The following is a 56197-nucleotide window of genomic DNA, read 5'->3' as shown; positions in this document are numbered from 1 at the left end:
GGTGCACAAGTCGACGGCCCTGCGGCTGCTGCGCACCCTCAACGAACACGGCCTCGTCTACCGCCAGTCCGACCAGCGCTACCGCCTCGGCGCCCGCCTCTTCGCCCTCGCCCAGGAGGCGATGGAGAACCTCGACGTCCGCGAGATCGCCCACCCCCACCTCACCCGGCTCAACGAGACCTGCGGACACACCGTCCACCTCGCCGTGTACGAGGAGGGCGAGGTCCTCTACATCGACAAGGTGGAGAGCCGCTACCCGGTGCGCATGTACTCGCGGATCGGCAAGCCGGTCGCCATCACGGTCGCCGCCGTCGCCAAGCTGCTCCTCGCCGACCTGCCCGAGCCCGAGCGGCGGGCGGCCGCCGAGAGCCTCGACTACCCCCTCTACACGGCCCGTTCGACCCCCGACGCCCCCGCCTTCCTGCGGGAGCTGGCAACGGTGCGCGAACAGGGCTGGGCCACCGACCTCGGTGGCCACGAGGAGTCCATCAACTGTGTAGCCGCTCCCGTCCGGGGCGCCGACGGCAGGGTGGTCGCCGCGATGTCGGTCTCCGCGCCGAACGTCGTCGTCACGGCCGACGAACTGCTCACCCTGCTCCCGCTGGTGCGCCGCACGGCGGACGCCGTCAGCGGCGAGTACTCCGGCAGGACCCCGATCGCACAAGCCGCAAAGGGACATCCCCGAGGAACGGCCGCAAAGGAATGAACGCCGCATGACCGAGAAGATTGCGCTCACCCCCAGCACCCACACCACCCCGCCCGCTAAGTTCTCGCACGGGGTGAGGAAGGGCAACATCCTCCAGGTGGCGGGTCAGGTCGGCTTCCTGCCCGCCGAGCCGGGCCGGCCCCCGGTCCCCGCCGGACCCACCCTGCGCGAGCAGACCCTGCAGACCCTCGCCAACGTCGGGGCGATCCTCGCCGAGGGCGGTGCGAGCTGGGACGACGTGATGATGGTCCGCGTCCATCTGACCGACACCGGTCATTTCGCCGAGTTCAACGAGCTGTACGACGCGTACTTCGAGGAGCAGTCCCTCACCGCCGCGCCGGCCGCCCGCACGACGGTCTACGTGGGCCTGCCGGCGGGCCTCCTGGTCGAGATCGACGCGCTCGCCGTCCTCGGCTGACACCCGGCCGCACCCGGCTGCCGGGGGTCCGGCCACGGCGGTCGCCCGCCACGGCGGCCGGGTTCGCCACGGCGGCCGTATTGAGCGTCTTCGTCAGGGTCTCTGTCGGATCGCCGTGCGGAACTCCCGTAACGAAGTAGGGGCTGGCTGTGTCCGGCACAGGATCTTCGACCATACTGCCCGCTGTGGAGCAGCGCATAGGTTCGAGCAGCCAGCCCCTGGAGGGCGCCGGATTCGACCCGGCATTCATCCCCGGGCTCACGTCGCCCGCGACCGCGAAGCCGGAGGACGGGACGCCGGCCGAGGACGAGGTCGTCGAGACCGAGGAGGTGAAGGCCGAGCAGGCGAAGGACGCGACGGCGAAGGACACGACGGCGCAGGACTCGGAGCCCGTCGCCGGGAAGTCCGCCGCTGAGAAGTCCGTCCCCGAGGAGACGGGGTCCCCCGCCGAGGGCGAGCCCTCCGACGGACCCGTCTTCGAGGCCTCCGACCGCCGTGCCAGGTTCACCGCCGACGCGCAGGGCGTCCGCCTCCGCCTCGACGAGGAGGCGTGCGAGTTCCGCTGGGACGAGATCGGCGCGATCGAGACGGAGTCGCCGCGCTTCGGCAAGCGGTTCACCATCACGGTCCACACCCCGGACCGCCGCTGGTACCCGATCGAGATCGAGGCGACGGCCCGGGCGCGCTTCAAGGAGTGGGAGGACCAGCTGGACGCGGTCCTCGACGCCTACTTCGAGGAAGGCGACGCCGAGGACACGGCCGTCGAGGCCGAGGACGCCGAAGCCGTTGACGCGGACGTCGAGGACGCGGACGTCAAGGACTCGGGGGCCAAGGACGCGGACGCCAAGGACGCCGGCTAGCTAGCTGCAGTACTGGGTCTGCTTCCCGATGGACCGGTACATGCAGTCCGCGTTCTCCAGAAGCTGCAGCACGGCGTCCCGGTTGCGGGAGGTCTCCCGCTCGATGACCTCGTCGGGCGGGTAGAACCCGCCTCCCGCGCTGGACGACGGGTACATCTCGAAGGTGTACGAGAAGATCTTCTGCGTGCCCCAGAGATAGTCGTCGATCGTGCCGTCCGTGATGTACAGGTCGCTGGACTGCTCGGCCGTGTACCCGTTGCTCGCGGCCATCTTCTGCCCGACGGCCTTGAACGCGGCGTTGTCGTCCGCGGTCATCCCGGTCGCCGTGTCGGAGTACGTGTACCCGAACGGCCACAGCACCAGCTGGCTGTAGGTGTGGAAGTCGATCCCTGCGGTGATCTGCTGCTTCCCGCCCACGACCCGGCTGCGCACGAAGTCGGCGACGACCTTCACCTCGGGAGCGGACTCGGCGGACGCGCCCCGGTAGGTCTCGGAGGACGTGGACCCCGAAGAGCCGCCGCAGCAGCCCCACTTGTAGTTCCAGTTCCGGTTGAGGTCCGTGCCGACGGACGAGGAGCCGGAGTTGGGCTGCCGGTTCTTGCGCCAGGAGCGGTAGGAGCCGGTGGCGATGTCGTACTCGCCGCCGTCCGGGTTGAGGTCGGGGACGATCCAGATCTCGCGGCCGTTGACCATGCCGGTGACACGTGAGTCGGTGCCGTAGCCGGCGCCCAGCTCGCGGATCAGGTACAGCGCCATCTCCACGGTGAGGTGCTCACGGGCGTGCTGGTGGTGGGTGAACAGCACCTCCGGCTCCGCCTCGTCGGTGGCCACGTTGTCGCTGATCTTGACGGCCACGATGTCCCGGCCCTGGTACGACTTGCCGATGACGCGCTTGCTCATGATGCCCGGGTAGGCGGCGATGCGCTGGTCGATCTCCGCCGTCATCTCGGCGTAGTTGTGGTACTTCCCGTCCGCGGACGGGAAGTCGAAGAGCCGCACGTCGTTCCCGGAGGACCGGTCCGGCGCCGAGCCCAGCGGGGAGACCTCGTACCCCTGCGAGCGCAGCTTCCCGATCTGAGCCGCGTGGCCGGAGACGACCACGCTCTCCTCGTCGGCCTCGTCGACGCTCACTCCGGACGCGGCGATCGCGGTGCGCAGTTGAGCGGTGCTGTGGTGGACGTGGATCTCGTACTGGCGGATGTCGTCGGCGGAGGGTGCCGCCTTCGGGGCGCTGCCCGCCGCCGCGTCGGTGACCGTGGCCGAGACCGGCGCCGCCAGGGCGAGGGCCAGCAGGGCGGCGAAGGCGGCGGTCCGACGGCCGCCGCGGGCGTTCGTGGCGCCGGCGCCTGAGCCGCGAATGCGAAGTCGCATGAACTCTCCTTGTGGGGAGTCGGGTCGTGGGGGGCTGTGCGCTTGCTCTGTGCGGCGGTGCGGGTGCCGCTCATCGTCGGGGCATGGCATGAGCAGGTCAATAGACGACAAACGGCTCATGGCCGGAAACACGCCAAAAACGGCGCGTGCCGGCCGCGGAGTGTATCCGCGGCCGCGCCCTTCGAAGCGATCCCCGGCGAAGTGCACTCGCGCGGGTGAGGCGAAGGTGCATATATGTACATCTCCGGGAAGGCTGGGGGACCGCGCACACGATCACGGACCACTGACCGAGGACCGCACCCCGGAGGACTGGCTGTTCATGGGCGGATCAGCGCCGCGCCGGGACTGTCGTCCGCCGGTGGAGACGACCAGCTTCGTCGACCGGCGGAGCGAACTCGCCGAAGGACGCGAGCTGTTGGCCAGGGCCCGGCTGGTCACCCTGACCGGCCCCGGAGGGGTCGGCAAGACCCGGCTGGCCGGCCGGATCGCCGCACGCGTGGAGCGGGCCTTCCCCGACGGCGTCCGCTTCGTGCACCTCTCCGGGCTGCACGACCCGACCCTGGTCCCCCTCGCCGTCGGCGATGCCCTGGACCTGCGCGACCATTCGGGACGCCCGGCGCTGGACGCGCTGGTGGAGCGTCTGCGAGAGCGCCGGGTCCTGCTCGTCCTCGACAACTGCGAGCACCTGCTCACGTCCTGCGCCACGCTGGCGGGCGCCGTCCTGCGGGGCACGACCGGCGTCCGGGTCCTCGCCACCAGCCGGCACCGCCTCGGCCTGACCGAGGAACACCTGATGGACGTGCGCCCGCTGCCCGTCCCCGACCCGGACGGCGACCTCGGCGCCGCCGACGGCTATCCGGCCCTCGCCCTGTTCGCCGACCGCGCGGCCGCCGTGGTCCCCGGCTTCCGCCTCACGGCGGCGAACCGGGCGTCGGTGGCCCGCCTCTGCCGCCGCCTGGACGGCCTCCCCCTCGCCATCGAACTGGCCGCCGTCCGCATGCGGGTCCTGGACGTCCCCCAGCTTCTGTCCCGCCTCGACGACCGATACCGCATCCTCACCACCGGCAGCCCCGCGGTCCCCCCGCGCCACCAGACCCTGCGGGCGGCCATCGACTGGAGCTACGAACTCTGCGACGAACAGGAGCAGCTGACCTGGTCCCGCCTCTCGATCCTGCCGGGCGCCTTCGACCTGCAGACGGCGGAGGCGGTGTGCGGGGGACCGGGGGACGACGTCGGATGCGCCCCGGCCGGTGCGGTGGGCCGCCGTCCGGCCGGCCGGGTCGCGGAGCCGGTCGACCCCGCGCCGCAGCAGGGCTGGAGGGCCGGCAGCGGTTCGCGGGACTGGGGGGCCGGCGGCGGTTCGCCGGGCCGGGAGGCGGAGCAGCCTGGCGGGGGCGAGGGGGCGGACCCCCTGGCTGCGGGACGGGCGGGAGCGGCCGGGGCGGACGACGGCGACGTCCTCGAAGCCGTCGCCGGTCTCGTCGACAAGTCCGTCCTGTGCCGGGAGACCGGCCCGGACGGCGGCGTGCGGTACCGCCTTCTGGACACACTGCGGCACTACGGCCTGGAGCGCCTCCGAGAGCGCCCGGGCGACGAGCACACGGCCAGAGTGCGGCACCGCGACTGGACGCAACGGCAGGCCGCTCGGGCCGAACAGCACTGGTTCGGCCCCGACCAGCCGGCCGTCGTCGCCCGCCTCCGCGCCGACCAGGACCACCTCCGCGCCGCCCTCGACTTCAGTCTCACCACTCCCGGCGAGACCCTCGCGGGCCTCCGCCTCGCCGGCACCCTCTGGTTCCACTGGCACGCCTGCGGAGCCCCCCGTGAGGGCCGCTACTGGCTGGACCGGGCCCTGGCGGCCAACCCCGAACCCACCCCCGAACGGGCCCGCGCCCTGTGGGTCGCCGCCCTTCTCGCCGGCTGCCCGGAAGACCTCACCCGAGGCCGTCGTCGCGCGGAACAGGCCCGCGACCTGGCCCGCAGGCTGGGCAACGCGGCGGAAGCTGCCCACGCCGACTACGTCGTGGGCGTCATCCTCCTCTTCAGCGACGACCTCACCGGGGCCCTCGAGCACTTCCGCGCGGGCGTCGCCCGCGGCCCGGTCCCCGGCGGGCACCTGAGCCTGGTCGGCCTCGACCGCGTCGAACTGGCCTGCGCGCTCGCCTTCCTGGGCCGGGCCGACGAAGCCATCGAGGTCTGCGAGCAGACCCGCCGGCTGTGCGCCGAGCACGGCGAGCGCTGGGTGCTGTCGTACGTGGAGCGGATCCTCGCCCTGGCCCACGGCGAACGCGGCGACTGGGCGCGGGCGGAGCGCCACGGCAGGGAGGCGCTCCGCCTCAAGCACGCCGTCCACGACGTCGTGGGCATGGGCCTCACCCTCGACCTGCTGGCCCGGATCGCGGCGGCCCGCGGCGCGCACGAACGGGCGGCCGTCCTCCTCGGCGGCGCCGACCGCGCCTGGGCGGACGTCGACCGAGACCGCTGGGGCTCGGCCTGCCTCAACTCCACCCGCCGCGACAGCGAGGAGCGCGTCCGGGCGGCGATCGGACGCGCCGCGTTCCGCCAGGCGTACGACCGCGGAGCCGCCCTGCCCCTCACGGACGTCATCGCCTTCGAGCTGAACGCGAACAGGGGCGTGCGCGGCGAGCGCAGGCCGAGGATCCGGACGGGGGCCGGCGCGGAGACCGGGGTGGAGACCGGGGCCGAGACCTGGACCGGGGCCGGGGCGGAGACCTGGACCGGCGGCGGGGCCGAGACCGGCGGCGGGGCCTGGGCAGGGTCCAGGGCCAGGGGGCGGACGAGGCCCGGTACCGAGCGGTCCCCTCTCCCACCCCGTCGGCGGACCGCCCACCCCGGCCCGGTCCCCGCGCGGCTCCCGGCCGCCCGTACCGCTCCAGCCGCGTCCACCCCCGCCGACGTCCCGCGCCCCGGCCCCGGCATCCGCCTCACCCGCCGCGAGGCGCAGGTCGCCGAACTCGTCGCCGAAGGCCTCGCCAACCAGCAGATCGCCGATCGCCTGGTGATCGCCCGGCGCACGGCCGAAGGACACGTCGAACGCATTCTCAGCAAGCTCGGCTTCAGCAACCGCAGCCAGATCGCCGCCTGGGTCACCGCCCAGCGCTGACACCCGCTCCCGCGCCGACACCGCCCGCGCAAGCGCCCGACCGACCGACCCGACCGACAGATGGGGGACCCATGACCGCCCGACCCGCCACCGCCCCAGGGACGTTCGACCACCGCATGTCCATCTCGGCCACCGACGAGTCCTTCCTCGCCGAGGCCCTGCCCTTCCTCGCCGAAGGCCTCGCCGCCCGCGAGGAGCCGCCGCCCCTCGCCATCGTCGCCCCCGACAAGCTGGACCTCCTGCGCGACGCCCTCGGCGCGGACGCCAAGGACGTCGGCCTTCTCGCGCACACCGACTGGTACACGGGCTCCGCCGCCAACGCCATCGCCCGGGCCGCCGGCCACCTCGCCGCGCACGCCGGTCCCGGCGGCCGCCTGCACCTCCTCATGGAACCGGTGTGGAACGGCAGGGCCGGCCGTTCGCCCCGCGAGAGCGCCGAGTGGATCCGCTACGAGGCCCTCGCCAACCTCCTCTTCGCCCCTACGGCGACCACGGCGATGTGCGTCTACGACACCCGTACCGCGGGCTCGGTCCTCATCGAGGCGGCCCGCCGCGCCCACCCCGACACGGGCGTGTACGAGGACCCCCTGCGCCTCGCGGCCGAGCTGGACGCCCTACCGCTGCCCCCGACCCCCGCCGACGCCGAGCACCTCGCCGACCCCGCCCCGGACGCCGTCCGCGCCTGGGCGTCCGACCGCGGACTGGGCGCCGCCGACGCGCGGTCGTTCGCCACGGCCGTCGCGGAGGCGGCGTCCCTCGGCCCGGTCATCGGCACCCTGCTGTGGGGCGAGGCCCCCGGCTGCGTCTGCGAACTGCTCCTGGCCCGCCGCCTCGACGACCCCCTCGTCGGCTTCGTCCCGCCGCCGGGCGCCGAACCGGCGCCCGGCCAGGGCCTGTGGTTCGCCCGCCAGGTGTGCGCCTACGTCGACGTACGCGAGGCGGGCGCCGGGACGACCGTACGCCTGCAGTACGTGTGAGCGCGGGTCCGCGGACCCCCTACAGGTACGGAATCGGGTAGTCCTCCCCGTACGCGGCCGGCCCCGGAGAGGACATGCTGATCCCATGCTGCGACTTTCCGGGGGACGCGCCCCCCTCCCGGACCCCCACCCCCAGTACGACGCCTACCCCCAACCGCCGATAGGAGCAGGCCACTCGAGCGTCGAGTACGAGCCCCGGCCCACCGCCGTCCGCGAGGCCCGCGCGCAGGTGCGCAGGCAACTGGAGGGCTGGGGGCTGGCGGACCGCGCGGAGCTGGCGGACACGGCCGAGCTGCTCGTCAGCGAACTCGCCACCCACGCCCTGCTGCGCCCGCACGGCCCGGCGGGCCCGGACGGGCCGCCCGCCGCGAGCCGCTTCCGCCTCACCCTGACCGCGGCGCACGGCATCCTGCGCTGCGAGGTGACCGACACGGGCCGGGGCGCGGCGAGCGGCGGCGGGATGTTCCTGGTGAAGGCCCTCGCCCGACGCTGGGGTTGCCACCGGGACGGTCGGCGCAGGACCGTGTGGTTCGAACTCACCACCTGCGACAACGACGGCTGCGGCAGACGGCGGTGACCGGTCGGTTCACCGCACGTCCGTGTCCGGCCGCAGGGTGAGCACATCGGGTGGAGATCGCGCACGCCCCCTTGCCGGACCGGCGTCTTTGGGCTTTCTTGACCTTCATGGCGGACACCACGGAACCCCCCACGGGAGACATCCCGCAGACCGAGGCTCCATCCGGCAGCGACGACGACCTCTCCCCCCGCACCTCCAGTTGGAGACACATCGGCCCCGGCATCGTGGTCGCGGCGACCGGCGTCGGCGCCGGCGACCTGGTGGCCACGCTCATCGCCGGGAGCAACTTCGGCTACACCCTGCTCTGGGCGGCGATCGTCGGCTGCCTGGTCAAGATCTCCCTCGCCGAGGCGGCCGGACGCTGGCACCTGTCCACCGGCCGCACCCTCTTCGACGGCTGGGCGAGTCTGGGCCGTTGGACGACGTGGTTCTTCGTCGTCTACGTGGTCGTCTGGGGCTTCGTCTACGGCGCGGCGGCGATGTCGTCGAGCGCGCTGCCGCTCCAGGCGCTGTTCCCGGACGTGATGGAGCTCGAGTGGTGGGCCATCGCCTGCGGCCTGGTGGGCCTGGTGTTCGTCTGGTTCAACAAGTACGCCGTCTTCGAGAAGGTCATGACCGTCCTGGTGGGCGTCATGTTCGTGGTCACGGTGTATCTGGCGATCCGCGTCACCCCGAACCTCGGCGACGCCTTCGCGGGCCTGCTGCCGGTCCTGCCGGACGAGAAGGACTCCGTTCTCAACACCCTCGGCCTGATCGGCGGCGTCGGCGGCACCATCACCCTGGCCGCGTACGGCTACTGGGTCAACGCCAAGGGCTGGACGAACACCGGGTGGATGAAGGTGATGCGGCTGGACAACCGGGTCGCCTACCTCACCACCGGCGTCTTCGTCGTCGCCATGCTGTTCGTCGGCGCGGAGCTGCTGCACTCCGCGAACGTGGCCATCGCGAGCGGCGACAAGGGGCTCGTCCAGCTGAGCGACATCCTGGAGGCGGAGTACGGCACGGCGACGGCCAAGTTCTTCCTGATCGGCTTCTTCGCCACCTCCTTCACCTCCCTCATCGGCGTCTGGCACGGCGTGAGCCTGATGTTCGCCGACTTCGTGGCCCGCTACCGCGGCCGGGGCGAGTCGGCGGGCGACGCCACCGGCACGGAGATCGCCTCCGGCGAGCGGGAACGCTCATGGCCCTTCCGGGCGTACCTGCTGTGGCTGACCTTCCCGCCGATCGTGCTGCTCTTCCAGGGCCAGCCGTTCCGCCTGGTCATCCTGTACGGCGTGCTCGGCGCGGCGTTCCTGCCGTTCCTGGCGGGCACGCTGCTGTGGCTGCTCAACACCTCCCGCACGCCCAGCAAGTGGCGCAACGGGCTGCTGAGCAACGCCATGCTGGTGCTGGCGGGGCTGCTGTTCCTGGTGCTGTGCGTGAAGCAGGTCTGGGACCAGCCGTGGTCGGAGTTCTTCTGATCCGCTGATCCGCTGATCCACTGCTCTGCCTGGTTCGCGCTCATCGGCCGAGGTCCCCGCCCTGCCCGTCGGCGTCCGAGACCGAGCCCGAGGGCCAGTCCATCCGAGTTCCCCGGCCGTCAGTCCTCGTGGCTCTGCCAGCGCGGGCTGAGCGCGATCGCCCGCAGTTGCTCGATCGTCAGGGCGGGCTTCGCGCGGGTCGCGGCCTTGTCCTGCGCCGAGGAGTTGAAGGCACTGACGACGACGCGCATGCCGTCCTTGCGCATCGTGTCGACGGTCCACATCACGACGCCCGCACCGCCCTTCTCACCCGGGCCCTGCGTCGTCGCGACGCGCGTTCCGTCGGAGAGGGTCTCCGCGTCGGGGCCGTACAGCTCGTCGGCGACGTCGGACATGCCCGGCTGCACGTTGACCTGGACCAGACTGCCGCCCCTTCCGTCGTCGACGACGAAGTAGCCGTACCCGGTCTCCTGGCGGCCGTTCGCGACGCGGTCCAGGCCCTTGGGCAGCAGGAGGCCGAGCTTGCGCAGAATGAGCCAGCCGGCCATCTCCGAGGGGCGGGCGGACGAACCGGGCGAGGCGGACGGGGAGACCGGCCTCCTCCGCTCGCCGGGCATGGCGTCGATGATCCGCCGCCACTCCGGGGCCGCGGCCAGCGCCTTCAACCGGGCCGTCGTCAGCGGGGGTTCGGGCCGGGTGACGGGCTTCCCCTTCTCCGCCGCGGCGTTCCACTCGACGACGCTCACATGGTGCCCGGCCGGGGTGATCAGATCCGCGCCCCACGACTTCAGGTTGTCGCGGTGGTCGGGATACTCGTACCCCTGGTAGACGGTGACGGCCGACCCGTCGGACAGGACCTCGGTCCTGCACGTGCCGATGCCCGACTGCAGTCCGTCCTGCGGGCAGGGCGTCACGGCGGCGGCCGGATCGATCTCGCCCGCGTCCGCCGGAATCCGGTCCAGGCCCACGCCGACGGACCCCTCGCCCTTGCCGTCGTCGAACACACCGACCGCCAGCGGCGGCAGTCTGTCGCCCGTGCCCCGCGCCGACGTCCTGGTGAAGTCGCCCTTCGGGAGCAGCCGTTGCAGCGTCCGGACGACGTCGTCGGCGGAGAAGGAGGTCTTGGCACTGCTGCCGGACGTGGCGAGGGAGGAGGGCTCCGGCGCGGACGCGCCGCCCCACGGTCCGAGCAGCGCCCCGCTCACCCCCACGAGCGCGAGGCCCGCCGTGCCCCCCGCGACCGCGGCCCGTCGTCGCAGCCGCATCCGGCGGCCCCGGGCCTGCCCGGCGGCGGTGAGCGAGGCGCCCGGACTGTCGAAGGCGCCGCCGGTCGCGTGCAGAGCGGCGGAGAGCTGCTCCTCGAAGGGATCGCTGTGCTGGTCGACGGGCATGGTGAACCACCGTTCTCCACGAGGGATGGATTGGGTAACAGACAGGGGCGCCACCGGCGGCCGGGGCGTTCAGGCCGTTCGGAGCAGTCAGGGCGTTCGGATCGGTTGGACCGGTTGGATCAGTCGGGGTGTTCGGGGCGTTCGGGTCGGTCGAGGCAGGCCCGGGCGGGCGCGGACACGCAGGCGAGCCGCAGACAGCCGGGGAAGCCCGGGCGGCTCAGGGTCTGGCGTACTCGCTCATGTCCTCGCCGAGCAGCTCCCGCAACCGCCCCAGCGCCCGGGAGCACCGCGTGCGCACCGCCGCCGAACTCGCGTTCATCGCACTGGCGGTCTCCTCGATCGAGCGGTCCTCCCAGTACCGCAGGACCACGACGGCCCGGTCCTTGGCGGGCAGCCGGCCCAGCGCCTGGAGCAGCGTCAGCCGCAACGGCATGTCGGCGCCGGTGCCGTCGGCCATGTCCGGGAGCGCCTCCACCGCCCGCTCGCGACTGCTGCGCCGCCGCTGGTGGGCGAGGAAGGTGCGGGTGAGGACGGTCTGCGCGTACCCGGCCGGGTTGTCGACCCGGGACACGCGGCTCCAGCGGAGGTACAGCCTGCCGAGGGTCTCCTGCACCAGATCCTCGGCGAGGTACGTGTCCCCGGCCGTGAGCAGACAAGCCGACCGGTACAGATGCCCGGTGCGCGCCGCCGCGAACTCGGCGTACTCGTCCGCGCGGGCGGCCTGCCTCATGAGTGTTCCCCCTGTGTCGGTCGGCGTGCTGTCCTCACCCCACTAATGCGGTGGGGGACGGGAAATGTTTCACGGGGGACCGAAAGTGGGCGCACAGGCGTCGCCGGGTAGGTTTCGCCTGTGACAAGCCAGCCGCCGCCACCGCCCTCCGTGCCGCCGGGCTTCGGCCCGCCCCCGCCGCAGTACGCCCCGCAGGCGGTCCCGCCACAGCCCGCGGCGCCGCTGGCCGGCCCGGAGTTCCTGGCGGTCGACAAGCACAACTCGGTGGTCGTCGACGTGTCGGGCGTCGCCTTCGAGATGTACGACATCACCGTCGACTTCCCCTGGCCCGAGATCCGCAGCATCCACTACAAGGCGAGCCCCAACGGCAAGGCCCTCATGGTCGCCGTGGTCCATCTGGACGGCAGGGTCTACGAGTGCGTGGTCACGGCGAAGCCGAAGGACCGGCTCCAGGCCTGGTTCGCCCAATTGGCCTGGGTCCTGGGGTACTACCGGCCGGCGGGTCACTAGGGCCCGTCTTCAAACGGGTCTTGCCCAGAGCGGAAACGACGCGAGATTGACCGCTGCTTCGTGGGAGGTAGCGGTCTGACCGATGGCTCAGCAAACACCTGAACGGACATCGGCGTGTCCGAGGTCGTCGAATGCCGCGTCGCTTAGTTTGATGCCTATGGGGAAAAGTCAGAATTCAGTGAGCGTTCGGCAGCAGGTCAAGCGCGCTGCCAAGCGCCAAGCGGTCGTTGCGAACATGGCCCTCTCCCGACTGGGAATCCTTGTCGCACCACGCCATTACTATTCCTCTGCTCCGGACCTGCGCGGTCTGGCGCAAACCCGTGAGCTGTGGCGTGCCCCTTCCAGTCTGCCCGGCCTGCACATCGATCTCGATGAACAGATGGCCTGGCTCGAGAAGGCATGCAAGCCGTTCGTCGATGAATACCGCGGAAACAGGGTGTTCGAGGAGTCGGGTGATCTCGGCCCGGGATATGGCTATATCGAGGCGCAGGCCCTGCACGGCATCCTGCGATCGCTGTGCCCCCGCCAGTACCTCGAAGTGGGCAGCGGAGTCTCCACGCACATCGCGCTCCGGGCACTCACCCGGAACGCCAAGGACGGTCGTCCGGGGACGGTGACCTGCATCGAGCCGTACCCGCGCGACTGGCTGTCCCGGGACGCCCGCGTTCACCTGCACCGCGTACCGGTCCAGAGCGTCGACCTGACGACGTTCACCTCCCTGACCGCGGGTGATGTGCTGTTCGTGGACTCGTCCCACGTGGTGAAACCTGGTTCGGACGTGAACTTCCTCGTTCTGGAGGTCTTCCCGCGTCTCGCACCGGGCGTCATTGTCCACGTTCACGACATCTACCTGCCGTACGACTATCAATGTGACCTGTTGGACAGCGTGTTGCACTGGGCGGAAACCTCGCTCGTGCGGGCCTTCCTGGCGAACAACAGCCGTGCCCGGATCCTCGCGTGCATGTCCCACCTGCACTATGAAAGGCCCGACGAGATGCGGGAGGTCTTCCCGGACTACCGGCCGGCGCCCCATCGTGACGGTCTCTTGGCCGGGGAGGGGCACTTCCCCGCTTCGCTGTGGTTCGAAGTCTGTTGATGCCCGATTTCTGCTCGATGCGTGCGCCGATGTAAACCCCGGCTCGCCGGGCGTTCGCAGTACACCCGGGTTCGCGGGAACGCCTCGAAGCCCGGAGGGCTTTCACGGCCCCCCGGGCCCCCGGGTCTACGGCAGGCCGTGGACGTGTGGGCCCACCGCCGATGACCAGGCGTTGCCCGCCGTCGCGTCCCAGTTCGTCGACCAGGTCATCGCGCCGCGCAGGTCGGGATAGGTCCTCGAGGGTTTGAAGGAGCCGCAGTTCGTGCCCTTCGTCAGGCAGTCCAGGGCGTTGGCGACCACGGTCGGGGAGACGTAGCCGCTGCCGGCGCCGCGAGTGGAGGCCGGCACGCCCAGGCCCACCTGGGAGGGGGCCAGGCCGCCCTCCAACTGGATGCAGGCGAGTGCCGTCAGGAAGTCCACCGAGCCCTGGCTGTAGACCTTGCCGTCGCAGCCCAGCATCGAACCGCTGTTGTAGTACTGCATGTTGACGACCGTGAGGATGTCCTTCACGTTCAGGGCGGTCTGGAAGTAGCCGTTCGACGTGGACTGCATGTCGATCGTCTGCGGGGCCATGGTCAGGATCAGGCCCGCTCCCGCCTTGGCGGACAACGAGCGCAGCGCCTGGGACATGTACGTCGCGTCGAGCCCGTTCTCCAGGTCGATGTCGACGCCGTCGAAGCCGTAGGTCTGCATCAGCGAGTACACGGAGTTCGCGAAGTTCGCCGCGGACGTCGCGTCGTTCACCGAGACCGTGCCGTTCTGGCCGCCCACCGAGACGACGACCTTCTTCCCGGCCGCCTGCTTCGCCCTGATGTCCGCCTTGAACCGGTCGACCGTGTAACCGCCCAGGGCGGCAGAGTCGAGGGTGAAGGTCACCGCGCCCGGCGTCGTCGTGGCGTCGGCGAACGCGACCGCGATGATGTCGTACTGGGCGGGCACGTCGGAGATGCGCTGGACGGTCGCGCCGTTGTCGAAGTTCTGCCAGTAGCCGGTCACGGCGTGCCGGGGGAGCGACCCGCCGCCCCCGCCCGTCGGCGCCGTCGTCGCGGTCACCGCCGCCGACTTCGCCGACTCGCCCGCCGCGTTGGTCGCCGTGACCTGGAAGCTGTACGACGTCGAGGCGCTCAGGCCGGTCACGGTCGCCGAGGTCCCTGTCACCGTCGCCGTCCTCGTGCCGCCGCGGTAGACGGAGTAGCCCGTGGCGCCGGACACCGCGTTCCAGGAGAGCGACACGGACGACGACGTCGTCCCGGAGACGGTGAGGCCGCCCGGGGCGCCCGGCACGGTCGGGGCCGGGTCGCCGCCTCCGCCGCCGTCGGGGCCGAACACCGACACGTCGTCGGCGTAGTAGGCCGCCTGGCCGTACCAGCCGTGCGTGTAGACCGTCACCGAGGTCGTCGACGCTCCGGTGGTGAAGGTCGTCGACAGCTGCTTCCAGGCCGACGAGTCCGGCGTCCAGGTCGAGACGTCCGTCGTGCCGGTGCCGGTCGCTCCCAGGTAGGTGTAGCCGCCCTGGACCCATGCGCTCAGCGTGTACGTCGAGTTGGGTTTCACCGCCACCGTCTGGCCGCACCTGGCGTTGTCCTGCCCGGCCGGCGTCGCCTTCAGCGCGGCCGTGCCGCCGTGCACGGGGGAGGAGACCGTGGTGCCGCTGGACGCCGAGCACGTCCAGCCGGTCAGGCCGGACTCGAAGCCGGCGTTCCTGGCGTTGTTCAGGTCCGTGGCGGACGCCTGAGCCGCGCCCGTCAGGGACAGGACGAGAGCGGCGGCGACGGCGCCCGCGGCTCCCGGCCAGAGTCGTGTCACTCGTTTAAGTGGGGACATGACAATAAGTTGGTCCAGACCAATTCTGTTGTCAAGAGGTCCGTCCGTGGAGGGCCGGTGGAGGTGACGGGCGCGTAACCTGCCCCGGTTTGCTGTGAGTTGCGCGAAGAAGAGTTGCCGGTCGGCTACGGAAAGCTGTTCTCCGGCCACAAGGGGCTGGATACAGTGCTGAGGTAGTCACGCAATGAAGTCACCCCGGTGCACCGGAGTAACGCCGGTGGGCCGGACCGCGGGAATCGGGGAGCTGCGCGTGCCAACAGCCATTGCCGTGACCGGAGCCGACCTGGCGCTGCCGCCCCAGGACGAACGCACCCTGCCCGCCACGGTCCTCGCCGACCTCGACCGGCAGCCGCTGGACCAGGCGCTCGCCGCCGTCCAGGCACTCGTCGAACAGTACGGCCATGTGATCGTCGTGTACTCCCATGGCGTGCCCGCCGCCGTGGAGCAGCGGCTGCACACGGTCCGCTCCCTCCTGGAGAGCGACCGCATCGCGCTCTTCCGCCCCGATCTGCCCCCGCTCGGAGTCGCCGTACTGGCCCGCCAGTTGCGACAGCTGGCCTCCTGCGACCTCGGACCCGGCGTCCTCGCCTCCGCGGGCCGGCTGCTCACCCACTACCTCCACGCGGGCGCGCTCCTCGGCTCGGTCGCCCGCCTCGACCGCGTGCCCGTCGTCGGCCTCAAGTCGCACGCCCGCTCCTGGGTTCCGGGCAGCCAGTTCGGCGTGCTCGCGCATCCTCAGGCGCAGTTGGTGAAGGCGACCCCCGAAACGACCCTGCCCGGACCCGAGTTCGGGACCTGGCTGCTGGTCGCGCGCGGTCAGCTGCAGTCCGACTGGGTCACCGACACCCTCGCCCCCGCCTGGCGGGTCCAGGGGCTGCGGGAGACGGCCCTGCCCGCCGAGTCCGCCGGCTGGTGGGGCACCGGCAAGGCGATCGAGTTCTGCGCCTACCTGCCCGATCTGTCGGTCCTCTACCAACTGGTCGCCTCGGTCCGGCAGAGCGTCTGCCACTGGTGCGGCATCGACGTCATCGGCGACCGCTGCGTCTTCTGCTCCGCGACCCCTCCGCCCGCCTCCGAACTGTCCGCCGGCGCCGTCCGCGCGCTCACCGCGGGCGGCTGATCCGCGTGGCCCGCACCGTGCCCCGCACTCCTGTTCCCGTCCGCTCGACCCGACCCCCGACGAGGTTGTACGGCCCATGAACTCCCGTCAGCGCCGCGGCGTGATTCTCCTGCTCCTGTCGGTGGTGTGCGCCCTGGGCGCGTTCGCCGGCGTCCTCTCCGTCATGGACGACGTGAAGTCCAAGGTCGGCCCCGAGGTCACCGCGTACGAGCTGCGCTCCGACGTGGCGCCGTACACCCCCCTGAGCGCGGACCAGTTCAAGAAGATCGAGATGCCGGAGCGCTGGCTGTCCGACAACGCCGTCACCGACCTCGCCGCCATCCGCGGCAAGATCGCCGTGACGACGCTCAAGGAGGGCTCCCTGCTGCAGAGCGACATGATCGTCGAGCAGCCCGCCCTGCAGCCGGGCCAGCAGGAGGTCGCGATCATGATCGACGCGGCCACCGGCGTCGCCGGCAAGATCACGCCGGGTTCGTCCGTCAACGTCTACGCCACCTTCGAGGGCGCCCGCGACGGCGACCCCGACCAGTCGAAGATCATCGTCACGAACGCGAGGGTCCTGGACGTGGGCGAGCTGACCGCCCTGAAGCCGGACGAGAAGAACCGCGGCCAGTCGCCCACCGACGCGGTCCCCATCACCTTCGCGCTGTCCACGCTCGACGCCCAGCGCATCACGTACGCGGAGTCGTTCGCCAAGCGCGTCCGCCTCGCCCTCGTCGCCCCCGGCGGCAGCGCCCCGGTCCCGGACCGGGACCGTACGTACGAACTCGCCACGGACAAGTGAGAGGCCGCCGCCCATGCCCACGAGGATCCTCCCGGCCGTCGGCGACGCGGACGCGGTCCGTTCCCTCACCACCCTGCTCAGCCAGCTGCCCGACGCCGAGCCCGTCGCCCCGGTCACCGACTCCACCCAGCTCGTGGACACCCTCGCCCGCCTCGCCGCCGAGTCCGTCGACGAACTGCCCGAGGTCGTCGTCGTCCACGAACGCATCGGCCCGGTGCCCGCACTGGAGCTGGTCCGCGAGGTCGCGCTGCGCTTCCCGGCGGTCGGCGTCATCCTCGTCACCACCGACGTCGGCCCCGGGCTCTTCGCCGCCGCCATGGACTCCGGCGCCCGCGGCCTGGTCACCCTGCCCCTGAGCTACGAGGACCTCGCCAGCCGCGTCCAGGCCGTCGCCCAGTGGTCGGTCGGCGTACGACGCCATCTCGGCCACGGCGGCGACGTGTTCACCGGGGTCGGCGGCACCGTCGTCACCGTCAGCGGCGCCAAAGGAGGCGTCGGCGCGACCCTCACGGCCGTCCAGCTCGCCCTCGCCGCCCAGGCGTCCGGCCGCACCACCGCCCTCGTCGACCTCGACCTGCAGGCCGGTGACGTCGCCTCCTACCTGGACGTCCAGTTCCGCCGCTCGGTCGTCGACCTCGCCGCGATCACCGACATCTCGCCCCGCATCCTCGCCGAGGCCGTCTTCCGCCACGAGACCGGCGTGGCGCTCCTGCTCGCCCCCGGCGAGGGCGAACGCGGCGAGGAGGTCACCGACCGCGCCGCCCGTCAGATCCTCACCGCCCTGCGCTCCCGCTACGAGGTCGTGGTCGTCGACTGCGGCGCCCAGCTGAGCGGCGCGGGGGCGGCGGCCGTCGAACTGGCCGAGCGCGCCCTGCTGGTCACCACCCCCGACGTGGTCGCCGTCCGCGGCGCCAAACGCACCGTCCGCATGTGGGACCGGCTGCAGATCCGCAAGGCCGAGGAGACGACCGTCGTCGTCAACCGGCACTCCCGCGCCACGGAGATCCAGCCCCCGCTCATCCAGAAGATCACCGGCACGGCCGTCGCCGCGACCGCGATCCCCGCCAACTTCAAGGAACTCCAGGCCGCGGTCGACGCCGGCCGCGTGCACGCCCTCGACGCCAAGGGCGCCGTCCGCCAGGCCCTGTGGGCGCTCGCCGGCGAGCTGGGACTGGTCAAGGCGCCGGAGACCGCCCTGGTGCGCAGGGGCGGCGGACGGGGGCGCGGCGCGGACCGCGGGCCGGCGGGGTTCCGGCGGCGGAGGGAGTGAGATGACCGCACGGCAGGCAAGGGCGTTCCTCGCACGCGACCGGGGCCAGGTCACCGTCGAGTTCCTCGGCGTGATCCCGACGATCATCGTGACCCTGGTGGTGGTGTGGCAGTTCGTGCTCATGGGATACACGTTCACCCTCGCGGGGAATGCTGCCGACGAGGCGGTGCGGGAGGGGACGGCGGCGCACCGGGGGGAGCGGCCGGCAGTGTGCGAGCAGGCGGGGACCGACAAGCTGCCCGACGCGTGGCAGGCGAACGCCGAGGTGACCTGCGGCGGCAGCGACTACGTGACGGCCGACGTCACCCTGCACGTCCCCGTCCTCCTCCCGGGCCTGATCGACTTCCCGTTCCCGGTGCGCGGTCACGCGGGCGCGGTCGAGGAAGAGGACGGCGACTGAGATGGCGTACCCGAGGCGACGACGGACCCGCGGGCGAGGGCACCGCGGCCGCGACCGGGGCCAGGCGGCCATCGAGTACCTGGGCTTCCTTCCCGTCCTCCTCGCCGTCGCGCTGGCCGCCGTACAGCTCGGCCTGATCGCGTACGCGGCGCAGCAGGCGGGGACGGCGGCGCGCACCGGCGCGCGCAGCGCCTCGCTGGACGAGGACTACGCGGGGGACTGCCAACAGGCGGTGAGCAGTTGGCTGGACGCGAGCTGCGAGCCCGCGTACACCGGCGACGAGGTGCGGGTCACCTCCACCGTCACCATCCCGTCCGTCATCCCCGGCATAGGGGACTTCGGCCAGGCCCACAAGACGGCCACGATGCCGGTCGACCACTGAGGGAAGGGCATCCGACATGAGCCTGCGGGCGCGCATCACCACCCCCGAGGAGAACGGGCGGGCCGAGGACGGCCATCTCGTCTCCTCCTACCGCGCCAAGCTGCTGGAGGAGATCGACCTCGCCGAGATGAGTTCGCTGGCGGCGGCCGAACGCCGGGCCCGCCTCGAACGGGTGCTGGGGCACATCATCAGCCGCGAGGGCCCGGTGCTGTCGACGGCGGAACGCGCGCAGCTGATCCGCCGGGTCGTCGACGAGGCGCTCGGCCTCGGCATCCTCGAGCCGCTGCTCGAGGACGCGTCCATCACCGAGATCATGGTGAACGGGCCGGACGCGATCTTCGTCGAGCGCGGCGGCCGGGTGGAGCAGCTCCCCCTGCGCTTCGCGTCGAACGACCAGCTCATGCAGACGATCGAACGCATCGTCTCGACGGTCAACCGGCGGGTGGACGAGACGAACCCGATGGTCGACGCCCGCCTCCCCTCCGGCGAACGCGTCAACGTGATCATCCCCCCGCTGTCGCTCAGCGGTCCCGTCCTCACCATCCGCCGTTTCCCCCGCTCCTTCACCCTGCACGAGCTGGTCGGCTTCGGCTCGCTGGACGAGCACATGCTGTACCTGCTGGCGGGCCTGGTGCAGGCGAAGTTCAACGTGATCGTCTCGGGCGCGACGGGCACCGGCAAGACCACGCTGCTGAACGCGCTCTCCGGCCTGATCCCGGACGGTGAACGCATCATCACCATCGAGGACTCGGCGGAACTGCAGCTCCAGCAGTCCCATGTGATCCGCCTGGAGTCCCGCCCCCCGAACGTGGAGGGCAACGGCCGCATCACCATCCGCGACCTGGTCCGCAACTCCCTGCGGATGCGCCCCGACCGGATCGTGGTCGGCGAGGTCCGCGGCGGCGAGTCGCTCGACATGCTCCAGGCGATGTCGACCGGCCACGACGGCTCCCTGGCCACCGTGCACGCCAACAGCGCGGAGGACGCCCTGATGCGGCTGCAGACCCTCGCCTCGATGTCGGAGGTCGAGATCCCCTTCGTCGCCCTCCACGACCAGATCAACAGCGCCGTGGACGTCATCATCCAGCTCACCCGGTTCGCCGACGGCGCCCGTCGCGTCACCGAGATCGCCCTCCTCGACAGCCACGGCGGGGAGCCGTACCGGCTGGCCACGATCGCCCGCTTCGACGCCCAGCCGATGACCGCCGACGGCCGCGTCCACGGCGCCTTCCAGTACTTCCCCCTCCCGCGCCGCACCGCGGACCGCCTGTACATGGCGAGCCAGCCCGTACCGCAGGCGTTCGGAGTGGCGCGAGCGGCACACGAACTGACGACACGGGAAGCCCGGTGACGCCGATGGACCTCGACACCCTGACCGCCCTCACCACCGGCGTGGCCCTGCTGACCTGCGTCCTGGCCGTCGTGGGCCTGCACGTCTACGGGCGCGGCCGGGCGCAGCGGGCGGAGCTGGTGGAGCGCCTGTCCCACACCGGTCAGCTCCCCGGCGGCGGCCGCCGACGCCGGTTCCGCGGCCTGGACCGACGGCTGCGCCGCACCCGGGCCGGCCGCAAGCTGGAGCTGCGGCTGGCGGCGACGGGCCTGGACGTGACGCCCGGCGAGTTCTTCGCCTGCATGCTGGCGACGGTGGCGGGCCTGTGGCTGATCGGCCAGGCCACCCTGGCCCCCTTCTTCGGCCCGCTGGCCGGCCTCCTGGGCATCTGGGCCGCCTGGCAGTTCCTCAACTGGCAGCGCCAGAAACGCATCGAGAAGTTCATCAACCAACTCCCCGAACTCGCCCGCATCCTGGCCAACGCCACCCACGCCGGACTGGCGCTGCGCACCGCCATCGGCATGGCCGCGGAAGAGCTGGAGGCGCCGGCCGGCGAGGAACTGGCCAAGGTGGCCAATCAGTTGGCGGTCGGTCACTCCATGGACGACGCCCTGGGCGAACTCGCCGACCGCCTCCCCTCCCGTGAACTGGTCGTCCTCGTCACCACACTGGTCCTGTCCAACCGCGCCGGCGGCCAGGTCGTCGGCGCCCTGCGCAACCTGACGGAGACGCTGGAGGAACGCAAGGAGACCCGGCGCGAGGTGCGCACGCAGTTGTCGCAGGTGAACACCACCGCCTACGCCGTGCCGGTGCTGGGGGTGGGCTCCCTCTTCCTGATGAACGGGGTCAAGGACGGCGCCCTGGAACGCATGACCGGATCGCCGGTCGGCCAGGGCGCCGTCATCATCGCCTTCGGCCTGTACGCGGTCGGCTTCGTCCTCATCCGCCGCATGTCCCGGATCGACGTCTGAGCGGCCCGGAAGGGAGCACGAATCATGGAACTGCTGCTCGCCACCGTGATGGGCCTCAGCGTCTGGGGCGCCTTCGCCGGGATCCGCATGTACCGGGCCGACGCCAAACTCCCCCCGGACCTGGCGCTGGCCCTGGAGGTCGGCGCGACCCGCACCGGCGCGGTCGACTCCCTCGTCGACCGCCTGGGCATGCGGTACGCGCCCGCCGTGTTGCGCCTCATGGGCCCGAAGCAGGTGGCCAAGTACCGCCGGAAGATAGACCTGGCGGGCAACCCGGGCGGCCTGACCCTCGACCGCTACGCGGCCCGCCGCGCGGTGTACGGCGCCCTGGGCGGGTTCGGCGGGCTGGTCTTCCTCCTCCAGGGCAGGATCGTGCTGGCTCTCGTGCTGTTCGCGTTCGCCGCGTTCTGGACCGAGGTCGGCATCTGGGCGGCGATCCGCATCCGCAAGGACGTGATCGAGCGGACCCTGCCGGACTTCCTCGACGTCCTCGCCGTCGTGGTCAGCGCGGGGCTGGGCTTCCGGCAGGCGCTCGGCCGGGTGGCGTCCAGGTACGAGGGGCCCTGGGCGGACGAGATCCGCATCACCCTGCGTCAGATGGACCTCGGCGTCAGCCGCCGCGAGGCCTTCGCCGAGCTGCGCCGCCGCAACGACTCCGAGCAGGTCGCCATGTTCGTCACGGCACTCCAGCAGGGCGAGGAACTGGGCGCGCCGATCGTGGACACGCTGGTCTCGATCGCCAAGGACATGCGCCGCACGGACGCCCAGAACGCCCGCCGCAAGGCGGCCAGGGCGGTGCCCCGGGCCACCTTGATGATCACCACGTTCATGGTCCCGGCCACCATGCTGCTGCTCGGCGCGGGCCTGCTGCTCGGCTCGGGCACGGACTTCAGCCCGCTCACGGGCGACTAGGCGGGCGGGGGACGGCGATGACGGCGACCACGAGGACACCCGGCGGCCTGCAGAGGCGACGCCCCGACCCACCGACGGCCCCGGCGCGGCCTGACCCGACGCGGCCTGACCCGGGACCGGTGCCTCCGGCGCGGCCGGACTCGGCGCGGCCGGACTCGATGCGGTTCGACTCGGGACCGGTGGCTCCGGCGCGGCTCGACTCGGGTCCGGCGGCCCCGGCAGGGCTGGTGCCTGCACCGGTGGCTCCGGCGCGGCCGGACCCGGTGCGGCTCGACCCGGGACCGGCGGCCCCCGCCCTTGCACCGGTGGCCCCGGCAGCGGCGGACCCGGCGTCGGCGGCCCTGGCGCGGCCTGACCTCGCACCGGCGGGCCCGGCGTGGGCGGAGGCAGGGAGCGGGAGCAGCGGTTCGGGGGCGGTTCCGGCGCAGGATGTGCGGGAGGCGGCGCGGGAGGTGGCGCGGGAGGCTCCCGAGGACGTCTCCCTCCAGGTGAACGCCCTCCAGGCCATGTGCCGGCAGGTCTTCGGCTTCCGCCTGGCCATGATCGCCGTCGCCGCGCCCTCCGCCCTCCTGAACGCCGCGCCGGGCATGGGCGTCCGTCTGGTGGGCGCGGCCGTGGTCGTCACCTTCATGGGCTCGTACGTCCTGTTCCGCGACTGGGAACGCTTCGGCCCGCTCCTGCTGCGCCACCCCTCGCTCCTCGCCGTGGACACCGCGTTCGGCGCCCTGCTGCTGATCTCAGCCGGCCCCGACACCACCCTCGCGTACGTCAGCGTCTGCACCCCGCTGCTCGCCGGCATCGTGTACGGCTGGCGGGGCGCCGCCTGCTTCGCCTCCCTCCAGTCGCTGATACTGCTGGTGGTCTGCGCGGCGCTGCGGGAGGGGCCGGACACGGGCGTCGCGGAACGACTGCTGCTGCCCGGTCTCTGCGTCGTCACCGGCGCGATGGGCTCCACCCTGCGCAACCTCATGCTGCGGTTCGGCTCGGCGACCCAGGCGCTGACCACCGTCCGGGCCCGGCTCGCCGTCACCGAGGCGGTCGCCGCCGAACGCGCCCGACTGGCCCGCGAGATGCACGACTCCGTGGCCAAGACGCTGCACGGCGTGGCCCTCGCCGCGGACGCCCTGGCCCGGTCGGCTGGGTCGCCCGACATGGACCCCGGCCGGGTGCGGCAACACGCCGACCTGGTGGCCCGCGCCGCCCGCCGTGCCGCCGCCGAGTCCCGCGAACTCCTCACCGAACTGCGCCAGGACGCACCGGACCCGGCGCAGGACGTCGACCTCCTGCCCGAACTCGCCGTCCGCACGCGTGACTTCGCCGACCGCACGGGCCTGACGGCGAGCTACCGCACCACGGGCGACCGCGCGACGCTCCCGGTTCCGCCCGCGGTCGCCCGCCATCTCCTGACGATCACCTCGGAAGCCATGGACAACGTGCAACGCCACGCGGATCCGACCCGCGTGGACGTCCAGGCGGGCGTCCACGGCGACCACCTGTGCATCAGCGTGTACGACGACGGCCGGGGTCTGCCCGCCGGCACCACGCTCGAACAGCTCCGCCGCTCCGGTCACTTCGGACTGGTCGGCATGGTGGAACGGGCCGCCGCCATCGGCGCCCGCATCCACATCGGCCGCGGCGCGCACCCCGGCGGCACCGAAGTCCGCCTGGAGCTCCCTCTCACGGGGGCGCGCCCATGAACGACGTCCCTCACCCGAACGGAAGCCACGTCATGCCGGACACACCGCCGCGCCCCGGCGCCGTGCACCCCCCGTTCCCCCCGCCGCCCCGGCCCGTGCCCGTGCGGGTGGTGGTGGCCGACGACAACCCGGTGGTCCGCGCGGGCCTGACCGCCCTGCTCTCCGGCCGGGAGGACGTCACGGTCGTCGCGGAGGCGGCGGACGGCCGCGAGGCCTACGAGGCCGCCGTGCGTCACCGCCCCGACGTCGTCCTGCTGGACGTCCGCATGCCCGGAGTCGACGGCCTGGCGGCCCTGCCCCACCTGGCCCGGCTCGCCCGCGTGGTGATGCTGACGTACAGCCACGAGGCCGAGGTCGTCCAGGAGGCCCTGCGCGGTGGGGCGGGGGGCTACCTGGTCCACGGGGAGTTCACCGTGGAGGAGTTGGTCTCGGCGGTGCGGGACGTCATGCGAGGCAGGGCCCACTTCACCCCCACGGCGGCGACGGCGGTCCTGGAGCATATCCAGGGAAGTGCGACTGCACACACCAAAGTGGACCCTACACCCCTATTTTCTCTGACTTCTGAGGAATCGCTTTCGCAGTTGCAATCCTCCGTGAGAAAATCGACGCCGACGGGACGAGCGAGGTACGCGCTCAGCGGGAGGGAGGCGGAGATCATGGATCTCATCGCGTCGGGCATGAACAACCGGCAGATCGCCGCCATCTGCTTCATCAGCGAGAAGACGGTCAAGAACCACATCAACCGCATCTTCGCCAAGCTGCACAGCGGCAGCCGTTCCGAGGCCGCGGCCAAGTGGCTGGGGACCACGGCGGGGGCGTCGCGCCGAGGGGTGGGGTGACGGGTGATGAGGGGGTGGCGCGAGAGACCGGCGGGACGGGAATGGGCCCGGAATTGGGCCCTGAGGCCCTCTGGCGGAACGGGTGTTCAGGCCTACGCTCGTGGTGCCGACAGCGGTACCGGCGCCGAGCGAGCCGGCCACGCGACACCCGGAGGGGCACAGCATGACCAACTGGATCAACACCACCGTCGCGTACTTCCAGGCCCGCGCCGCCCGCAGCGACAAGGGCCAGACGGCGGTGGAGTACCTGGGCATCATCGCGGTGGTCGTGGCCATCGTCCTGGCCATCACGGGCACGGACATCGGGCAGACGATCTACGACGCGATCACGGCGAAGATCGCCGAGGTCACCGGCGGCTGAACCCGGCGCGCGGCGACGCAGGGCAGGCTTTCCCCATCTACATCATGGTGGTGGCGGGTCTGCTCTTTCTCGCGTTCGCCTACCTGGCGGTCGGCCAGGCCGCCGCGAACAGGAACGGCGCCCAGACGGCGGCGGACGCCGCGGCGCTCGCGGCGGCCCAGGACACCCGGGACCAACTCGCGGACAGGTGGGCGGAGAACGTACTCGATCCGACCAAGTGGCAGGACATCCTCGCCGGCGTCGCGATGGGGCTGACCCCCTCGTGCTGGCGCGCCTACGAGCTGGCCGCCCAGAACGACGCCAGTATCGGCACCTGTCACGAGGACGGCCTCGACTTCACTGTCGACGTCCGCACCGACAAGTCCGTCGGAGACTCCATCGTCCCCGGCACGGAGGACTTCCAGTCGAAGGCCACTGCGCATGCCGTGATCGAGCCGCTCTGCTCCTTCGAACAGCCCGGCGACGACGCGCCGGCGGACGTCCTGCCGGAATTCACCTGTGAGGACAGCGGCAACTGGGCGCCGGATCCGGACGACCCCACGAGCATGCCGGAACCTCAGGACCTCTTCCGCGTCCATCTGACCGACTGACAACGTACGACGAGCGACGAAGGAAGCAGGGACATGGGCATGGGGTTCACGACGAAGGCCCGCCGGGGGCTGATCGCGGTGGCTGTGGCGGCCGGTCTCGCTCTCGGCGCGACGGCGTGCGGCGGTGGTGGGGACGACAAGAAGCCCGAGACGTCCTCGTCGCCGTCGAAGGGGACCGACTCCAAGCCGAGCACGCAGGAAGGGCAGTCGGACACGCCCCTGGCCGAACTGAAGGGCTCGGACGGGCTGCTCCTCGAGATCAGCTCCGCCGAGCGGGACTCCGGCGGATTCGTCACCGTGAACGGCACCTTGAAGAACGACGGCGACAAGAGCGTCGTGGTTCCTGCCGCGTTGAGCGGGAACGAGACCGAGATCGTCAGGAACGGCAGGTCGCTCGGCGGGGCCACGCTCGTCGATCCCAAGGGGAAGAAGCGGTACTACGTGCTCCGCGACACGGACGGACGGCCGCTGACGACCTCGGGGTTCTCGACCGTCAAGTCCGGGGAAAGCCTCTCCGTCTTCATGCAGTTCCCCGCGCCGCCCTCGGGCACCGCCGACGTCACCTTCCAGTTGCCGACCTTCGCCTCGGCCCCGATCACGATCTCCGGGTGAGGTCCGTCATGCGCCCTGCCCGGAACCCGCGCCCTCGCCTCACCCTGGCGCTGTTCACCACCACCGTCGTGCTCGTCGCCCCCGTTCCCGCCGTGCGGGCCGACACCGCTCCCAGCGTTCCGCCCGGTACCGAAGCCACCGCCACCGCACCCGTGGACGTGGACCCCAACGACCCCGACCTCAAGCTGCCCGAGGGCGGCACCCTCGCCGAGCCCAAGGTGCTCGACATCAAGCAGGTCGTCGAGGACGAGTCGGGCGACGAGCGCCGCGAGGACACCAACGCGGACGTGACGTTCGCTCTGCAGGCCGAGGTCCTCTTCGGCAAGGACAGCGCGAGACTCGGCACGGAGGCGAAGTCCCGCATCGCAACGATCGCGGAGGAGATCGAGAAGCAGCACACCACCGTGGTCCGCGTCTTCGGCTTCACGGACAACCTGGGCTCCTCCGCGCACGGCGACGTCCTGTCGAAGCAGCGGGCGGACGCCGTGCAGGCGCAGCTCGCGGGCAGGCTGAACGACCCGGACATCACCTTCGAGGTGCGGGGCTACGGCGAGCAGTACCCCATCTCCGACAACTCGACCGAGGCCGGACGCAAGAAGAACCGGCGGGTGGAGGTCACGTTCCCGCGTACCGCGGGCTGAGCCTCACGCGCCCGCGGACGCGCACACCCGCACCTGCACCCCGGCCGCCAGCCCCCACCCCTCCATCGCCCCGGCCGCCGCCTCCAGGACGTGCCGGGACCGCAGCCGAGGCAGTCCCAGCCGTCCCGGCCGCATCGTGCGCACCGCGATGACGGTGAGCCGGCGGTCGAGATAGGCGACGTCGATCGGCATGCGCATCCCGAACGTGTGCACCCCGCCGGCCGGCGACAACAGCATCGCCCCGTCCATGAAGTCCCGCCCGAGCAAACCTCGGGTCCGTGCCCGGTACGAAGCGGCGATCTCCAGCGGTACCCGGACCCCGCCCACCAGGAGTTCGCCGCTGCCGTCCCGCCAGCGCGCCATGCCCGTCTCCCCTCGGCCGCCTCGCTACCCTCTGCACGGTAGCGAGCCGGACACGTGAGGGGCCGTCGCATGCGGAAGATCGTTCTGATGATGTCGACGTCGTTGGACGGATACATCGAGGGTCCGGACAGGGACATCTCCTGGCACCGCGTGGACGAGGAACTGCACCGGCACTTCAACGAAGCCGTCGGGCGGATGGGCGGACTCCTGCACGGCAGGATCACCTACGAGCTGATGGCCGACTACTGGCCGACCGCGGACGCCGACCCGGACGTGCCCGCCACCATGGCCGAGTTCGCCGGCATCTGGCGCGAGACGCCGAAGATCGTCTACTCGCGCACGCTGGAGCGCGCCGAGTGGAACACGACGATCGTCCGGGACGTCGTCCCCGAGGAGGTGACCGCCCTCAAGGAGCAGCCGGGCGGGGACCTGGGGCTCGGCGGGGCCGACCTCGCCGCCGCCTTCCTCCGGTACGACCTCGTCGACGAACTGCGCGTCTACGTCCATCCCGTGCTCATCGGCCGGGGCAAGCCCCTCTTCCCGCGCACCGATACGCCGACGGAGACCGCACTCCGGCTCACCGGGACGCAGGCCTTCGGCAACGGGGTCGTGCTGCTGAACTACGAGCGACCCCGAAATTGACGGCGGCCTCGCGGCCCCTCTGACACGATCGTCGTATGAACGACAGGAACCGTGGCGGGGACGGCCACGAGGACGGCGACGGGAAGAGCGCCTTCGAGGACCTGCTCGCCGAAGGGGCCGCCGTTCCCACCGAAGGGTGGGACTTCTCCTGGTTCGAGGGACGGGCCACCGAGGCCCGGCCCTCCTGGGGGTACGCGATGTCGCTGGCCGGGCGGCTGGCGGTGGCGAGCGCGGCGCTCGACGTGCAGACCGGGGGAGGGGAGGTCCTGGACTTCGCCCTCGGCCGGGCCGCCCCCAAGGCCCCGGTGCTGACCGTCGCGACCGAGGGGTGGCCGGCGAACGTCGCCAAGGCCACGGCCCTGCTCCGTCCGCGCGGCATCGCGGTCGTCGCCTCCCCGGAAGACGCCCCGCTGCCCTTCGCGGACGCCTCCTTCGACCTGGTCAGCAGTAGGCACCCGGTGCGCCCCCTGTGGGGGGAGATCGCGCGCGTCCTGCAGCCCGGCGGGACCTACTTCGCCCAGCATGTGGGCCCCCGCAGTGTCTTCGAGCTCGTCGAGTACTTCCTCGGGCCGCAGCCGCAGTCGGTGAGCGGCAACCGCCACCCGGACCGCGAACGCGCCGACGCGGAGGCGGCCGGGCTGGAGGTCGTCGACCTGCGGGCGGAACGGCTGCGCGTCGAGTTCCACGACGTCGCCGCCGTAGTCCACTTCCTGCGCAAGGTGGTGTGGATGGTCCCCGGCTTCACGGTGGAGGCCTACCGGCCCCGACTGCGCGCCCTGCACGAGCGGATCGAGGCCGAAGGTCCCTTCGTCGCCCACAGCACCCGCCACCTCGTCGAGGCCCGCCGCCCGTAGGACCGAATTGGCCGGGAAGCGCCGGTCGGGCGACACGCCGTCTCCACGGAGTTTCCACATCGTTATCGCGATCGGTTCGCATCCGCCGCCCGCCTCGCGTAAGTTCGGGCCCAGGCAATTCGCGTGAGCAAAGCTGCGTGGACGTCACCGCGCAGTGGAGGGGGCTGCGCGGTGACGCTCGCGTCAAGCGGGCGTTCGCGGCCGGGTTAGCCCGTCAGGGGGACGGGTGGACGGGCCGCCGAGCAGGGCCCAAGGCGCCGCGAAACCTCAGCTTCCTTCGGTGATCGGCTCGTTCTCCTGCGAATCGGCTGTGTTCCGGCCATGAACCACCCACGAACCATGCCGTAAAAGGCCACCGGGGCGTCGTCGATCGACTCCGGAGAGTAGTTGTGGCGCGCCGATGCACGCAGCATCACTTACGAAGGGTTATGGTGGAAACCCCCCCTCGGGCCGGTCCGTCTCCCCCCCACGGACCGGCCCGTTTTTTTGCCCCGGCACCCACGGGGGTAGGCTGCGCCCCGCGGGGACCGCACCGTACGGAGGGGCTGACAATCACGTGAACCTGCGCGACAAGCTGCGCGGCCTTCTGGTCAGGCTGTACGCACGCCGGGTGGAAGGCCACCTGGACCACGCTCAGGTGCCCAAGCACATCGGCGTCATCATGGACGGCAACCGACGCTGGGCGAAAGCCGCGGGTTCCACCACCGAGCACGGCCACCGGGCCGGCGCCGACAAGATCGAGGAGTTCCTCGGCTGGTGCTCCGAGACGGACGTCGAGGTCGTCACCCTCTGGCTGCTGTCGACGGACAACCTCGACCGCCCCCAGGAGGAACTCGTCCCGCTCCTCGGCATCATCGAGGACGTCGTGCGCACCCTCGCCGCCGACGGCCGCTGGCGCGTCCACCACGTCGGCACCCCCGACATCCTCCCCTCCCACGTGCAGACCGCGCTGAAGGAGGCCGAGGAGTCCACCGCCCACGTCGACGGGATACTGGTCAACGTCGCCATCGGGTACGGCGGTCGCCAGGAGATCGCCGACGCCGTGCGCTCGATGATCGTGGACGCGGCGGACCGGGGCACCTCCATGGAGGACCTCGCCGACTCCGTCAGCGTCGACCTGATCGGCCGCCACCTCTACACCGGCGCCCAGCCCGACCCCGACCTCGTGATCCGCACCAGCGGCGAGCAGAGGCTGTCCGGATTCATGCTGTGGCAGACGGCGCATGCGGAGTACTACTTCTGCGAGGTCTTCTGGCCGGCCTTCCGCAAGGTCGACTTCCTGCGGGCGCTGCGCGACTACGCGGCCCGCCATCGGCGTTACGGCGGCTGAGACACACACCCGCCGACGCCCCGCGAGGGCGTCCCGTGTACCCCGTTTGGGGCGGAAGTAACGAGGAGTTCACCGGCGCGCCGTCCTGCGCCTTGGCATGGCGGCGCTTGTTAGAGGGCATAAGCCAAGCAGGTCGACGCCCGAACCACGGGTGTCGGATCTCAGCGGACGGCACGGGGCCGTCCGCCCGGGAGGCCCTTTGCACCAGCCCGACCGTGCGGTCACGGCACGGAACAAGCAGCGGGGGGCCGGTTCTCGGCCCGCGCAGGGCGGCCGACGACCGGTCCAGCTCCACTCCGTCGCTCCCCGACCTCATCCGAGGGGGTACGTCCTTCCGTGGTGACCAGCACAAAGCGCCGTATGCCAGACCGGCGCACCTATGTTCTCGACACCAGCGTCCTGCTGGCCGACCCGAACGCCATGACCCGCTTCGAGGAGCACGAGGTCGTGCTCCCCATCGTGGTGGTCACGGAACTGGAGGCCAAGCGGCACCATCCGGAACTCGGCTACTTCGCCCGGCAGGCGCTGCGTCTGCTGGACGACTACCGGGTGAAGTACGGTCGCCTCGACGCCCCCATCCCGATCGGGGAACTCGGCGGCACCGTCCGTGTCGAGCTCAATCACTCGGACCCCAGTGTGCTGCCGACCGGCTACCGCCTGGGGGACAACGACTCCCGCATCCTCGCGGTCGCCCGGAACCTGCAGGCCGAGGGATTCGACGTCACCGTCGTGTCGAAGGACCTCCCGCTCCGGATCAAGGCGTCCTCGGTCGGTCTCCTCGCCGAGGAGTACCGCGCCGAGCTCGCCATCACGGGCTCCTCCGGCTGGACCGGAATGTCCGAACTGGTCCTGTCCGGCGAGCAGGTGGACATCCTCTTCGAGGAGGGGCACCTGCACGTGGCCGAGGTCGCCGACCTTCCCGTGCACACCGGTCTGACCATCCAGTCGGAGCGCGGCAAGGCCTTGGGCCGGGTCACCGCCGACGGCAACGTCCGTCTGGTGCGCGGCGACCGGGAGGCCTTCGGCATCAAGGGCCGCAGCGCCGAGCAGCGCATCGCGCTCGACCTGCTGCTCGACCCGGACGTCGGGATTCTGTCGATGGGCGGCCGGGCCGGCACCGGCAAGTCGGCGCTGGCGCTGTGCGCGGGCCTGGAGGCGGTCCTGGAGCGCCGTCAGCACCAGAAGGTGATGGTCTTCCGGCCGCTGTACGCGGTGGGCGGGCAGGAGCTGGGCTATCTGCCCGGTTCCGAGGCCGACAAGATGGGCCCCTGGGCACAGGCGGTCTTCGACACGCTGTCCGCGGTCACCAGCCGCGAGGTCATCGAGGAGATCACCGCGCGCGGGATGCTGGAGGTCCTGCCGCTGACCCACATCCGGGGCCGCTCCCTCCACGACGCCTTCGTGATCGTCGACGAGGCGCAGTCGCTCGAGCGGAATGTGCTGCTCACCGTTCTGTCCCGAATCGGCGCGAATTCCCGGGTGGTTCTGACCCACGATGTGGCGCAAAGGGACAATCTGCGGGTCGGGCGTTATGACGGGGTCGTCGCCGTCGTGGAGAAACTGAAGGGGCATCCGCTCTTCGCGCACGTCACGCTGAACAGGTCCGAGAGGTCCCAGATCGCGGCGCTTGTGACCGAAATGCTGGAGGATGGGCAGATCTGAACAACCCGCCCCAATTCATCGGGGACCAGCGGTAGTTGGCGCCGCTCGACAAAGGCTGTGAGCCTAGTCGGGCGGCGCCCGCGCGTGTGGGGGTTTCGCGAAATCCCTGGGGTCCCGACAGGTGTGAGCTTTCACACGCAACTCGGAATTGCCTTGCGGTGTCGTGTTACGGCAGAGTCTCGGTTCTGTCAGGCCCCGCATACGGCACACCTGTACCCCCAGAGGTACGGAAACCCACTTGCACCACTGTTCAACTCCATAGCGCCGTCGTATGCCGCCCGAGCACCACGCGGCGCTCCCCTTCCGGGAGTTGCCCACCGGGCCCGTGTCTCCTGTGACCCCGCAGTTCGGAGACCAGCGTCAAGGGCACGATTGCGTCCGCCAGGGTCACCGAAGCGGACGATGCTGGAAGGAAAACCGTGTGAGCCGGATCTCGGTCCGGGGATTCGCAGTGGCCTCGGCCACGGCGGTCACCGCTGTCGGAAGCGTCGTCGGCGTTGCCTCGGGCAGCGTCGCGCAGCCCAACGACGCAGAAGCGACGGCAAGCGACGCGACGCTCCTCGCTGACATTCCCGCGGGCCAGCAGGCCCAGGTACAGACCGCGTCCCTGACGCAGCAGGCCAACTACCAGGCCATCGCCGCGGACGAGGGCGCGAAGAAGGAAGCGGAGGCGACGGCGCGCAAGGCCGCCGCCGAGACCGCCGTCGCGAAGAAGGAGGCCGCCGAGAAGGCGGCGAAGGAGCGCGCCGAGGCCAAGGTCAAGGCCAGCCGCAGCGCGGGCGACTTCCCGATCCAGAGCTCCTACAGCATCGCGCAGATCCAGGCGATGGCGGCGCAGATGGTGCCGAGCGGCCAGTTCCAGTGCTTCAGCAACATCGTGGACCACGAGTCCAGCTGGAACTACCACGCGGTGAACGCCTCCTCCGGTGCCTACGGTCTCTTCCAGGCTCTCCCGGCCGGCAAGTACGCGTCCGCCGGCGCCGACTGGCAGACCAACCCGGCCACCCAGATCAAGTGGGGCCTGAACTACATGGACAGTCGGTACGGCAGCCCCTGTGAGGCGTGGTCGTTCTGGCAGGCCAACCACTGGTACTGAGCACGGGCGGCTCTCGGCCGTCGTCCCCCTTCATCTGATGACACAGCAGAAGGAATCCGTGTGAGCCCGATATCGGCCAGGGGATTCGCCGTGGCCTCGGCCACCGCGGTCACCACCGTCGGCGCCGTCGTGGGTGTGGCCCAGGGCAACGCCGTGCAGTCCGTGGACGACGCACAGGCGACCGGTGGCTCGACGCTGCTCGCCGACTTACCCGCAGGCCAACAGGTCGAGGTGCAGACGGCCTCGCTGACCCGGCAGGCCGACGCCCAGGCCGACGCCGCCGACGCCACCGCCAAGAGGACGGCGGAGGAGGCGGCGCGCAAGCAGGCCGCCAAGGACGCGGTGGCCAAGCAGAAGGCGGCCGCGGCCAAGGCGAAGGCGGACAAGGAAGCCGCGGAGGCCAAGAAGCGCGCGGAGGCGGAGGCCAAGGCGGCCAAGGCCGACACCGAGACGCAGTCGGCCTCGGGCGGCGCCACCTTCGCCCAGCAGGGGTCGTACTCCGTCGCCGAGGTCCAGGCCATCGCCCGCCAGATCATTCCCGGCGGGCAGTTCCAGTGCTTCAGCAACATCGTGGACCACGAGTCCGGCTGGAACTACAAGGCCGTCAACCCCTCCTCCGGCGCCTACGGACTCGTCCAGGCCTACCCCGGCTCGAAGATGTCGTCCGTCGGCGCCGACTGGCAGACCAACCCGGCCACCCAGATCAAGTGGGGCCTGAACTACATGAACGACCGCTACGGCAGTCCCTGCGACGCCTGGGACTACTGGCAGGCCAACGGCTCGTACTGACAGCTCGTACCACGCCCGTCCGAGCCGGCGCCGCCGCGGCCTCCTCGCTCAACCCCGCGCAGCCCCTCCCCGTCATAGGGGGAGGGGCTTTCGCCCTGTACGGTCGGTACCGCCGGGACCGACGACTCCAGGGGGAGTGGTGGGGAGAGACGGGGGAAGAGGACGGATCATGTCGCGAGTGCCAGGGTGGCTCGGCCGGCTCGGCGCCGGTCTGAGCGAGATGGGTGAGCGGCTCGACGAACGGCGCGCGGAGGTCGAGCGGGAGGCCGCCGCCGAGTCCGAACCGACGCCGCCCGAGGCGTCCGTGGCGTCGGTGGCGTCCCCCGAGGCGTTCCCGCAGGAGCCCGTGCCCCCCGCCCCTCGTCCGGACCCCGCGCACGCCGTGCCGTGGGGGGTCCGCGTCGCGGCCGAGGCGGGCTGGCGGCTGCTGGTGCTCGCCGGGACCCTCTGGGTGCTGATAAGAGTCATCAGCGCGATCCAACTGGTCGTCATGGCCTTCGTGGTCGCCCTCCTGCTGACCGCGCTGCTCGAGCCCACGGTGGCCCGGCTGAAGCGGGTCGGCGTTCCCGGCGGGGCAGCCACCGCGCTGACGGCGATTCTCGGGTTCGTCGTCATCGGTCTGATGGGCTGGTTCGTGACCTGGCAGGTCATGGACAACATCGACAACCTCTCCGACCAGGTCCAGGACGGCATCGACGACCTGCGCCGGTGGTTGCTGAACAGTCCCTTCCACGTCACCGACAAGCAGATCAACGGCATCGCCGAGAACCTGCGCGACGCGATCGGGAACAACACCGACTCGATCACCTCGGCGGGCCTGGAGGGCGTCACGGTCGTGGTCGAGGCGCTGACCGGCATCCTGCTGGCGTTCTTCTCGACCCTCTTCCTGCTCTACGACGGCAGGCGCATCTGGGAGTGGACGCTCAAGCTGGTCCCGGCCGCGGCCCGGCCGGGCGTGGCGGGCGCGGGCCCGCGGGCCTGGGCGACGCTCACCGCGTATGTGCGCGGCACGGTGATAGTCGCGCTGATCGACGCGATCTTCATCGGCCTCGGCATCTACTTCCTCGACGTGCCGATGGCCGTCCCGCTCGCCGTGTTCATCTTCCTGTTCTCCTTCATCCCGCTCGTCGGCGCCGTCGCCTCCGGCGCGTTGGCGGTCGTGGTCGCGCTGGTCACCCAGGGCGTGTTCACGGCGGTGATGACGCTGGCGGTCGTGCTGGCGGTGCAGCAGATCGAGGGCCACATCCTGCAGCCGTTCATCCTCGGCCGCGCGGTGCGCGTCCACCCCCTGGCGGTCGTGCTGTCGGTCGCGGCGGGCGGCATGGTGGCGGGCATCGGCGGCGCGATCGTGGCGGTCCCCCTGGTGGCCGTGACCAACACGGTGGTGGGCTATCTGCACGCCTACTCCCGGGAACAGACCCTGCGGCACGCGCCCAGGCCGAGGGGCGCGACGGCGTCGGACGTGGCGCCGGTGGCGGCTTCCGCGGGCGCGGCGAGCGGCGCCACGTCCGACGCCGTGGGCGACGCCACCCCGGCCGTGGATCCCCCCTCCTCGGCGACCTGACGACGAGGCCCCGCCCACCAGGAGGTGAGCGGGGCTCAAGGGGTGCGCGGCGCACCGGCGTCGGTCGCCGGGAGTCAGTCGCCGAGAACGGCTTCCGCGTCCAGGGTCACGCCGACCGCCTGGATCACCGAGGCGATCTTGAAGGCTTCCTGGACGACGTCACGCTCGACGCCGGCCTTGCGCAGCACCTGCTCGTGCGAGTCGAGGCACAGTCCGCAGCCGTTGATGGCGGAGACGGCGAACGACCACAGTTCGAAGTCGACCTTGTCGACGCCGGGGTTGCCGATCACGTTCATCCGCAGACCGGCCCGCAGGTTGCCGTACTCGTGGTCCGACAGCAGGTGGCGGGTGCGGTAGAAGACGTTGTTCATCGCCATCACGGCGGCGGCCGACTTGGCCGCGGTGTACGCCTCCGGCGAGAGGTTGGCCTTCGCCTCCGGCGCCAGCTCGCGCAGCACGATCGGGGAGCGGGAGGCGATGGCGGTCGCCAGCACGGTGCCCCACAGCTGCTGTGCCGGCAGCTCGGAGTTGCCGATGACGGAACCCAGGTTGAGCTTCAGGTCCTTGGCGTAGTCCGGTATCGCGGCCTTCAGGGAATCGAGGGACATGTCAGGTCACTCCCCGGCCAGCAGCTTGACCGGGTCGAGGGTGTCCTCGCCCTTGGTCCAGTTGCAGGGGCACAGCTCGTCGGTCTGCAGGGCGTCCAGAACCCGCAGGACCTCCTTGGGGTTGCGGCCGACGGAGCCCGCGGTGACCATCGTGAACTGGATCTCGCGGTTGGGGTCCACGACGAAGACGGCGCGCTGGGCGAAGCCGTCCTCGCCCTCGATGCCGAGGTCGCGCATCAGCTCGTGCCTGGAGTCGGCCAGCATCGGGAAGGGCAGGTCGGTCAGGTCCGGGTGGTCCTTGCGCCAGGCGTGGTGGACGAACTCGGAGTCACCGGAGAAGCCGAGGATCTGCGCGTCGCGGTCGGCGAACTCCTCGTTCAGCTTGCCGAACGCGGCGATCTCGGTCGGGCAGACGAAGGTGAAGTCCTTGGGCCACGCGAAGACCACGAGCCACTTGCCCTCGTAGGACTTGTGGTGGATCTGCTCGAACTCCTTGCCCTTCTCCAGCGAGACGCAGGCGGTCAGTTCGAACTCCGGGAACTTGTCACCGACAGTGAGCACACGCTCTCCTTGCAGCGAAGGAGCGTCCGGATCGCGGACGCTTCCCTTGGGTTGGACAACCTTGATCGTGGCACAGGGTGCATTGATTCAGGAAATGGCTATACTCGATTGTGTTGATCGGAGGTGGTTATCAGTGACTGTGGGTAACGCGGGGGCCAGGAGCCGACCGCCCAGTCTGGCCCAGCTCCGCGCCTTCGCGGCCGTCGCCGAGCATCTGCACTTCCGGGACGCGGCCGCCGCCATCGGCATGAGCCAGCCCGCCCTGTCGGGCGCCGTCTCGGCTCTGGAGGAGACCCTCGGCGTCACCCTCCTGGAGCGTACGACCCGCAAGGTGCTGCTCTCACCGGCGGGCGAGCGGCTCGTCGTCCGGGCCAGGGCGGTGCTGGCGGAGGTGGAGGCGCTGATGGAGGAGGCCGACGCCGTGCGGGCGCCCTTCACCGGAGCGCTGCGCCTCGGCGTCATCCCCACCGTCGCGCCCTACCTCCTGCCGACCGTCCTGCGCCTGGTCCACGAGCGCTACCCGCACCTCGACCTCCAGGTCCACGAGGAGCAGACCGCCGGCCTCGTCGACGGCCTGCACACGGGCCGGCTCGATCTGCTGCTGCTCGCCGTCCCCCTCGGAGTGCCGGGAGTCGTCGAACTCCCCTTGTTCGACGAGGACTTCGTGCTCGTCACGCCTCCCGACCATGTGCTCGGCGGGCGGGAGGGCATCCCGCGTGAGGCGCTCCGGGAACTCAATCTGCTGCTCCTCGACGAGGGGCACTGCCTGCGCGACCAGGCGCTCGACATCTGCCGCGAGGCCGGCCGCGGGGACGCGCCGGTGACGACCACGGCCGCCGGGCTGTCCACCCTCGTCCAGCTCGTCGCCGGCGGCCTGGGCTGCACGCTCCTGCCGCGCACCGCCGTCACCGTCGAGACCGGCCGCAGCACACAGCTCCTCACCGGCTCCTTCGCCGACCCCGCGCCCGCCCGCCGGGTCGCCCTGGTGATGCGCACCGGCGCGGCGAGGGGAGCGGAGTACCGGGAGCTGGCGGACGCGCTCCGGGAGGCGCTGCGACCGCTTCCCGTGCGGGTGCTCGGCAGCGACGACTGAGGGCCGTCAATCGGTCAAATGAGCGCCGAACAAAGCGAATTGAGCACAGGGGCAGAGCAACTTCCGTCAGCTGAGGGCAGGTCGGAAATCCCTCGCTGGAATATGCGCGCCGGCTGATACACCTTCCCTCCTCAGCGCTACGCGTCAGGCGTGTGTGCGAGAGGCCCAAGGGGAGTGATGTCGGGCTACGAGCTGCTGGCGTGCGCCCTTGCCGCGTGCGGCCGGGACGGCTTCACCGGAGAGGTGCGGGTGTCCGGCTCGCCCGGCGGAGCCTTCCATCTGCATGGCGGGCTGGTCGTCGCCGTCGAGTCGCCGGGCGCGCCCGCCCCGGAGGCGCTGCTGCTGCGCTCCGGCCGGATCGGCGGCGAGGAGTGGACCGCTCTGGTGCGCGAGTCCGGCGGCGCGCGCTGGCCGGCCGCCGGCCTGATCGCCCACGGCTACGCGGGGGCCGCCCAGCTCCGGGTGGTCTGCGCGATGGCCCTCCAGGACGCCGCGTTCGCAGTCGTCGCGGGCAGCGTCGACGGCTGTGAACGCGGTCCGGCGACCGGGCCGCCGCCCGCGGCGGTCGCGGTGGGCGAACCGCCCACCCGGCTGCTCCAGGAGGCCTCCCGCAAGCTGCGCGCGCTCCTGGCGCTGCCGTACCCCGTACGCCCGGACCGGGAGAGGCCCCTGCCCGCCGCCGTCTCCTGCGCGGCGTCCCGCCTCGGGGAGCTGCGGTGCGAGCTGCTCGCGCACGCCGACGGTCGACGCACCTCCCGCGACCTGGCCTTTCGCACCGGGCGCGGGGTCTACACCGTCACCGTCGAGGTGGCCCGGATGCTCGGCGAGGGGCTCCTGGAGTGCGCGGACGCGCCCCGCCCCATCCCGGTCCGGCTGCCCGCGGACGGAGGCGGGGTACGGCCCCGGGAACCCGCGCCGCCCGCCGCGCCGCCGCAGGCCCGGCCGCCGGGTGCGGAGCCGCCGGGCACGGAGTCGGCGGCGCTGCCCCGCCGCCGGCCCGGCGCCAGCGGCATCAACGAAGCCCTCACGCCGGAGCGGAACGGCGGCGCCGGCTGGAAGGAGTTCTTCCGCCTACGGAACCCCACGGCGAGATGACAGCCCCACGCAGAACCCCCACAGACAGAAGACGGTCACATGCGATCAGAACCAGGGGAGTTGCCTTCATGGATCACAAAGCCCTCGCGCGGGAGATGCGCGGCCTGCGCGAGCAGGTGACCGGCATCACCGACACCGCGGTGGCGGCGGCCGACGGACTGCTCATCGCCGCCGACACCGCCGACTTCATCGACCCGGAGGGCCTCGCCGCCCTCGCCGCAGCCGGCCTCGGCCTCGCCCGCCGCACCGCGGAGGCGACCGCCCGCGGCGCCCTGCACCGCACGGTGGCCTACGGCAGCCACGGTTGCGCCGCGTTCTACGCGGTCGGCGACACCGCGCTGATGGTCGTGCTCGGAGACGAGGGCATGGACGTGGAGCGCCTGCACACGGCGACCCAGCCGGCCCTGCGCCGTATCGACCTGATCCTCACCCAGAAAGCCGCCGAAGGAGTCTGAAGGGATGGCGACAAAGCGTATGACCCCCGGTTTTTCCGACCAGGTGATGGGCCTGGTCAAGTCACTGCGTACGGATGCCCCCGACTGCGTCGCCTCCGGCGTCGTCGACATGGCCACCGGCATGCTGCTCTCCTACGAGACCGTCGACAACCACCCGCCCGAGGTCCTGGACCTGCTGGCGGGCGCCACGCTCGACCTGTTCCAGGGCCGCACGGTGGTGATGATCGAGGACGTCTTCAAGGAGCGCCGCGGGATCCAGAGCGACAACCACTTCTTCCAGGAGATCCTCGTCAACAGCGAGAACCTCACCCACCTGTTCGTGCGGATGACCGAGCAGCAGGACGTGGTGGCGGTGGTCGTCTGCCGCAAGTCGGTCAACGTGGGCATGCTGTTCGCCCAGGTGCGGAGGGTGGTGCGGGAGTACCAGCTGTGAACGCCGACGGTCCCTCCCCGGGCGGGGAGGGACCGTGTGCGCCCGGGGCGTGCGACGGCTATTCCGTGCGCAGCCCGTCCGGCCGCATCAGCCGCAGCAGCGGCGGCAGGCTGAGCAGCGTCACCAGCAGGACGACGGCCGCGCCGCAGCCGGTCATCGTCAGCACGCTCATCCAGTCCACGCTCACGGCCGTGCCCGTCATCCGCAGCAGCACGGCCCCGAGCGTGAGCCCCACCGTCGAGGCCAGCAGCAGGCCCAGCGCGATCGGGATCGCCGTCTGCCACAGCACCGACAGGCTCAGCGTGCGCCGCCGGGTACCGAAGGCGACCAGGGCGGACAGCAGCTTGCGCCGCTCACGCAGCTGCTCCAGCTGCGAGACGAGCAGGCTCGCGCCGATCAGCAGCAGCACACAGGCCGAGCCGACGAGCAGACCGGTGCGGATGGAGGTGAACTGCTCGTTCTGCTTGGTGGAGTACCAGTTCATCGGGCGGGCCATCGGATCCACCTGGAACGCCGTGTTGCGGGCGTACTCGTACGCGTCGGGCACGGACTCGTCGAACGAGAGGTACAGCTGGCCGCTGACCAGCCGCTCGGCCGCCTTGGGCAGCGCGCTCGGCGTCATCAGGAAGCCTCCGCGCTCCCAGTCGGTGAGGCCCTTGACCGACTGGGCCGTCGTGACGCCCGCGGGCACGGTCCAGACGATCTCCTTGCTGCCCTCCGGGGTGGACTGCTCGAGGTACAGCTTCTTGCCGGGCTTGTTCAGCCGCGGACCCTCCGTGGAGTACTCGGCGCCGTCGACCACGAAGATGTCGCCGTCCTTGCACGAGGGAAGCTTCGCCAGCTCGCGCAGGGCCTGGCAGTCGCCCACGGTCAGCGCCGTGCTCACGTCCGGGCCGTTCTCGCCGTTCCAGGAGGAGTCGCCCAGGTAGCCCTCCCACAGGGCCGTGACCTTGCGGACGGCCTTGGTGTCGGCGAACTTCCGGGCCGTCTCGGCCATCGGGGCGCCGTCCGGCACCTGGATCTGCATCTGCGCCCGGGTGACGTCCCGGCCGGTGGCCTCGGTGTAGTCGCTGTCCACGCCCGCGAACAGCATCTGCAGCGCGATCGCCCCGGCGACCGCCACCGCGATGCCGTTGACCATCCGGGCCGCCGTGCCGCTGCTCAGCTGCAGCCGTCGCACGGCCAGTTGCCAGGCGACGCCGCCCGAGCCGAGCCTGGCCACGACCGTCTCCACGAGCCAGGGCAGCAGGGCGGTGATCCCGATGAGGAGCAACAGGACGCCGCCGGTCACCAGGTACTTGTTGAAGTCCCCGTTCTCGCGGCCCTGTCCGATCATCGGATAGAGCATCGCGAGGCCCGCCACCGGCATCAGCAGCCGCCACCACAGCCTTCGCCGCGCGGGCTTGGCCGCCCTCACCACGCCGAGGGGTTCGATCACCACACCGCGCAGCGCGAAGAGGGTGACCAGCACCGCGGCCGTCGGCACCGCCAGCGCGACCACCGCCGCGAGTGCGGGGGAGGGGTCGAGATAGCTGGGCCACACGCTGACGCCCATCACCTCGACCGAACCCGCCGCCTGACGGCCGATCAGGAAGAAGACCGTGCCGAGAACCAGGCCCAGCAGGGAGCCGGCCATCGCTTCGCCCGCCGCGATCCGCCGGGTCATCCGGCCGTCGGAACCGATCAGCCGGAGGGCGGCGAGCCTGCGGTCGCGCCGCTCGCCGCCGAACCGCACGGCCGCGGCGATGAACACGGCCACCGGCATCAGCAGCACCACGATCACGACGAGGATCAGCAGGACCAGCACCGGGTCGGCCCGCTCCTTCGTCGGCTCGGGGTTCCCGAACTCCTTCAACCGGGTCGCCCCTCCGCCGTCGAGGTGCGCGGCGAGCCCGGAGGCGCCCGTGTAGTAGGCGAGTTCCTGGGAGCCGACCAGCCCGCTCTCCCCGATCGTCCCGACGACGCGGTAGGGCAGCCGCTCCCGCAGCAGCGCCGCACCGTCGGTGGCGAGCAGCTTCTTCAACGCGGGCGAGACCACCATGTCGCCCTTCGCCGGGAACCGGCCCAAGCCGGGCGGCAGCGGGGCGTGAGCCCCTTCAGGCTCCACCAGCCGGCCGCGTACGTCCTTCTCGCGGAACGTCGTGTCGGCGTCGGCGATCAGCAGGGTGTCGTCGCCTCTGGGCGGCGCCGTGTCCGAGAACATCCAGTCGAGCCGGGCCTCTTCGCGGTCGTGGCGCACCGCGATCGCGTTCGGCACCGCCGTCGTCAGCAGCAGGACGGCGACGCCGAGCCCGACGCCGACCGCTGTCAGCACCGCCCGGACCCAGCCCTCCCGCCCGCCGGCGAAGGCGAAGCGGACCCCCATCCCCAGGTCCCGGGTCCTGCCCCACGTCCGGCCCCGCTCGCCCGTGAGGCGCCCCCCGCGCGGGTTCATACGACCCGCTCCATGTCCCGCGACTTCCCGTCCCGTACGACGATCTCGCGGTCGGAGTAGGCGGCCACCCGTGCCTCGTGCGTGACGAGGACGACGGCCGCGTTGGCCGACCGGGCGGCCTCGGTGAGCAGCTCCATCACGCGTTCGCCGTTGAGGGAGTCCAGGGCGCCGGTCGGCTCGTCGGCGAACAGCACCCGGGGGTTGGTGACGAGCGAGCGCGCCACGGCGACCCGCTGTCCCTGTCCGCCGGAGACCTCGCCGGGCCGCTTTTTGCCGACGTCGTCGACCTCCAGCCGCTCCATCCAGGCCAGCGCGGTGCGCTCGGCCTGCTTGCGCGGGGTGCCGTTCAGCCGCAGCGGCAGCGCGACGTTCTCCACGCAGGTCAGTTCCGGCACGAGCTGACCGAACTGGAACACGAAGCCGAACTCCGAGCGCCGCAGCTGGCTGCGCTGGGCGTCGGTCATCGTCGCGAGCTCACGGCCGTCGTACAGGATCGAACCGGAGTCGGGCGTCACGATGCCGGCGAGGCAGTGCAGCAGCGTCGACTTGCCGGACCCGGAAGGGCCCATGACGGCGACGACCTCGCCGGGGTGTATGGAGAACTCGGCGCCGTCCAGCGCCATGGTCGGGCCGTACGCCTTGCGCAGGTCCTCGGCGACGAGCAGGGATCCCCCGGGAGCGTTCACGCGTGCACCGCCGCCTTCAGCTTGTCGAGACGCGCGGCGGCCAGTTCCAGCCAGCGCAGGTCGGCCTCGAGATGGAACAGGGCGTGGTCGCAGATCAGCTGGTCTGCCAGGTCGCCCTTGCGCTTGCGGTCGGTGAGGATGCGCATGCTGCGCAGGTGCTCGGACCGCTGGGTGTCGAGGATGTCGGCCGCGTCGCGGTGGGTCAGCAGCGCGAGGACGATCTTGGTGTACAGCGTGGACTGCAGGTACGGCTCGGGCTTCTCGGGCGTGGCGAGCCACTGCCCGACGTCGGTGACACCGGCGTCGGTGATCGCGTACCGCTTGCGCTCGGGGCCGCCGCCGGCCTCGATGCCGTCGACCTCGACGAGACCGTTCTTCAGCAGACGCGACATCGTCGAGTAGACCTGGCCGTAGTGCAGCGGCCGGTCGTGACCGAACTTCTCGTCGAAGGCCCGCTTGAGGTCGTAACCGTGGCGGGGCCCGGACTCCAGGAGTCCCAGGAGGGTGTGACCGATGGACATGGGAGGGACTGTACATGCGGTGTATACCTGGCGTGTATACGCGGAGTGCGCAGGTGGCAGCGGGGGGTGTGAGTGCCCAGGTGGCGGCCGATTGTCACCGTTTCGCTACAGGGGCGGCGCCTGCCGTGGGAGGCGAGACCTCTCAGTGCGGCGGGCCCGGGTCGGAGCCCCCCGGAGGCCGCCCGCGGCGGGGCAGCGGCCCGGCGTCACCGGGCAGCCGCCCCGCCTCCTTCAGGGCCTTGCGCAACAGGAACTCGATCTGGGCGTTCGCCGACCGCAGTTCGTCCGAGGCCCACCGGGCCAGCGCGTCGTGGACCAGCGGGTCGAGCCGCAGCAGCATCTGCTTGCGCTGCTGCGGCCGACGCCGAGGGGCCGAGCCCTCTTCGGGCGGGGTCACTGGTAGAGGGTTCCGGTGTTCAGTACGGGCTGGGGCGCCCGGTCCCCGCACAGCACCACCATCAGGTTGGACACCATCGCCGCCTTCCGCTCCTCGTCCAGTTCCACGATGCCCTGCTCGGCGATCCGGCCGAGTGCGGCCTCGACCATCCCGACGGCCCCGTCCACGATCTCGCGCCGCGCCGCGACCACCGCGCCCGCCTGCTGCCGCTGGAGCATCGCCGAGGCGATCTCCGGAGCGTAGGCGAGGTGGGTGAAGCGGGACTCGATGATCCGCACCCCGGCCGCCTCCACGCGCGCGTGCAGCTCCACGGCGAGCTTCTCGGTGATCTCCTCGGCGTTGCCGCGCAGCGAGAGCCCGTCCTCGTCGTGCGAGTCGTAGGGGTACTCGATGGCGATGTGCCGCACGGCCGCCTCGGTCTGGGTGGCGACGAACTCCAGGAAGTCGTCCACCTCGAAAGAGGCCTGCGCGGTGTCCTGCACCTTCCACACCACGACCGCGGCGAGTTCGATCGGGTTGCCGTAGGCGTCGTTGACCTTGAGGACGGCCGTCTCGTGGTTGCGCACCCGGGTGGAGATCTTCGCGCGGGAGGTGAAGGGGTTCACCCAGCGCAGTCCGTCCTCGCGGATGGTGCCCCGGTAGCGGCCGAAGAGCTGCACCACGCGGGCCTCGCCCGGCGCCACCGTGTTCAGTCCGCACATCGCGAGGAACGCGGCGACTGCGACCAGGATGCCGACGGTGATCAGTGCCGCCTTGAGGCCGGTCGCGGTCGCCACGGCGCCCGCGGCGATCAGTCCGGCGCCGGCCAGCAGTCCGGCCAGGCCGAGCAACAGCGCGAGCCCACCGCCCACGCTGTGCGCGGGGAACTCGTGCACGCGCGGGGCGGGCATCTCGGGTATGTCGACGGCGTCGGTGACGCCCGAGGGGTCGTGTGCCGAGGGGTCGTGTGCGGACATGGTGGGTCCCCGTTTCTCGTCAGCAGCCGTTTCAGTGATCGGCTGTCTAGCTAAGTGATATCACTTTTACGCGTGCTGGCAACCCTGTACCCCTCTCGCACGTCGAATCGGTGGGAAGGTTTCGCCGGTTCCACCGCGCGGGGTGCTGATTCTCACGCCCCCCGAAGGCCGGATCGGGGCCGCCTCGTCATAGACAGCGGTGTTAGCTTTCTGAGCTGACCTGCCCCTGCCCCCGGGCACTGGTGTGACTGCCGAGTAGGAAGCGGAGCGAGCGGACTCATGGGACGAGCGGAAGAGAGACGAGCGCGACAGCGCGGTGGCCGCCGCGCGGCGCCCAGGAACCGCTCGACGGAAACGGAGTCGGTGGCGCCCCCCGCCTCCGGGACCGCCGCCGGCGCCGCAGCCGGGACCGGGCCCGCGACCGGCGGCCGCGCCGCGGCCCGAAGAGGCGCGAAGAAGGCCGGCAAGGGCGGGAAGGGCAGGGCCGGCAAGAAGGACAAGAGCTTCATACGCAGGCTCTTCACCTGGAAGAAGATCCTCGGCACGTTCCTCGGCCTCGTCGTCGCCGTGATCGGCGCCCTCGTCTGGCTGTACGTGAGCACCCCGATCCCCAAGGGCAACCCCGACGCCGCCCTGCAGAGCAACGTCTACAAGTACGGCAACGGCGCGATCCTCGCCCGCGACGGCGACGTCAACCGCGAGAACGTCGACCTCGCCAAGGTCCCCAAGGCCGTCCAGCACACCTTCGTCGCGGCCGAGAACAAGACCTTCTACACCGACGCCGGCGTCGACCTGAAGGGAACCGCCCGCGGTGTCCTCAACACCCTGATGGGCAAGGGCGCGCAGGGCGGCTCGACGATCACCCAGCAGTACGTCAAGAACTACTACCTGTCCCAGGAACAGACCGTCACGCGCAAGCTGAAGGAACTGGTCATCTCCCTCAAGCTGGACCGGGAGAAGGACAAGGACTACATCCTCGCCGGGTACATCAACACCAGCTACTACGGCCGCGGCGCCTACGGCATCCAGGCCGCCGCCCAGGCCTACTACCGCAAAGACGCCGACAAGCTCTCCGTCCAGGAGGGCGCCTACCTCGCCGCGCTGCTCCAGGCGCCCAGCCAGTACGACTGGGCCTCCGCCTCCGACACGGGCAAGCGGCTGGTCACGGCCCGCTGGAACTACGTCCTGGACAACATGGTCGAGCAGGACTGGCTGAAGAAGTCCGAGCGCGACGCCATGACGTTCCCGACGCCCAAGGACCCCAAGGCCGCACCCGGCAAGGAGGGCCAGGTCGGCTACCTGGTCGACGCGGCCAACGCCGAACTGGCCCGCCAGCTCGTCGCCCAGGGCGCCGCCGACGACCTCGAGTCGGCCACCGCGCTGGTCCGCAAGGGCGGCTGGAACATCGAGCTCAACATCGACAAGAGGAAGCAGAAGGCGCTGGAGGCCTCGGTCAAGGAGCAGCTGACCAGCAAGCTGGACAAGAAGAAGCGGCCGGTCGACGGCGACGTCCAGGCCGGCGCGGTGTCGGTGAACCCGAAGACCGGCGCGGTCGAGGCGATGTACGGCGGTACGAGCTACACCGACCACTACCTCAACAACGCCACCCGCACCGACTACCAGCCCGCCTCCACCTTCAAGCCGGTGATCCTCGCCGCGGCCTTCGACGAGAACGCCGTGACCCAGAAGGACGAGAAGATCACCGCGAACACGATCTACGACGGCACCAGCAAGCGTCCGGTCGTCGGCAGCGACATCGGCTTCGCCCCGGAGAACGAGGACGACCAGGACTACGGCGACGTCACCGTCCAGACGGCGCTGAACAAGTCCATCAACTCCGTCTTCGCACAGATGGGCGTGGACGTCGGCATGGACAAGGTGCTCAAGGTCGCCGACGACCTCGGCATGGACACCAAGGACCTGAAGGCGGTGCCGGCCCAGACCCTCGGCACCATGGGCGCGAGCCCCCTGCAGATGGCCGGTGTCTACGCCACCCTCGACAACCACGGCGTGAAGGTCACCCCGGCGATCATCAAGTCGGCGGAGAACAGCGCCCACCCGTCCTTCAAGCACACCGACCCCATCGGCGAGCGGGTCATCAGCCGTGAGGCGGCCGACTCGGTCACCTCGGTGCTCACCGGCGTGGTCGACGACGGCACGGCGAAGAAGTCCGTGCGGGACAACCCGCTGCGCAGGGGCCAGAAGGTCGCGGGCAAGACGGGCACCTCCGACAACAACAAGTCGGCCTGGTTCACCGGCTACACCCCCGACCTGGTCACCTCGGTCGGCCTGTTCGGCGAGTCCGCGAAGGCCCCCCACCCCCAGGTCCCGCTGACCGGCGCGACGACCGGCCTGAGCTCGGACGAGGGCCGCATCAACGGCGGTGGCTTCCCGGCGCAGATCTGGGCGGCGTACACCTTCGGCGTCTCCACCAAGGTCACCAAGTTCGACCTGGAGACCGACCAGGGCGCGGCGGTCCAGACCGCGCCGCCGTCCCCGACCTCGTCCCCGTCGCCGTCCTCGTCCCCGTCCTCGTCGCCCTCGCCCTCCTCGTCCCCGTCCTCGTCGCCGAAGCCGTCCTCGTCCCCGTCCTCGTCGCCGAAGCCGAGTTCGTCCCCGTCCAGCACACCCACGGGCAGCACGTCGACGGAACCGAGCACGGACGACCCGTCGACCGGATCGGGGGATCCGGGGGACCCGCTCTTCGGCGGCCAGTAGCGGCGGCCAGTAGCGGCCGCCGGCGGCCGAGAAGCGGAGCCGGCGGCCGAGAAGCGGAGCCGGCGGCCGGTAGCGGCGTCGGCGGCCGATACACGGCACCGGCTCGGCCGGCCGGCTGCGGAACAGCACAGAGGGCGCCCGGAGACTCCGGGCGCCCTCTCCTGTGCGTCTGCTCGCGGTCGTTCGCGACCGCTCGCCTGCCTGCGTCAGCTCCGGTTCAGCTCGAACCAGACCACCTTGCCGGTGCTCAGCCGGGTGGCTCCCCAGCGCCGGGCGAGCCGGTTCACCAGGTACAGCCCGCGCCCACCCTCGTCGGTCGCCCGGGCCTGCCGCAGCCGGGGCAGCTGGGGAACGTCGTCCCCCACCTCGCACCGCAGCACGTCGGTCCGCAGCAGCCGCAGCGTGACCGGCCGCGAGGCATACCGCACCGCGTTCGTGACGACCTCGCTGACCAGCAGCTCCACCGAGTCGGACATGTCCTCCAGGCCCCAGCGGGACAGCGCCCGCCGGGCCAGCCGACGAGCCCGCCCCGGCGCCGCGTCCTCCGGTTCCAGGAACCAGTACGCCACGTCGCTCGGCGCGATCCCGTCGAACCGGGCGGCGAGCAGCGCGATGTCGTCGTCCCGGTCGCCCGGGCCGAGCATGTCGAGCACCTCGTCGCACAGGGCTTCGAGCGGCGGCGGGTGGTCGGGCCCGGTCAGCTGGGCGGTCGCCGCGAGCTTCTCCCGCAGCTGCTCTATCCCGGTCGCCACGTCCCGCAGCCGGGACTCCACCAGGCCGTCGGTGTACAGCAGCAGCGTCGCCCCGGCCGGAGCGTCGAGTTCCACCGCCTCGAAGTCGACCCCGCCGACGCCGATCGGCGCGCCCGGCGGCACCCGCAGCACCTCGGCCCGGCCGCCCAGATGCAGCAGGATGGGCGGCGGATGCCCCGCGTTGGCGATGGTGATGCGATGCGAGACCGGGTCGTAGACGGCGTACAGGCAGGTCGCCATGCGGTCCGTGCCCAGCCGCTGGGCCTGCTCGTCGAGGTGGTGCAGGACCTCCTGCGGAGGCAGGTCGAGGCCGGCCAGGGTCTGCGCCGTCGTCCGCAGCTGCCCCATGATGGCCGCCGACGTCATGGAGTGCCCCATGACGTCCCCGACGACCAGCGCGACCCGGCTGCCGGGCAGCGGGATGGCGTCGTACCAGTCGCCGCCCACCCGCGCGGTCTCCGCCGCCGGCAGGTACCGGGACGCCAGCCGTACGCCCGTGGGGCGCGGCAGGGTCTCCGGCAGCATCGTGCGCTGCAGTTCGTCGGCGATGTACGCCTCGCGGTCGTACAGCACCGCCTTGTCGATGCCCAGGGCGCTGTGCGTGGCGAGCTGGGCGGCCACCAGCAGGTCGTCGTTCTCGAACGGAAAGCGTTCGGGGCGGCGCAGGAACACCGCGGCGCCGATCACCCGGCGCCGGCCGCGCAACGGGGCCAGGATCGCCCGCTGGCCGCCCGGGACGACCAATGTGCTCTCCTCGCCCAGGAGTTCGGGCAGTGCGGCACGAGCGGCCGGATTGTCGGCGAACACCGGGCGCACCCCGCGCAGCACCTCCGCGAGCGCCCCGCCGGGCCGTACCTCGCACATGTCCCCGACCGAGGCCGACAGCTCGGCGGTCAGCTCACCCGGTTCCGGGGGCGGCAGGGCCAGCGCCGCGAAACCGGTCTCGGTGTCCCGTTCCTCCGGGATGCGGTCGGTGCGGCGCAGCCGCAGCATGATGCGGTCCGCGGCGGGCCGCTCGTCGCCGACCGGCAGCGGATCGCGCAGATAGACCAGGATCGCGTCGGAGAAGGTCGGCACGGTGGCACGGCACAGCCCCATCACGATCTCGTCGAGGTCCAGGCCGCGGGCGATCCGCCGGGTCGCCGCGCCCACGAAGCGCAGCCGGTCCCCGTCCCGCCGCATCGGCGTGGGCCGGCCGGGCGACACCGCCCCTCCGGCGCGCCGCTCCGGTCCGCCGGGCGCGCGCTCCGGGCGCGGCTCGGCACCCGGCTGGGCCGGGATGGACTCGGGCACGGGGCGCGGCCGGTGGGTGTCCGGCTCCGCGGACGCGGACGGCTGGGAGTGCTCGGTGCCGGAACCCGCCTCCGGACCGGCCGAGGCGTCCTTCCCCGCAGCTCCCTTGCCGCCCATGGTGCCCTTTCCGCCTTTTTCACCCTTTCCGCACGCCGTCGCACCCGAGGGGTCGGGTGGTAACGCGGACGCACCGGGTGCGGGCGCCGGGGTATGCAGGAGTGCCCCACGGGGGTCCGTGGGGTCGACGCCCTGGGGGCGTTCGTAGGAGGTGGGCTGCTCCGTCACGCGTGTCGAATCCGTCCGTCCGGGGCTGCGCGCCGCGCACGCAGTTGGTCCCGCAGGAAACCCGATACCCGGAATACGTGTCCCCGGAACGGAATTCCCGCGTGGTCAGAGGTTGTTCCTGTGTCGCCGTTGGACCGCATGCGACCCTGGGAGCCTACGTGGAACGTCCCGCCGGTGTTTCCCTCGTGCCCCTCGCTCACGCCCTGCCGCCCCTCGGTGACGTTCGGTCAGACCCGGCGTCTGCTCCGGGAGTTACTGCCTGCGGTGCCTTGCGGAGGACGATCCTACGTTTGCCGCCCGGGGGCGCATCAAGGGTCTCACGTGGACAGGTGCGCGGGGGTGCGGTCCCAGTCCTCCGGCAGCAACGGTACGGCCCAGGACGGATCCGGGCGCCAGCTCTGCCAGCCCTCGTCGAAGGGCGGCCCCCAGGCGCGGATCGTGTCCACGGCCCGGCGGCCCGCCTCCCGCACCTGCCGGGCCACCGTCGCGTCCATCAGGCCGTCCTGCTGGGCCTGCGCGAACTCGTCCTGGTCCCGCCATTCCCAACTGCGGTCCGGGTAGACGCAGATGTCCAGAAAGTGATCCTCGGAGTCCACTCCGCCGTCCCAACGGGCCAGCGGATGCTCCAGGTTGACGTACCAGTTCTTGAACCGCCAGCCCGGCTCCCAGAACAGCCAGACCGACCAGGGCTCGCCGGGCCGGGCCACCTTCAGCACGCCGGTACCGAACCAGCGGTCGCGCTGCACGGTCCGCGGCTTGGTGTACCGGGTGTGCAGGGGCTCCCGGTGCAGCGGGGTGCCGTCCGCGAGCACGGGCTTGACGCACTCCGTGCCCGGGGCCATCCACACGGCGAGCAGTTCCTCGTCGTCGCGCACGACGGTGACCGGACGGGCGATGTGGAAGCGCGCCCCGCCGTTCTCCCGGTAGCGCCACAGGATCCGGTCCCCCGGCTCCCAGAAAGCCGCCGCACCGCCCGTTCCCACGCGTCTCACCGCTCCACCGTCTGCCATGAACAGATATTAGGTGCCATGGGCATACGACGCTGCGGCGCGCGTCACGGTTCTCGCGCCGGGGCGCGAATGGTTACGGGTGTGTCATCCGCAGGACATCCAGCGCCTCGTCGAGCTGCTGGAGCGTCAGATCACCGCGCTCCACGTACCCGCCCTCCAGGACCACCTGCCGGATCGTCCTGCGCTCCGCCAGCGCCTTCTTGGCGACCTTGGCGGCCTCCTCGTACCCGATGTACTTGTTGAGCGGGGTGACCACGGACGGCGAGGACTCGGCGTACTCGCGCGCCCGCTCCCGGTTCGCGGTGATTCCGTCCACGGTCCGGTCGGCGAGCAGCCGCGAGACGTTCGTGAGGAGCCGGATCGACTCCAGAACGTTCTTGGCGATGACCGGCAGCATGACGTTGAGCTCGAAGTTGCCCGCCGCGCCCGCCGTCGCCACGGTCGCGTCGTTCCCGACGACCTGCGCGGCGACCATCAGCACCGCCTCCGGGATCACCGGGTTGACCTTGCCGGGCATGATCGAGGAGCCGGGCTGGAGGTCGGGCAGGCTGATCTCGGCCAGGCCCGTGCGCGGCCCCGAGGCCATCCACCGCAGATCGTTGGCGATCTTCGTGAGCCCCACCGCGATGGTCCGCAGCTGCCCGCTGGTCTCGACGATGCCGTCCCGCGCGCCCTGCGCCTCGAAGTGGTCGCGCGCCTCCGTCAGCGGCAGCCCGGTGACCCGGGCGACCTCCTCGATGACGGCGGCGGAGAAGCCGGGGGGCGTGTTGATGCCGGTGCCGACGGCGGTGCCGCCCAGCGGCAGTTCGGCGAGCCGGGGGAGGGAGGCGGTCAACCGCTCGACGCCGTAGCGCACCTGGGCGGCGTACCCGCCGAACTCCTGACCCAGGGTGACGGGCGTGGCGTCCATGAGATGGGTGCGCCCCGACTTCACGACGTCGGCGAACTCCTCGGACTTGCGGCTGAGGGAGCCGGCGAGGTGCTCCAGGGCGGGGATCAGGTCGTGGGTGACGGCGGCGGTGGCCGCGATGTGGATCGACGAGGGGAAGACGTCGTTGGACGACTGGGAGGCGTTGACGTGGTCGTTGGGGTGCACGTCACGGCCCAGGCGCTCGGTGGCGAGGGTGGCGACGACCTCGTTGGCGTTCATGTTGGACGAGGTCCCGGACCCGGTCTGGAACACGTCGACGGGGAAGTGCTCGTCCCACTTCCCCTCGGCCACCTCGCGGGCCGCCTCCTGGATCGCCTCGGCGACGTCCTCGTCGAGCACCCCCAGCCGCGCGTTGACCTTGGCGGCGGCGCCCTTGATGCGGGCCAGGGCCTCGATGTGGGCGCGCTCGATGCGCTGGCCGGAGACGGGGAAGTTCTCGACGGCGCGCTGTGTCTGGGCCCGCCACTTGGCGTCCGCCGGGACGTGTACCTCGCCCATGGAGTCGTGCTCGATGCGGTAGTCGCTCATGCCCGGTACAGCGATCGGGAGGGCGGGGATGTTCCGCCCACCGCCCGATCGGGGACCGCCGTTCGCCCACCGGCCGCCCGGCCCGGGCCCGAGGGGCGTGTGGTCGAGCGTCGCGGTCGGGTGCGCAGTCGCAGGGGCGCGGGTCCTGGCGACCGGACCGCGACCCGACCCGACCCGACCCGACGTGACGGGCCGGGGCAGGACGGGTGGGGGCGGCGAGGACGAGACGGTCCGCGCCGCCCCTGCGGTGCTACGCCAGGCCCGGTCCCCGTACCGGGATCGACGTGAACGTGGGCGCGGGGGCCGGGTCCTGGAAGAAGTCGTTGCCCTTGTCGTCGACGACGATGAACGCCGGGAAGTCCTCGACCTCGATCTTCCAGACGGCCTCCATGCCGAGCTCCTCGTACTCGACGACCTCGACCTTCTTGATGCAGTCCTGGGCGAGGCGCGCGGCCGGACCGCCGATGGAGCCGAGGTAGAAGCCGCCGTGGGCGTCGCACGCGTCGGTGACCTGCTTGCTGCGGTTGCCCTTGGCGAGCATCACCCTGGATCCGCCCGCGGCCTGGAACTGCTCGACGTAGGAGTCCATGCGGCCGGCCGTCGTGGGCCCGAACGAGCCGGAGGCGTAGCCCTCGGGCGTCTTGGCGGGACCCGCGTAGTACACCGGGTGGTCCTTCAGGTACTGCGGCATCTCCTCGCCGGCGTCGAGGCGTTCCTTGATCTTGGCGTGCGCGATGTCACGGGCCACGACCAGCGGACCGGTCAGGGACAGCCGCGTCTTGACCGGGTACTTGGTGAGTTCGGCGAGGATCTCGTCCATCGGCTGGTTCAGGTCGATCCTCACGACGTCGGACGACTCGTCGAGGTGCTCGTCCGTGGTCTCCGGCAGGAACCGCGCCGGGTCCGTCTCCAGCTGCTCCAGGAAGACGCCCTCGGCGGTGATCTTCGCGACGGCCTGGCGGTCGGCGGAGCACGAGACGGCGATGGCGACCGGGCAGGACGCGCCGTGCCGCGGCAGACGCACCACGCGTACGTCGTGGCAGAAGTACTTGCCGCCGAACTGCGCGCCGATCCCGATCCTCTGGGTCAGCTCGAAGACCTTCTCCTCCAGCTCCTTGTCCCGGAAGCCGTGGCCGAGCGGCGAGCCCTCGGCCGGGATCTCGTCCAGGTAGTGCGCGGAGGCGTACTTCGCGGTCTTCAGCGCGTACTCGGCGCTGGTGCCGCCGACGACGATCGCCAGGTGGTACGGCGGGCAGGCGGCCGTGCCCAGCGAGCGGATCTTCTCCTCCAGGAACTTCATCATGGAGGCCTCGTTCAGGACGGCCTTCGTCTCCTGGTAGAGGAAGCTCTTGTTGGCCGAGCCGCCGCCCTTGGCCATGAACAGGAACTTGTACGCGCCGCCGTCGGTGGCGTACAGCTCGATCTGCGCCGGGAGGTTGGAGCCGGTGTTCTTCTCGTCCCACATGGTGAGCGGGGCCATCTGCGAGTAGCGCAGGTTCAGGTTCAGGTACGCGTCGTAGATGCCGCGGCTGAGGGCCTCCTCGTCGCCGCCGGAGGTCAGCACGTTCTGGCCGCGCTTGCCCATCACGATCGCCGTGCCGGTGTCCTGGCACATCGGCAGCACGCCCGCGGCCGCGATGTTGGCGTTCTTCAGCAGGTCCAGCGCCACGAACTTGTCGTTGCTCGAAGCCTCGGGGTCGTCGATGATCCGGCGCAGCTGAGCGAGGTGGGCCGGGCGCAGGTAGTGCTGGATGTCGTGGATCGCCTCCTCGGCGAGCTTGCGCAGCGCCTCCGGCTCGACCTTGAGGAACGTCCGCCCGTCGGCCTCGAAGGTGGAGACACCCTCGGAGGTCACCAGCCGGTAGGGGGTGGTGTCCTCTCCCATGGGGAGCAGATCGGTGTACGCGAACTCAGGCATCTCGCCCATTCCTCACTCGACAGACGGCGACCGCCTCCATTGGCGGGCGCCCACCAGCGTAGAACCTGGCGCCGGCGGCGAGCTTGTGAGGTAAGGCTCAGTCAGGGGTATCGCGATCTATCGTGTGTGGGTACCCTGCTGTCGTGGACCTTCAGAAGCAGACCACCCCCACTTCCGCCGCCTCCGCACCGGCCGCCGAGCTGCGCGCCTCCGACGCCGACCGCGACCGCATCGCCGACATGCTGCGCGAGGCCCTGGCGGAGGGCCGGCTGACCGCCGACGAGCACGCCGAGCGCGTCGAGGGCGTGCTGGCCGCCAAGACGGTCGGCGAGCTGGAGGCGTTCGTCCGGGACCTGCCCGCCGCGCACGAGCGGCGCGCGGCCCCCTCCTCCTTCTCCGCCCCCGCCCGGCCGACCGCCGGCGCCATCCCCGCCGACCCGGACGACAGCGTGGTCGCGATCTTCAGCAGCGCCGTCCGCAGGGGCCGGTGGCGTGCGGGCCGCCGCATCCACGCGTACGCGATTTTCGGCACCGTCGAGATCGACCTCACCGAGGCGCTCTTCGAGTACCAGCAGGTGGTGATCAAGGCGGTCTCGGTCTTCGGCAACGTCGAGGTCCGGGTCCCCGAGAACGTGTCGCTGCGCGGCACCGGCGGCGCGGTGCTCGGCAACTTCGAGGTCCACGCGCTCGACTCCCCGCAGCCGGACGCCCCGGTGGTCTACGTCGACGGCTGGGCGGTGCTCGGCAACATCGAAGGCCGGCCGAAGCGGGGCAAGCTCGTGGCGGACATCCTCGACCGGGTTCACCACAAGGTCGACAAGGGTCTGCGCAGACACCTGGACCGTTGACGGTCGTGAATCCGCCAAGGCCGGCGGCGGAGGCCCGGGGCGGTTGGAAACCCTGTGCATAGGCGCGCGCACAGCGGGTAGGCCTTGCTGCATCGTCTCTCGCTCGCGAAGCCGTCGTCAGGAGTAGACCCGTGCTGCAACCGCCGCATTCGTCCCTGCAGGTCGCCGCTGTCCCGGCCCCGCCGGTGCCAGCGCGCGACAGGGACCAAGACGCTCCCTGGCATACCGAGGCGGTGTGCCGCCGCGACGAGGCAGGCCTGTTCTTCGCCCCGTCCAAGGAGCCCACGGCCGCCCGGCTGTCCCGCGAGGAGGCGGCGAAGCGGGTCTGCGCGCGCTGTCCCGTGATGGTGGAGTGCCGCGAGCACGCGCTGCTGCAGCCCGAGCCCTACGGCGTCTGGGGCGGCCTCACCGCCGCCGAACGCCGCGTGGTCCTCGCCCGGCGCCGCCGCCGAGACGTCGAACTGCAGAAGGCGGCCAGGGGCCGCATAGCGCAGGCGGGATAGTCCGGGGCCCGGTGGCCCCGGGCCCAGCCGGAACACCGGAACATGAAACGGGCGCCCCCCTCCGCACCGGGGGGCGCCCGTTTTCCGGGACGGAGCTACTTCGCGCGATCGAAATCCACGGCGCTGTAGGCCCGCAGCTTGCTCAGCCGGTGCTCGGAGTCGATGCGCCGGACCGTTCCGGACTTCGACCGCATCACGATCGAGTCGGTGGTCGCGGTCTCCGACCGGTAGCGGACGCCCCGCAGCAGTTCGCCGTCGGTGATGCCGGTGGCGACGAAGAAGACGTTCTCGCCGGTGACCAGGTCCTCGGTGGTCAGCACGCGGTCGAGATCGTGACCGGCGTCGATCGCCCGCTGCCGCTCCTCGTCGTCCTTGGGCCACAGCTTGCCCTGGATGACGCCGCCCAGACACTTCACGGCGCAGGCCGAGATGATGCCCTCGGGCGTGCCGCCGATGCCGAGCAGCAGGTCGATGCCGGTGCCCTCGCGCAGGGCGAGGATCGAGCCGGCGACGTCACCGTCGGAGATCAGCTTGATGCGCGCGCCGGTCGCCCGGATCTCCTCGATGATCCCGGCGTGCCGCGGCCGGTCGAGGATGACGACGGTGACGTCCTCGGGCGTGGCCCGCTTGGCCTTGGCGACCCGGCGGATGTTGACCTCGACGGGCGCGTCGATGTCGACGAACTCGGCGGCCTCCGGGCCGGTGACCAGCTTGTCCATGTAGAACACGGCGGACGGGTCGAACATCGCGCCCCGCTCGGTGGCGGCGAGGACGGCGATCGCGTTGGGCATGCCCTTCGCCGTCAGCGTGGTGCCGTCGATCGGGTCGACCGCGATGTCGACCTCGGGCCCGGTGCCGTCACCGACGCGCTCGCCGTTGAAGAGCATCGGGGCTTCGTCCTTCTCGCCCTCGCCGATGA

The 56197-nt window shown here is 71.4% G+C and carries 54 protein-coding genes (2 of these 54 only partly in view); 37 read left to right on the top strand and 17 right to left on the bottom strand.

All coding sequences use genetic code 11. The features are described 5' to 3' along the window. From ACZ7DE_RS02110 to ACZ7DE_RS02100, 3 genes are all read left to right on the top strand, one after another. On the top strand, positions 1–706 hold the 3' portion of the coding sequence (locus ACZ7DE_RS02110) for an IclR family transcriptional regulator (RefSeq protein ID WP_470756951.1). It extends 89 nt beyond the left edge of the window; 706 of the gene's 795 nt are visible here — the last part of the coding sequence; the start codon falls outside the window, past its left edge; its stop codon occupies positions 704–706. 7 nt (positions 707–713) lie between these two features. Then, a complete protein-coding gene (locus tag ACZ7DE_RS02105; protein ID WP_470756950.1) occupies positions 714–1124 on the top strand; it encodes a RidA family protein in 411 nt (136 codons plus the stop codon). Between the two features lie 185 nt (positions 1125–1309). Further along, positions 1310–1984 (top strand): hypothetical protein, encoded by a 675-nt coding sequence (locus ACZ7DE_RS02100; RefSeq protein WP_470756948.1) that lies wholly within the window; start codon positions 1310–1312, stop codon positions 1982–1984. On the opposite strand, the gene ACZ7DE_RS02095 is transcribed toward ACZ7DE_RS02100, so the two are convergent. Further along, positions 1985–3355 (bottom strand): M14 family metallopeptidase, encoded by a 1371-nt coding sequence (locus ACZ7DE_RS02095; protein WP_470756946.1) that lies wholly within the window; start codon positions 3353–3355, stop codon positions 1985–1987. A 319-nt stretch (positions 3356–3674) separates the two neighbouring features. On the opposite strand from ACZ7DE_RS02095, the gene ACZ7DE_RS02090 reads away from it, so the two are divergent. The 4 genes from ACZ7DE_RS02090 (at position 3675) to ACZ7DE_RS02075 (ending at position 9493) form a co-directional block, all read left to right on the top strand. Next, positions 3675–6479, top strand: coding sequence for a LuxR C-terminal-related transcriptional regulator (locus ACZ7DE_RS02090; RefSeq protein ID WP_470756944.1), 2805 nt, complete (start codon positions 3675–3677; stop codon positions 6477–6479). A gap of 71 nt (positions 6480–6550) precedes the next feature. Continuing rightward, positions 6551–7456 carry an anti-sigma factor RsbA family regulatory protein gene (locus ACZ7DE_RS02085; RefSeq protein ID WP_470756942.1) on the top strand — a complete coding sequence of 302 codons (906 nt, stop codon included), beginning with the start codon at positions 6551–6553 and terminating at the stop codon, positions 7454–7456. An 85-nt stretch (positions 7457–7541) separates the two neighbouring features. Next, a complete protein-coding gene (locus ACZ7DE_RS02080; protein WP_470756940.1) occupies positions 7542–8033 on the top strand; it encodes an ATP-binding protein in 492 nt (163 codons plus the stop codon). Between the two features lie 107 nt (positions 8034–8140). Beyond that, complete coding sequence (locus ACZ7DE_RS02075) at positions 8141–9493, top strand: Nramp family divalent metal transporter (RefSeq protein WP_470756939.1); 1353 nt, start codon at positions 8141–8143, stop codon at positions 9491–9493. Positions 9494–9612: 119 nt separating this feature from the next. On the opposite strand, the gene ACZ7DE_RS02070 is transcribed toward ACZ7DE_RS02075, so the two are convergent. Both ACZ7DE_RS02070 and ACZ7DE_RS02065 read right to left on the bottom strand, forming a co-directional pair. After that, positions 9613–10884 (bottom strand): hypothetical protein, encoded by a 1272-nt coding sequence (locus ACZ7DE_RS02070; RefSeq protein WP_470756937.1) that lies wholly within the window; start codon positions 10882–10884, stop codon positions 9613–9615. A gap of 217 nt (positions 10885–11101) precedes the next feature. Then, complete coding sequence (locus tag ACZ7DE_RS02065; RefSeq protein WP_470756935.1) at positions 11102–11614, bottom strand: SigE family RNA polymerase sigma factor; 513 nt, start codon at positions 11612–11614, stop codon at positions 11102–11104. Positions 11615–11734: 120 nt separating this feature from the next. On the opposite strand from ACZ7DE_RS02065, the gene ACZ7DE_RS02060 reads away from it, so the two are divergent. Beyond that, on the top strand, positions 11735–12124 hold the full coding sequence (locus tag ACZ7DE_RS02060; RefSeq protein WP_470756933.1) for a hypothetical protein: 390 nt from the start codon (positions 11735–11737) through the stop codon (positions 12122–12124). A 178-nt stretch (positions 12125–12302) separates the two neighbouring features. Next, on the top strand, positions 12303–13220 hold the full coding sequence (locus tag ACZ7DE_RS02055; RefSeq protein WP_470756931.1) for a class I SAM-dependent methyltransferase: 918 nt from the start codon (positions 12303–12305) through the stop codon (positions 13218–13220). A gap of 126 nt (positions 13221–13346) precedes the next feature. On the opposite strand, the gene ACZ7DE_RS02050 is transcribed toward ACZ7DE_RS02055, so the two are convergent. Continuing rightward, positions 13347–15044 (bottom strand): chitinase, encoded by a 1698-nt coding sequence (locus tag ACZ7DE_RS02050; protein WP_470756929.1) that lies wholly within the window; start codon positions 15042–15044, stop codon positions 13347–13349. Between the two features lie 250 nt (positions 15045–15294). Here ACZ7DE_RS02050 and ACZ7DE_RS02045 point away from each other — a divergent pair, with 250 nt between their 5' ends. The 14 genes from ACZ7DE_RS02045 (at position 15295) to ACZ7DE_RS01980 (ending at position 26953) form a co-directional block, all read left to right on the top strand. Continuing rightward, a complete protein-coding gene (locus ACZ7DE_RS02045) occupies positions 15295–16164 on the top strand; it encodes a hypothetical protein (RefSeq protein ID WP_470756927.1) in 870 nt (289 codons plus the stop codon). 76 nt (positions 16165–16240) lie between these two features. Then, a complete protein-coding gene (gene cpaB, locus ACZ7DE_RS02040; protein WP_470756925.1) occupies positions 16241–16948 on the top strand; it encodes a Flp pilus assembly protein CpaB in 708 nt (235 codons plus the stop codon). Positions 16949–16961: 13 nt separating this feature from the next. After that, positions 16962–18218, top strand: a complete 1257-nt coding sequence (locus tag ACZ7DE_RS02035; RefSeq protein ID WP_470756923.1) for an AAA family ATPase — start codon at positions 16962–16964, stop codon at positions 18216–18218. A gap of 1 nt (position 18219) precedes the next feature. Beyond that, complete coding sequence (locus ACZ7DE_RS02030; protein ID WP_470756921.1) at positions 18220–18618, top strand: TadE/TadG family type IV pilus assembly protein; 399 nt, start codon at positions 18220–18222, stop codon at positions 18616–18618. A 1-nt stretch (position 18619) separates the two neighbouring features. Further along, positions 18620–19000, top strand: a complete 381-nt coding sequence (locus ACZ7DE_RS02025; RefSeq protein WP_470756919.1) for a TadE/TadG family type IV pilus assembly protein — start codon at positions 18620–18622, stop codon at positions 18998–19000. 16 nt (positions 19001–19016) lie between these two features. After that, on the top strand, positions 19017–20351 hold the full coding sequence (locus ACZ7DE_RS02020) for a CpaF family protein (RefSeq protein ID WP_470756917.1): 1335 nt from the start codon (positions 19017–19019) through the stop codon (positions 20349–20351). A 5-nt stretch (positions 20352–20356) separates the two neighbouring features. Beyond that, positions 20357–21301: a type II secretion system F family protein gene (locus ACZ7DE_RS02015; protein ID WP_470756915.1), complete on the top strand. Its 945-nt coding sequence runs from the start codon at positions 20357–20359 to the stop codon at positions 21299–21301. Positions 21302–21325: 24 nt separating this feature from the next. Continuing rightward, positions 21326–22213, top strand: coding sequence for a DUF5936 domain-containing protein (locus tag ACZ7DE_RS02010; protein ID WP_470756913.1), 888 nt, complete (start codon positions 21326–21328; stop codon positions 22211–22213). Between the two features lie 506 nt (positions 22214–22719). Further along, positions 22720–23910 carry a sensor histidine kinase gene (locus ACZ7DE_RS02005; protein ID WP_470757938.1) on the top strand — a complete coding sequence of 397 codons (1191 nt, stop codon included), beginning with the start codon at positions 22720–22722 and terminating at the stop codon, positions 23908–23910. A gap of 32 nt (positions 23911–23942) precedes the next feature. Further along, positions 23943–24749, top strand: coding sequence for a response regulator (locus ACZ7DE_RS02000; RefSeq protein WP_470756911.1), 807 nt, complete (start codon positions 23943–23945; stop codon positions 24747–24749). A 163-nt stretch (positions 24750–24912) separates the two neighbouring features. Beyond that, positions 24913–25110, top strand: a complete 198-nt coding sequence (locus ACZ7DE_RS01995) for a hypothetical protein (RefSeq protein WP_470756909.1) — start codon at positions 24913–24915, stop codon at positions 25108–25110. Continuing rightward, entirely contained in the window at positions 25107–25700 is a 594-nt protein-coding gene (locus ACZ7DE_RS01990) for a pilus assembly protein TadG-related protein (protein ID WP_470757923.1), read from the top strand. The genes ACZ7DE_RS01995 and ACZ7DE_RS01990 overlap by 4 nt, the downstream gene beginning before the upstream one ends. A gap of 33 nt (positions 25701–25733) precedes the next feature. Continuing rightward, entirely contained in the window at positions 25734–26312 is a 579-nt protein-coding gene (locus ACZ7DE_RS01985; protein WP_470756907.1) for a hypothetical protein, read from the top strand. 8 nt (positions 26313–26320) lie between these two features. Then, positions 26321–26953 (top strand): OmpA family protein, encoded by a 633-nt coding sequence (locus ACZ7DE_RS01980; protein ID WP_470756905.1) that lies wholly within the window; start codon positions 26321–26323, stop codon positions 26951–26953. A 3-nt stretch (positions 26954–26956) separates the two neighbouring features. On the opposite strand, the gene ACZ7DE_RS01975 is transcribed toward ACZ7DE_RS01980, so the two are convergent. Continuing rightward, entirely contained in the window at positions 26957–27316 is a 360-nt protein-coding gene (locus ACZ7DE_RS01975) for a DUF192 domain-containing protein (RefSeq protein WP_470756903.1), read from the bottom strand. A gap of 69 nt (positions 27317–27385) precedes the next feature. Between ACZ7DE_RS01975 and ACZ7DE_RS01970 the strand changes: the two genes are divergently transcribed. The 7 genes from ACZ7DE_RS01970 (at position 27386) to ACZ7DE_RS01940 (ending at position 35253) form a co-directional block, all read left to right on the top strand. Then, on the top strand, positions 27386–27958 hold the full coding sequence (locus ACZ7DE_RS01970) for a dihydrofolate reductase family protein (protein WP_470756901.1): 573 nt from the start codon (positions 27386–27388) through the stop codon (positions 27956–27958). A 35-nt stretch (positions 27959–27993) separates the two neighbouring features. Beyond that, positions 27994–28812, top strand: coding sequence for a class I SAM-dependent methyltransferase (locus ACZ7DE_RS01965; protein WP_470756899.1), 819 nt, complete (start codon positions 27994–27996; stop codon positions 28810–28812). 556 nt (positions 28813–29368) lie between these two features. Next, positions 29369–30142, top strand: a complete 774-nt coding sequence (locus ACZ7DE_RS01960) for an isoprenyl transferase (protein WP_470756897.1) — start codon at positions 29369–29371, stop codon at positions 30140–30142. Positions 30143–30478: 336 nt separating this feature from the next. Beyond that, positions 30479–31804: a PhoH family protein gene (locus ACZ7DE_RS01955; protein WP_470756895.1), complete on the top strand. Its 1326-nt coding sequence runs from the start codon at positions 30479–30481 to the stop codon at positions 31802–31804. A gap of 421 nt (positions 31805–32225) precedes the next feature. Further along, positions 32226–32900 (top strand): aggregation-promoting factor C-terminal-like domain-containing protein, encoded by a 675-nt coding sequence (locus ACZ7DE_RS01950; protein WP_470756893.1) that lies wholly within the window; start codon positions 32226–32228, stop codon positions 32898–32900. Positions 32901–32960: 60 nt separating this feature from the next. Beyond that, positions 32961–33689 (top strand): aggregation-promoting factor C-terminal-like domain-containing protein, encoded by a 729-nt coding sequence (locus ACZ7DE_RS01945; protein ID WP_470756891.1) that lies wholly within the window; start codon positions 32961–32963, stop codon positions 33687–33689. Positions 33690–33858: 169 nt separating this feature from the next. Further along, entirely contained in the window at positions 33859–35253 is a 1395-nt protein-coding gene (locus ACZ7DE_RS01940; RefSeq protein ID WP_470756889.1) for an AI-2E family transporter, read from the top strand. A 74-nt stretch (positions 35254–35327) separates the two neighbouring features. On the opposite strand, the gene ACZ7DE_RS01935 is transcribed toward ACZ7DE_RS01940, so the two are convergent. Together ACZ7DE_RS01935 and ACZ7DE_RS01930 are read right to left on the bottom strand one after the other, a co-directional pair. Continuing rightward, the gene (locus ACZ7DE_RS01935; protein WP_470756887.1) at positions 35328–35861 is read right to left on the bottom strand and encodes an alkyl hydroperoxide reductase; all 534 of its coding nucleotides are present in this window, start codon (positions 35859–35861) and stop codon (positions 35328–35330) included. A gap of 6 nt (positions 35862–35867) precedes the next feature. Then, positions 35868–36422 carry a peroxiredoxin gene (locus tag ACZ7DE_RS01930; RefSeq protein WP_470756885.1) on the bottom strand — a complete coding sequence of 185 codons (555 nt, stop codon included), beginning with the start codon at positions 36420–36422 and terminating at the stop codon, positions 35868–35870. A gap of 133 nt (positions 36423–36555) precedes the next feature. On the opposite strand from ACZ7DE_RS01930, the gene ACZ7DE_RS01925 reads away from it, so the two are divergent. From ACZ7DE_RS01925 to ACZ7DE_RS01910, 4 genes are all read left to right on the top strand, one after another. After that, positions 36556–37515 carry a LysR substrate-binding domain-containing protein gene (locus tag ACZ7DE_RS01925; RefSeq protein ID WP_470756883.1) on the top strand — a complete coding sequence of 320 codons (960 nt, stop codon included), beginning with the start codon at positions 36556–36558 and terminating at the stop codon, positions 37513–37515. Between the two features lie 177 nt (positions 37516–37692). After that, the gene (locus ACZ7DE_RS01920; protein WP_470756881.1) at positions 37693–38610 is read left to right on the top strand and encodes a MarR family transcriptional regulator; all 918 of its coding nucleotides are present in this window, start codon (positions 37693–37695) and stop codon (positions 38608–38610) included. Between the two features lie 68 nt (positions 38611–38678). Then, positions 38679–39065 carry a roadblock/LC7 domain-containing protein gene (locus ACZ7DE_RS01915; protein ID WP_470756879.1) on the top strand — a complete coding sequence of 129 codons (387 nt, stop codon included), beginning with the start codon at positions 38679–38681 and terminating at the stop codon, positions 39063–39065. A gap of 4 nt (positions 39066–39069) precedes the next feature. Further along, on the top strand, positions 39070–39498 hold the full coding sequence (locus ACZ7DE_RS01910) for a hypothetical protein (protein ID WP_310432451.1): 429 nt from the start codon (positions 39070–39072) through the stop codon (positions 39496–39498). A 58-nt stretch (positions 39499–39556) separates the two neighbouring features. Here ACZ7DE_RS01910 and ACZ7DE_RS01905 read toward each other — a convergent pair whose 3' ends face one another. The 5 genes from ACZ7DE_RS01905 to ACZ7DE_RS01885 form a co-directional block, all read right to left on the bottom strand. Further along, positions 39557–41932, bottom strand: coding sequence for an ABC transporter permease (locus ACZ7DE_RS01905; protein WP_470756876.1), 2376 nt, complete (start codon positions 41930–41932; stop codon positions 39557–39559). Then, positions 41929–42618: an ABC transporter ATP-binding protein gene (locus ACZ7DE_RS01900; RefSeq protein ID WP_470756874.1), complete on the bottom strand. Its 690-nt coding sequence runs from the start codon at positions 42616–42618 to the stop codon at positions 41929–41931. The genes ACZ7DE_RS01905 and ACZ7DE_RS01900 overlap by 4 nt, the downstream gene beginning before the upstream one ends. Further along, positions 42615–43139 (bottom strand): PadR family transcriptional regulator, encoded by a 525-nt coding sequence (locus ACZ7DE_RS01895; RefSeq protein WP_470756872.1) that lies wholly within the window; start codon positions 43137–43139, stop codon positions 42615–42617. Before ACZ7DE_RS01895 ends, ACZ7DE_RS01900 begins: the two co-directional genes overlap by 4 nt. Positions 43140–43281: 142 nt before the next feature. Then, positions 43282–43536, bottom strand: coding sequence for a type II toxin-antitoxin system antitoxin (locus ACZ7DE_RS01890; protein ID WP_470756870.1), 255 nt, complete (start codon positions 43534–43536; stop codon positions 43282–43284). Then, positions 43533–44492, bottom strand: a complete 960-nt coding sequence (locus ACZ7DE_RS01885) for an SPFH domain-containing protein (RefSeq protein WP_470756868.1) — start codon at positions 44490–44492, stop codon at positions 43533–43535. Before ACZ7DE_RS01885 ends, ACZ7DE_RS01890 begins: the two co-directional genes overlap by 4 nt. 279 nt (positions 44493–44771) lie before the next feature. On the opposite strand from ACZ7DE_RS01885, the gene ACZ7DE_RS01880 reads away from it, so the two are divergent. After that, positions 44772–47210, top strand: coding sequence for a transglycosylase domain-containing protein (locus ACZ7DE_RS01880; protein WP_470756866.1), 2439 nt, complete (start codon positions 44772–44774; stop codon positions 47208–47210). Between the two features lie 206 nt (positions 47211–47416). Here the strand turns inward: ACZ7DE_RS01880 and ACZ7DE_RS01875 are convergent, their stop codons facing one another. From ACZ7DE_RS01875 to ACZ7DE_RS01860, 4 genes are all read right to left on the bottom strand, one after another. After that, positions 47417–49540, bottom strand: a complete 2124-nt coding sequence (locus ACZ7DE_RS01875; RefSeq protein WP_470756864.1) for a SpoIIE family protein phosphatase — start codon at positions 49538–49540, stop codon at positions 47417–47419. Positions 49541–49857: 317 nt separating this feature from the next. Next, positions 49858–50550 (bottom strand): cytidylyl-2-hydroxypropylphosphonate hydrolase, encoded by a 693-nt coding sequence (gene fomD, locus ACZ7DE_RS01870; RefSeq protein ID WP_470756862.1) that lies wholly within the window; start codon positions 50548–50550, stop codon positions 49858–49860. A gap of 73 nt (positions 50551–50623) precedes the next feature. Continuing rightward, positions 50624–52009 carry a class II fumarate hydratase gene (locus ACZ7DE_RS01865; protein WP_470756860.1) on the bottom strand — a complete coding sequence of 462 codons (1386 nt, stop codon included), beginning with the start codon at positions 52007–52009 and terminating at the stop codon, positions 50624–50626. 250 nt (positions 52010–52259) lie between these two features. Beyond that, complete coding sequence (locus tag ACZ7DE_RS01860) at positions 52260–53927, bottom strand: fumarate hydratase (protein ID WP_470756858.1); 1668 nt, start codon at positions 53925–53927, stop codon at positions 52260–52262. Positions 53928–54070: 143 nt separating this feature from the next. On the opposite strand from ACZ7DE_RS01860, the gene ACZ7DE_RS01855 reads away from it, so the two are divergent. Together ACZ7DE_RS01855 and ACZ7DE_RS01850 are read left to right on the top strand one after the other, a co-directional pair. Further along, the gene (locus ACZ7DE_RS01855) at positions 54071–54775 is read left to right on the top strand and encodes a DUF1707 SHOCT-like domain-containing protein (protein ID WP_470756856.1); all 705 of its coding nucleotides are present in this window, start codon (positions 54071–54073) and stop codon (positions 54773–54775) included. Positions 54776–54906: 131 nt separating this feature from the next. Next, complete coding sequence (locus tag ACZ7DE_RS01850) at positions 54907–55278, top strand: WhiB family transcriptional regulator (protein WP_470756854.1); 372 nt, start codon at positions 54907–54909, stop codon at positions 55276–55278. Positions 55279–55373: 95 nt separating this feature from the next. On the opposite strand, the gene glpX is transcribed toward ACZ7DE_RS01850, so the two are convergent. Further along, positions 55374–56197 carry the 3' portion of a class II fructose-bisphosphatase gene (gene glpX, locus ACZ7DE_RS01845; RefSeq protein WP_470756852.1) on the bottom strand. It continues 211 nt past the right edge of the window, so only the last 824 of its 1035 coding nucleotides appear in the window; the start codon falls outside the window, past its right edge — the gene reads right to left on this strand; it ends in the stop codon at positions 55374–55376.

Source organism: Streptomyces sp. NPDC037083 (genome assembly GCF_055606485.1).
The sequence above is the reverse complement of the archived record's forward strand: the minus strand, read 5'-3'. Positions and strand labels throughout refer to the sequence as shown.

Excerpts from the sequence above, each read along its gene's own strand:
- cpaB (WP_470756925.1), top strand. The coding sequence starts at position 16,241 with ATGAACTCCCGTCAGCGCCGCGGCGTGATTCTCCTGCTCCTGTCGGTG.
- ACZ7DE_RS02015 (WP_470756915.1), top strand. The coding sequence starts at position 20,357 with ATGGACCTCGACACCCTGACCGCCCTCACCACCGGCGTGGCCCTGCTG.
- ACZ7DE_RS01985 (WP_470756907.1), top strand. The coding sequence starts at position 25,734 with ATGGGCATGGGGTTCACGACGAAGGCCCGCCGGGGGCTGATCGCGGTG.
- ACZ7DE_RS02010 (WP_470756913.1), top strand. The coding sequence starts at position 21,326 with ATGGAACTGCTGCTCGCCACCGTGATGGGCCTCAGCGTCTGGGGCGCC.
- fomD (WP_470756862.1), bottom strand. The coding sequence starts at position 50,550 with ATGGCAGACGGTGGAGCGGTGAGACGCGTGGGAACGGGCGGTGCGGCG.
- ACZ7DE_RS02000 (WP_470756911.1), top strand. The coding sequence starts at position 23,943 with ATGCCGGACACACCGCCGCGCCCCGGCGCCGTGCACCCCCCGTTCCCC.
- ACZ7DE_RS02095 (WP_470756946.1), bottom strand. The coding sequence starts at position 3,355 with ATGCGACTTCGCATTCGCGGCTCAGGCGCCGGCGCCACGAACGCCCGC.
- ACZ7DE_RS01905 (WP_470756876.1), bottom strand. The coding sequence starts at position 41,932 with ATGAACCCGCGCGGGGGGCGCCTCACGGGCGAGCGGGGCCGGACGTGG.
- ACZ7DE_RS01915 (WP_470756879.1), top strand. The coding sequence starts at position 38,679 with ATGGATCACAAAGCCCTCGCGCGGGAGATGCGCGGCCTGCGCGAGCAG.
- ACZ7DE_RS01970 (WP_470756901.1), top strand. The coding sequence starts at position 27,386 with ATGCGGAAGATCGTTCTGATGATGTCGACGTCGTTGGACGGATACATC.
- ACZ7DE_RS01920 (WP_470756881.1), top strand. The coding sequence starts at position 37,693 with ATGTCGGGCTACGAGCTGCTGGCGTGCGCCCTTGCCGCGTGCGGCCGG.
- ACZ7DE_RS02005 (WP_470757938.1), top strand. The coding sequence starts at position 22,720 with ATGTGCCGGCAGGTCTTCGGCTTCCGCCTGGCCATGATCGCCGTCGCC.
- ACZ7DE_RS02030 (WP_470756921.1), top strand. The coding sequence starts at position 18,220 with ATGACCGCACGGCAGGCAAGGGCGTTCCTCGCACGCGACCGGGGCCAG.
- ACZ7DE_RS02085 (WP_470756942.1), top strand. The coding sequence starts at position 6,551 with ATGACCGCCCGACCCGCCACCGCCCCAGGGACGTTCGACCACCGCATG.
- ACZ7DE_RS02075 (WP_470756939.1), top strand. The coding sequence starts at position 8,141 with ATGGCGGACACCACGGAACCCCCCACGGGAGACATCCCGCAGACCGAG.
- ACZ7DE_RS01965 (WP_470756899.1), top strand. The coding sequence starts at position 27,994 with ATGAACGACAGGAACCGTGGCGGGGACGGCCACGAGGACGGCGACGGG.
- ACZ7DE_RS02065 (WP_470756935.1), bottom strand. The coding sequence starts at position 11,614 with ATGAGGCAGGCCGCCCGCGCGGACGAGTACGCCGAGTTCGCGGCGGCG.
- ACZ7DE_RS01910 (WP_310432451.1), top strand. The coding sequence starts at position 39,070 with ATGGCGACAAAGCGTATGACCCCCGGTTTTTCCGACCAGGTGATGGGC.
- ACZ7DE_RS02025 (WP_470756919.1), top strand. The coding sequence starts at position 18,620 with ATGGCGTACCCGAGGCGACGACGGACCCGCGGGCGAGGGCACCGCGGC.
- ACZ7DE_RS02090 (WP_470756944.1), top strand. The coding sequence starts at position 3,675 with ATGGGCGGATCAGCGCCGCGCCGGGACTGTCGTCCGCCGGTGGAGACG.
- ACZ7DE_RS01895 (WP_470756872.1), bottom strand. The coding sequence starts at position 43,139 with ATGTCCATCGGTCACACCCTCCTGGGACTCCTGGAGTCCGGGCCCCGC.
- ACZ7DE_RS02070 (WP_470756937.1), bottom strand. The coding sequence starts at position 10,884 with ATGCCCGTCGACCAGCACAGCGATCCCTTCGAGGAGCAGCTCTCCGCC.
- ACZ7DE_RS01865 (WP_470756860.1), bottom strand. The coding sequence starts at position 52,009 with ATGAGCGACTACCGCATCGAGCACGACTCCATGGGCGAGGTACACGTC.
- ACZ7DE_RS02020 (WP_470756917.1), top strand. The coding sequence starts at position 19,017 with ATGAGCCTGCGGGCGCGCATCACCACCCCCGAGGAGAACGGGCGGGCC.
- ACZ7DE_RS02080 (WP_470756940.1), top strand. The coding sequence starts at position 7,542 with ATGCTGCGACTTTCCGGGGGACGCGCCCCCCTCCCGGACCCCCACCCC.
- ACZ7DE_RS01975 (WP_470756903.1), bottom strand. The coding sequence starts at position 27,316 with ATGGCGCGCTGGCGGGACGGCAGCGGCGAACTCCTGGTGGGCGGGGTC.
- ACZ7DE_RS01980 (WP_470756905.1), top strand. The coding sequence starts at position 26,321 with ATGCGCCCTGCCCGGAACCCGCGCCCTCGCCTCACCCTGGCGCTGTTC.
- ACZ7DE_RS01935 (WP_470756887.1), bottom strand. The coding sequence starts at position 35,861 with ATGTCCCTCGATTCCCTGAAGGCCGCGATACCGGACTACGCCAAGGAC.
- ACZ7DE_RS01995 (WP_470756909.1), top strand. The coding sequence starts at position 24,913 with ATGACCAACTGGATCAACACCACCGTCGCGTACTTCCAGGCCCGCGCC.
- ACZ7DE_RS01885 (WP_470756868.1), bottom strand. The coding sequence starts at position 44,492 with ATGTCCGCACACGACCCCTCGGCACACGACCCCTCGGGCGTCACCGAC.
- ACZ7DE_RS01860 (WP_470756858.1), bottom strand. The coding sequence starts at position 53,927 with ATGCCTGAGTTCGCGTACACCGATCTGCTCCCCATGGGAGAGGACACC.
- ACZ7DE_RS02050 (WP_470756929.1), bottom strand. The coding sequence starts at position 15,044 with ATGTCCCCACTTAAACGAGTGACACGACTCTGGCCGGGAGCCGCGGGC.
- ACZ7DE_RS02105 (WP_470756950.1), top strand. The coding sequence starts at position 714 with ATGACCGAGAAGATTGCGCTCACCCCCAGCACCCACACCACCCCGCCC.
- ACZ7DE_RS02035 (WP_470756923.1), top strand. The coding sequence starts at position 16,962 with ATGCCCACGAGGATCCTCCCGGCCGTCGGCGACGCGGACGCGGTCCGT.
- ACZ7DE_RS01880 (WP_470756866.1), top strand. The coding sequence starts at position 44,772 with ATGGGACGAGCGGAAGAGAGACGAGCGCGACAGCGCGGTGGCCGCCGC.
- ACZ7DE_RS01940 (WP_470756889.1), top strand. The coding sequence starts at position 33,859 with ATGTCGCGAGTGCCAGGGTGGCTCGGCCGGCTCGGCGCCGGTCTGAGC.